This is a genomic window from Polaribacter sp. (assembly GCF_036480315.1).
GTDB lineage: Bacteria > Bacteroidota > Bacteroidia > Flavobacteriales > Flavobacteriaceae > Polaribacter.
Map to the genome: position 1 here is coordinate 57672 of NZ_JAZGGG010000020.1, position 57671 is coordinate 115342.

The following is a 57671-nucleotide window of genomic DNA, read 5'->3' on the forward strand; positions in this document are numbered from 1 at the left end:
TTTGAACACGAGCGAAAAAACTTTCAAAAGAACTGCCCCGAATTTAAAGATGATGATACCAAGAGTAGAAATGAAAATAGAATAAAAGACAGGGAAAACAAATTAGATTGTTACCATAATTACAATCAAATATTAATAAATGATAAAATTATTGAAGTAAATTTCAATAAATATCACCATCCAATAACAAAACAATTCGGAATTATTTGTTATTTAAAATCTAGCAATTTTATAGAAGGAAAGAATATTTTAATTGTCAACAAATTGAATGAAATAGGAAAAGACAAAACAAATTGGCTCATTCCTTTTCAATATTATAAAGACTAATTACTTAAATCCGCCAAGGCGGATTTTTTCTATTTTCACCAACTTTGTAAATTATTAATTGATTTAACTTCATATTTTTATTTTTTTATTACCTCCTTTTTTAAAACTTTCATTAAAAAAAGTAAGGTTAAAACTCCTACAAGTGCAAAAACGGTTATTACATTCCAAGTAAATTCGTAACCGAATTCAGCAATCATTTGCATACCAACATTATGGCTAAAAATATGGGCTAATGAAAATGAAATACTATATAAGGCCATATATTCTCCTGGATTTCCTTTTTTTGACCTCTCTACTGCAAACGCGTTAGAAAACGGAAAAGCCATCATTTCTCCAATAGACATCAACACCATTCCTATCCATAAAATTCCAACCCAAGAAGTTAAATTTAAAACGATATAACTCATGGCAACTAAAAATAGACCAATAGCAACTAATTTAATTTTCGAGGTTTTAGAATTTTGTAACCAATCTATTAATGGCATTTCAAATATAAAAATGAAAAGTCCGCTAAACCCCATTAATAAACCAATTTCTAATTCATTTAACATTCTTATCTCTTTATAATACAAAGGAATTGTAGAGAAATACTGTAAGAAGACAAAGCCAAAAATAAACATAGCAACAAAAAACACCCAAAAAGCCTTGTCTTTATATGCAGAAATAGGGTTTTCTACCTTAATTTCTGCTTCAACTTTTGATTTCTTGGGATGTAAAACTTGTAACAATAAAAAAGCAGCTAGAATACAAGTAACTCCATCAACCCAAAATAATCCTTGGTAACTAAAAAAAGTAATAATTAATCCACCAATTGCAGGTCCAGCAGAAAAACCTAAATTAATTGCCAATCGAATTAAAGTCACAGAACGGGTTCTGTTTTCTGGCTTGCTATACGCATTTAATGCAACAAACATTGCAGGTCTAAAAGAATCTGCTACTAACATTACAAAGAAAATTCCTGCACAAAAAGTTTCAAAAGTATTAGCAAATTGCAACAACACAAAAAGAATTCCCGTACCAATTAAACTAAATAGCATCACCTTATAATAACCAATTTTATCAGTTAATTTCCCTCCAAGCCAAGTACCAAAAACTGATCCTATACCAAAGAAAGACATGATCCAACCAACATCAGAAAGTGAAAAACTTAAACTGTCTGATAAATAAATTGACAGAAATGGTATAACCATAGTTCCTGCTCTATTTATAAGCGTAATTAATGACAACCACCAAACCTCTCTAGAGAGTCCGCTAAAAGATTTTATGTAATTATTATATAGTTTTTTCATGGTTTATTAATTGGTATAAAAGTAAAAAAGTCCGACTGTGAAGTCGGACTTTTTTAATTGTTTGATTTTATATTGATATTATCAAAACATATAAACGTACCGACTTTTTCGTGAAATACACGATTGCTTGGTTAAATATGTAATGACGTTCCTCATCTTAAATTTCTAATTATGGTATAAAACTACATAAAATATCAATATAAAAACCAAAAATTATTTTCTTTCTTGTATTTTAGAGCAAAACTTAAAAAAAACATGAAAAAATTAAAAACCAGTCATATATTAATTACTGCATTTATAGTAATAGTAAGTCTTCTATTTATTTCTACTTATTTAAAAGACAATAATGTTTCTAACTTAAAAGAAAACGGAATTGTAACGTTGGCAATCATCAGTAAAATAGATGCAAACAATTATAGAGCTAATGAAATGGATGGGTCTAAAATTGAAAACTATATTTTTACCTTTAATTTTTCTGTAAACGAAGAAAAAATAAAAAGTATAAGAACTGTTGAAAAGAAAAATTTCTCTAAATTCTTTAGCAAAGAATTATTTGTAAATGATACTATCTCTATTTTATACGATCCATCAAATCCTAGAAATAATAAAATCAAAGAACTAACAACCGTAGAATAATGATATTTAAAAAGAGAATTTTATACGCTGCAATCATTTTACTACTATTATATATTGCTAATATTTTTATTTCTACAGGATATTTTAGAACTATAGAAAATAAGTTTGAAGGAAAAATTCTAAAAGAAATTTCTCTTCCTGGAGCAGAAGATATTATTGTAAGTAAAATTGATAGTTTTGCTATTATTTCTTCAACAGCTAGAAACAAATTCCCAAATATAGATCAAGAAATTGGTGGTTTGTATTTCATTGATTTAAAAAACACTACATACAAACCAATTCATTTAACAAAAAACTTTAAGAAGTCTTTTGCTCCTCATGGAATTTCAATTTATAAGAAAGATGATGTATACACAATTGCCGCAATAAACCACACCAAAGAAGGGGAATTAATTGAATTTTTCGAATTGAAAGACCAAGAGTTAAATCATACTAAAACTTTAAAAGATGAATTGATTTTTAGTCCTAATGATATTGTTTTATTAGATGAAACTCGTTTTTATTTCACCAATGATCATAAATATCATAATGGATTACAACGATTAGCAGAAGACTATTTAGGTTTGGCTATTTCAAATGTTATTTATTTCAACGGACAAAACTATACACAAGCTGCAGACGGAATTGCTTATGCAAACGGAATTAATTTTGACAAAAACAGAAACTTACTTTTTGTTGCATCACCAAGAGCATTTTTATTAAAAGTCTATCAAAAAAATGAAGACAATTCTTTAACTTTTTTAGAAGACATCGATTGTAAAACTGGAGTTGATAATATAGAATTTGATGCTGAAGGAAATTTATGGATTGGTTCGCATCCAAACCTAATGCATTTTTCTTCTTATGCAAAAGGTGATGAAAAAATATCGCCATCAGAAATTATTAAAATTAATTACAGAAAAAAAGGAGATTATACTATTGAACAAATCTATATGGAAGATGGTACAGAAATGTCTGCTTCTACGGTTGCTGCAACTTTTAATAATTTAATTTTAATGGGTAATGTTATGGATGATAAATTTCTAATTCTAGAAAGAAATTCTAACTAAATTTATACATTCGCAATATGAAAAAATCAATTACAATCTTATTGCTACTTTTAATGACAATCTCTTGTGGAAGTGGTAAGTCTTTCCAAAGTTTTTTCAACGATCATAAGAGTGATATTGGTGTAACAGCATTTCAAGTTCCTAATTTTATGCGCGCTTTAATCAGTACTATTTCACCAGAAGTTAATAATTTAATTGGTAATGTAAACGATTTAAAATTCATCACTTTTAACGATATTTCTAAAGAGAAACAAACACAATTAATTAATGAAATGAATTTAGTTACAAACGCTAATTTCACAGATATGTTACGAAGTAACCAACCTGAAAAAACAAAAATTATTTCTGTAAAAGAAGATGGAGATGTGGTAATACAAGCAATTATTTTTAATTCAACTTTAGCAAAAACCTCTGTTTTTTATTTAAAAGGTCGTTTCGATCCTAATAAAATAAAGCAACTTTCTGAAACAAATCAGTTCGAAGAATTATCTAGCAAGTTAATTCAGAATTACCAAGTTCATACAAAGCAACTAATTACACCAGGTTTTAATCCTAATTAATTATGAAAAACATTCTTTTATTATTATCTATATTCTTAATAACATCTTGTAATTCACAAGATAAAAGAGCATTATTAGGCGAAACTGAATATCAGCAAAAATTAAACGCCAGTTATAAAGACGCATCAAAATCTCCTTTAAAAAAGAAAGATTTAAAAAAGTTTAAAGGACTAGATTTCTTTGCTGTAGATGCTACTTTTATAGTAACTGCAAAATTGGTTAAAACAGAGAATGCACCAACTTTTGAGATGGCAACTACCACAGATAGAAAACCATTGTACAAAGAATACGGCAAGTTAAATTTTACTTTACAAGGAAAGAATTGCGTGCTTACCATTTATCAAAGTCAAGATGATTTACGAGATAAAAAGTACAAAGATTACTTGTTTTTACCATTTACAGATGATACTTCTGGTGAAGATTCTTATGGTGGTGGACGTTATATGGATGTTATGACCACAGATATTTCTGAAGAAAACACCATTATTTTAAACTTCAACAACACCTACAATCCTTATTGTGCTTATAACTACAAATATTCTTGTCCGTTAACACCAAGAAAAAATCATTTAGATTTAGAAGTAAAAGCTGGAATTAAGGTTTTCAAGAAACATTAAGAATCTATAGAAATATCGCTTTTTAAATCTAATTCAATTGCATTTTCTAAATCTAATAAATGCTGTTTTCTAACTTTTAATTTTGTTGCAGCATGTGCTTTTTTATTCAATTTAGAAGACATTTCTGCAACCTTAATTGCAGTTGGCAATAAATGACTTTCAGGCACAATAATATCTAAAAAACCTGCAGCGATTGCCTGTTTAGAGCTATAAATTTCAGCATTATTTACACTTCTATTTAAATATACTTCAGACAAACGTGCTTTTGCAATTGCAATTCCTGCATTGTGCATTGTCATACCAATCATCACTTCATTTAAACCAATTTTAAAATCGCCTTCTACACCAATTCTATAGTCTGCAGAAAGTAATAAAAATGCACCTTTTGCAATGGCATGACCAGAACAAGCAACAATAATTGGTTGTGGAAAAGACAACATTCTTAACGATAATTTAGATCCTTTTGTCACTAATTCTTTTGCTGCTTCTGGTGATTTGGTCATCACTTTTAAATCAAATCCTCCAGAAAAAATGCCAGATTTACCTGTTATAACAACTACTTTATTCTCTTGTTCCGCTTTGTCTAAACTTAAATTTAAACCTTCAACAACTTCATGAGAAATAACATTTGCTTTTCCATTGTTAATAGTAATTATTGCGTAATTTTCTTCTGACTTGTAGCTTACAAATTCGTTCATTCTTTATTTTTATATAAATTTAACTAAATACATTCCTGCAAAAACAGCTAAAAAACCAATAACAAAACTGGCTATTGTGTAAAATGCAAAACTTGTAAAATCTCCTGATTTTAAAAACACATGGTTTTCATAGGCAAAAGTTGAAAAAGTTGTAAAACCACCACAAAAACCTGTTGCTAATAACAATGTACTATTCTGACTTAATGTTTCGTTTTTTGCTGCATAACCAAGAATAATTCCTATTAAAAGACTTCCTAATATGTTTGCAGCAAAAGTTCCGTAAGGAATTACGTTTTCAGAGTTATTTAACCATTTACCAATTAAAAAACGTAAAACACTTCCAAACCCTCCACCAATAAAAACGAATAGTAATTGTTTCATTACAGTTTTATTTCTTCAACGTCTATCCAATTTTTCTTTTGAACCACAGTTCCTTTATTTAAAATAATAACTCCAGGATTTGCTCTAATCATGGTTTTTAAAGTGGTTTCATCACAGAATAAAAACTCGAAAGGCAGTTTGTGTTTCTCTTTAGCTAAAATTAAATCATCTGTAAATGAAGCTGAAACTCCATATACTGTATATCCTTTTTTAATCGCTTTATTTGCTGCTGCTATAATTTTAGGAAACCCGGTTACATCAGATTTATCAAGATTATAAACAATAACCAACATCACTTTTTCTTTTGCTAATAACTCCGGAGCTAAATCATTTTGAGAATCTTCCAACATAAAATCGTGTACTGGAGGAATTGAACCATCTTCTGGATATTCCATACCTGCTGATATATTCTTACCAATTGCATATGCTCTAAAATCGATTATTGGTAAATGTGTTAGTACGTGTTGTACAATATATAAAAAGACTGCCAATGATAGAAAAGTAATTACTTTTGGAATTTTACCTTTAAAAATTGGTTTTATAAACTCAACTTTTATTAATAAAATAAAAATTAAAACAATTAAGATTATGTTTTTGTAAAAGGTTTCCCAAGGCGTTAATTTAATCGCATCACCAAAGCAACCACAATCTGTTACTTTGTTATAATATGCTGAATACCACGTTAAAAACAAGAAAATTAACGTTATAATTAATAAACTCCAAACGGTAAATTTTGGTTTGTAGCCAATTAAAATCATAACTCCTAAAAGGATTTCTGCAATAATTAAGAAAATTGCAAACAGCAATGCATACGGAACTAAAAACTCCATATTTAAAACACCTTCAGAAAAGTATTCTTGAAACTTATATTGAGAACCAATTGGATCTACCAATTTTACAAAGCCTGAAAATATGAATAAGGCTCCGACTAATATTCTTGAGATTTGGGTTAGTCTTTTCATAAACTTATTTAAAAAATTGTATTTTTTTAGAACTAGTATTTTTATTTATTATTTTATAAGGATATATTAATGCTTCATTTAGGTTTAGAAAATGAATAGAATAGACAAGTCTCATTTTTATTTCATTTCTATTAATATTATAGTTCTTATGAACTAAATGAATTACAGATACTGGATTCTCAAATTGATTACATACAGTTATAGGTTGAAAATATTCATAAATCACTTCGTTTTGTTTTGAAAATTCATTTAAGAAATTACTATAATTGCTGTATCCTTTTCCATTACGCACTTTTAATTCAAAATATTTTCTTTTAATCTTATTCTGTTTATTATCCAAAAAAGTTCCTTCATTAACTCTCCAAAATTCATTAAAAAATTCCTCATCTAAATTCTTATATAGCTTTTTTTGATTTAGCGTAGTCTATAAAATATTGAGATTTCCCTTGAGAATAAGCAATATCATTCTTCTTAACAAACTCATTATAACATTGTTCAATGTTATGTTTTTCTTCATCACAAATTTGTGCTTCAAAAAAGTCAACAATTTTAGCTAAATTCTCTAATTCATTATCTGTAAATGATTCTGATAATAGTTTATCAGATTTCATTTCTTTATAAGTAGATGATTCTTGTTTAGAACAACTACTAAAGATTAGAATAGAAATTAGGAAAATTAGTTTTTTCATATATTAAATTTAAAAACTTCTCGATACAAATTTATTCATTCTTCATAAATTCACTCGAAGTGACAGAATTTGCTTACTCTTTCCCCTTGTAACTATGTAACTCTGCACCTTTGAAACTTTGTTACTCTGCAACTTTACAACTCTTTTCACCCCAAATGAATCATCGCAAAAACGGCATAATTAATCATGTCTTGGTAATTTGCATCAATACCTTCAGAAACTAAAGTTTTACCTTTATTATCTTCAATTTGTTTAACGCGTAATAGTTTTTGAAGAATTAAATCTGTTAAACTAGAAACACGCATTTCTCGCCAAGCTTCACCATAATCATGATTTTTATTCATCATTAATTCTTTGGTAATTTTACTATGCTTGTCATACAAAACAGTTGCTTGTTCTGTGTTTAAATCAGGATTATCAACAACACCATTTTCTAACTGAATTAATGCCATTATAGAATAGTTAATGATGCCTATAAATTCAGGTTTTTCTCCTTCATCTACTTTTCTCACTTCATTTTCTTGCAATTGTCTAATTCTTTGCGCCTTAATAAAAATCTGATCTGTTAAAGACGGTAAACGTAAAATACGCCACGCAGAACCATAGTCAGACATTTTTTTTATAAATAAGCTTCGGCATTCTTCAATTACAGCATCGTATTGTTTCGAGGTATCTTGCATTTTCTTTTGTTAAAAAGTATTTGTTCAAAAATACTAAATCCTATATGCATTTCATTTATTTTTACAAAAGAATTTTAAAATCATAAAATTGAAAAGAATTGTTGTTTTTTGTGGAGCAAGTTTAGGCTTTAATCCTATTTATAAAGAAGCTGCTATAGCATTAGGAAATCATTTTGCCGAAAACAAAATCGGTTTGGTTTACGGCGGAGGGAAAATAGGAATGATGGGCGCAATTGCAGATACAATTCTCGCTCATAATGGAGAAGTTATTGGTGTAATTCCAAAGTTATTAGAAAAAGAAGAAGTTGTACATGCTGGTGTAGAAGAAATGATTGTTTGTAAGAAAATGAGCGATCGAAAAGTAATTATGAGTAAATTAATTGATGGTTATATTACGCTACCTGGTGGTTTTGGTACGTTAGACGAATTGTTTGAAGCGCTAACTTTAGGGCAACTTTATATTGAACAAAAACCAATAGGACTCTTAAATATAAATGGTTATTTTGATGCCATATTATTACAATTAGATAAAATGATTGAAGAAGGCTTTTTAAAGAAAAACAATAGAGATATGCTAATAATTGGGACTTCAGTAGAAGAATTAATGCAAAAAATGAACAATTACAAAGCACCAAAAATTAGCCACGTAATTAATAAAGTTGTAAGCTAAAATGACAATAAATTGCAAAGGTACTTTAGTAGATTTAGCATCCCCAAAAGTGATGGGGATTTTAAATATTACGCCAGATTCTTTTTTTGATGGTGGAAAATATAAAAACGAGTCAGACATTCTTTCTCAAGTAGAAAAAATGCTTTTAGATGGCGCAACTTTTATAGATGTTGGTGCATATTCTTCTAGACCTAGCGCAAAACATATTACCGAAGAAGAAGAATTGCAAAGAATTGTGCCTGTTATTAATTTATTAGTAGAGAATTTCCCAGAAATCATTATTTCTGTAGATACTTTTAGAAGTAAGATTGCACAAGAAACTATAAATTCTGGTGCAGCAATTGTAAACGATATTTCTGGCGGAAAAATGGATGACAATATGTTTACAACTGTTGCCAATTTACAAGTTCCTTATATTTTAATGCACATGTTAGGCACACCACAAAACATGCAGAAAAATCCAGTTTACAAAGATGTTACACAAGAAATTATTTCCTTTTTTGCTGAACAAATTTACAAATTACATCAACTAAAACACAACGATATTATTATAGATGTTGGTTTCGGATTTGGAAAAACAAACACTCATAATTTTGAAATTCTAAAGAATTTAGATCTTTTTAAAAGTTTAGATGCTCCTATTTTAGCTGGAATTTCTCGCAAATCTATGTTGTATAAAACATTAGATATTTCTGCTCAAGAAGCTTTAAACGCAACCACTTCTGCAAATACGATTGCGCTTTTAAATGGTGCAAATATTTTACGCGTACACGATGTTAAAGAAGCAGTAGAAGCTGTAAAAATTGTGAATCAAATACTATAATTATTCACAAAGCTTGTCATTCCTGCGTAGGCAGGAATCCATAATAAGTTATTCTATTTTTAGAAGCTATTTCCAGCTTTCCACTATATCTTTTTATTTTGTTCTCGATACAAATTTGTTCATCCTTCACAAATTCACTCGAACTGACAATAAAAAGGTTAAAAATATCAACAGATATTTGAACGGTTTCAATCTGGGCTAAACTTGTTTACCAACTATCTGTCTAAATTAACAGCAACCTGTCATTTCGAAATGAGTGAAGAATGAACGATTGAGAAATCTCATAATTATCTAAAACTATGAGATTTCTCATTCATCGGAATGACACTCTGCTGAACCCTCTTAAACTTTCTGGCACTCTATTTGTTAATATTATGTTAACGCCAAAAATCTACCAAACTAAACTTTAATAAATCACTTCGAAATAATTCGGACTGAAAACCAATTTATTAACTTTTAAAAACTAGAAATTATGAGTAGAAAAGAAACTCCAGAAATTAATGCTGGTTCAATGGCAGACATCGCATTTTTATTATTAATCTTCTTTTTGGTAACCACAACCATGAATATAGATGCAGGAATTTCAAGAAAAATTCCACAGAAACAAGAAACTCCAAAAATTGATGTTAATGAAAGAAACATTTTAGAAGTAAACATCAACAAAAACAATGATTTATTTGTAGACGGAAAAACAATTCAACAAAAAGAATTAAAACAACTTGCAATTGATTTTATAGATAACGGCGGCGGATTAGACATCAACAAATTAAATTGTGATTGGTGCCAAGGTTTAAAAATTTCAACGTCGTCCGATCATCCATCAAAAGCAATTATATTTATAACTACAGATCGTTTAACAAATTATGAAACCTATATCTCTACATTAGATATCTTAAACTCTGCTTATACCCATTTAAGAAATAAACTTTCTGTTAAATTATACAATAGAAATTATGAAAGTTTGTTAGAAGATTATAAGAAAACGAATAACAGCGATAAAAGTCTTCAAGAAAAAATAAAACTTATCAGAGATAAATATCCACTATTACTATCGGATGCAGAAAACATATAACTTTTTTATAAAAATTATATATTTTAGATTCCCGATTTCGCGAGAATGACAATTTTAAAGGAAACTTTGAGGCTAAACCTCAAAGCACGTTTTTTGAATAATAACTGATATTGTAATCAGCGAATTTATTAGTACTTTAGCCTAAAATCAGTCTCTTTTTTATGTTCGATTTTATTGAATTTTCTTTATTAGATGTTTTAGATATTTTGTTGGTAGCAACACTACTCTACTACATTTACAAACTTTTAAAAGGTACAGTTGCCATTAATATTGTTATTGGTATTGCGTTTATTTTTCTAATCTGGAAAATTACACAAGCCCTAAAGATGGAAATGTTAAGTGGTATTTTAGGTTATCTTTTATCTGGTGGAGTTATTGCACTAATTATTGTTTTTCAGCAAGAAATACGTAAGTTTTTACTGATGATTGGTACTACTAATTTCACCAATAAACGTAATTTTTTAAAGCAGTTAAAGTTTTTGCAATCAGAAATTGGTTCAGAAATGGATACAGAAACAGTTTTAGAAGCATGTAAAAAAATGTCTAAAACTAAAACAGGTGCATTAATTGTTGTGGAAAGAACCAATAGTTTAGACTTTTTAATAAATACAGGCGATAAAATGAACGCTCAATTAAATGAAGCCATTTTACAAAGTGTTTTTTATAAAAACAGTCCGTTACACGATGGTGCTTTAATAATTAGAGACAATTTTATTGTTGCTACAAGAGTAGTTTTACCAATTTCAGACAGTACAAGAATTCCTGCAAGATTTGGTTTAAGACACAGGGCAGCAATTGGCATTTCAGAAAAAACAGATGCCGTTTGTTTATTAGTTTCCGAAGAAACTGGTGAAATTTCTTATATAAAAGATGGTGGTTTTGTTCTTTATAAGGATTACATAGAACTCAACGAGAAAATAAGAGCCGATTTAATACAATAAAAAAGGTTCTCAAAATTGAGAACCTTTTTTATATTTAAAAAGTGACTTTACTATTTAGATGGAGCCATTTTAGATTGAATTGCAGATAAAACACTTTTGTATTTTGCCAATTCTTTAACATCTAATTTAGATGCTAATTCTTTACCTTTAACTAATAAAGCAGCTCCTTTAGGTGCCAATGCAGAAATCTTACCTAAATTACCATTTGCAGCAATATAGTCTTTTGCATAAGCAGCATATTCAGTTAAATTTTTAGTAACAGCTTCATTTGCAAATTCAGGAATAGAAACACCTTCTAAAGCAGATTCTACCATACCTTGTGCTTTATCAACTACAGCATTTGCAGCATCTTTAGCACCATCAACAACAGTTGTTCCAGCATCTTTTGTTGCTTCTACAGCTTTACCTGTAGTTTCTACTGTTGCATCTTTTAAATCTGTTGCTCCTTTTTTTGCTTCTTTACAAGAAGTTGCTAACAAAGCAACAACTGCCATTGATAATAATACTTTTTTCATTTTTGTTCTAGTTTTTTAAGATTGAATTGCAAATTTACTATAATTAATAGAAAAAACACCACTAACATTAGACAAACTACCATAAGAAGTAGGTGAAGTGTTATAAATAATAGACCAACTAAATTGCAATATCTAAACTAAACTGCTTATCATACAAGTTCTTATAATAACCTTCTTTTTTTTCTAATAATTCTTGATGCGTTCCTTCTTCAACAATTAAACCTTTATCCATTACAATAATTTTATCAGCTTTTTTAATCGTAGCCAATCTGTGTGCTATTACAATAGATGTTCTTCCTTTAGTAATAGTTTCTGTTGCAAATTGAATCATTTGTTCAGCATTTGCATCTACAGAAGAAGTTGCTTCATCTAAAATTAAAATACTTGGCGAACTTACATACGCTCTTAAAAAGGCTATTAATTGTCTTTGGCCAGAAGACAACATAGCTCCACGTTCTTTTACATTGTATTGATAACCTCCAGGAAGTGTCATGATAAAATCATGAATTCCTATTTGTTTTGCAGCAGCTTCTACTTCTGTTAGCGAAATGCTTTCATCTTTTAAAGTAATATTATTAAAAATTGAATCTGAAAATAAAAACACATCTTGTAAAACAACGGCAACTTGAGTTCTTAAACTTTCTAAAGTATATTCATCTATAGAAATGTCATCAACACAAATAGTTCCACTATCAATTTCATAAAATCGATTAATTAAATTGATAATTGTAGATTTACCTGCACCAGTTGCACCAACAATTGCAATGGTTTGCCCACTTTTTACGTCTAAAGAAATTCCTTTTAAAACTTCCTCATCTTTTACATAACTAAATCTAACATCTTTAAAATTGATGTTTCCTTTTAAATTTTCTGCTTTAATTGTTCCACTTTTTGCGATAGAACTTTCTGTATCCATCACTTTAAAGACACGTTCTCCAGAAACAATTCCCATTTGAAGTTGATTGAATTTATCTGCAATTTGACGTAAAGGTCTAAATAACATCTGTGCCATTTGAACAAATGCAATTACAGTTCCTGGACCAGCAACTTCACCAGAAACTATTTGCTTACTCCCAAACCAAACAATTAGACCAATACCAACAGAAGATAAAATTTCTGCTATTGGAAAGAAAATAGAGAAATACCAAATGGTTTTTACATACGCTTTTTTGTGCTTATTGTTTATTTCCATGAAGTTTTTGTATTCAATCTTTTCTCTATTAAAAAGTTGAACAATCTTCATACCAGTAACTCTTTCTTGTACAAATCCGTTTAAATTAGCTACTTGATTTCTAACTTCTTGAAATGTAACTTTTATTGCTTTTTGAAATATTTTAGTTGCATAAATAAGAATTGGTAAAACGGCTAAGGCTATTAAAGCTAACTTCCATTTAAAATAAAACATTAAAGCAGCAACAGCAAACATTTGTAAAATATCACTTACAATTGTAAAAACACCGCTGCTAAAAAAAGCTGCAATTGTTTCTATGTCAGATACAACTCTTGTTACTAATTTACCTACAGAATTTGTATCGAAGTAAGACATTTTAAACTGCAAAATATGTCTAAATATTTTGGCTCTAATATCTCTAATAATATGTTGTCCAACCCAATTGGCGAAATAAATAAAAGTAAAACGTAAAAGTACTTCTAGAAGAATAACACCAAACATTATTAGCACATTATGTATAAGCCCTTCAGTGTTTTTTTCTGTAATATATTTATCTATGGTTACTTTAATTAAATATGGGTTTATTAGAGAAACACCAGCCAATAAAATGGTAGAAGTAGCAGCAATAAAAAAGTTTAATCTATAGCGTTTTGCAAAACTCATAAGTCTTATAAAAATCTGTAAATCGAAAGCTTTTCCTGTTTTATCTGCCAAAATTTAATATTTTATGTTTGTTAAAAATAATCCTTTTGCCGGAACCGACAATCCTGCATTACCTCTATTTTTACTTTCTATAATTACTCTAAACTCTTCTTTAGAAACTTTACCTAAACCTACATCTACTAATGTACCAACAATAGCTCTAACCATATTTCTTAAAAAACGATTTGCTGAAATATGAAAAATAATTTCATCTCCTTGTTGTTTCCAATAAGCTTCTGTAACATCGCAGTTAAAAGTGTAAACGTCTGTTTTTACTTTAGAGAATGTTTGAAAATCTTCATATTCTAAAAGTAATTTTGCCGCTTCATTCATCAAATTCACATCTGGTTTTTGTGAATGAATTTGCCAAGAAAAATCTAATAAAAACGGGTTTCTGCCTAACCAAATTCGATACTCATAACTTCTAGAAGTTGCATCGAATCTTACGTGCTTTTCATCATCAACTAAAAAAACTTTATAAACTGAAATATCGTTTGGTAAAATTGAATTCAATTTAAAAACAATATTATCTTTTAACTCCAAATCAATATCAAAATGTGCAAACATCTGTGATGCATGCACGCCAGTATCTGTTCTTCCTGCACCAACAACTTCTGTTTTTTGTTGAAAAATAGTAGAAATAGCATGGTTTAATTTTTCTTGCACAGAAATAACATCTGGCTGAATTTGCCAGCCATGGTATTTTTTTCCGTTATAAGAAAGTTCTATAAAATATCTCAATAAAGTTTATTTTTGAAGACATCAAAATTACGTAATTTATTTTGTAATTAGTACTTTTGAAATGTGAAGAAAATCTTATTACTTTCAGATACTCATAGTTTTATTGATGATCAAATTTTAAAGTTTGTAAAACAAGCAGATGAAGTTTGGCATGCTGGCGATATTGGCAACTTAAATGTTACAGACACTATAAAAAAATTAAAACCTTTACGTTGTGTTTTTGGAAATATTGATGACAATGATGCGAGAGTCGAATTTCCTTTAGATGCTAAATTTGAAATAGAAAATGTTACAATTTGGATGACTCATATTGGTGGTTATCCTAATAATTATTATCGAAGAATTAGAGAGGAAATTAAAAATAATCCGCCAAAAATATTTATTTCTGGACATTCTCATATCTTAAAAGTACAATATGATAAAAAACTAAATTTATTACACCTTAATCCTGGTGCTGCAGGAAATCATGGTTTTCATAAAGTAAGAACGATGTTGCGTTTTTCTTTAGAAAACGGAGAAATAAAAGATATGGAAATAATTGAATTAGCTAAACGTGGTTAAGATTCTCTTTCTCTAAAATAGGCAAATCTACTTCTATTGTTGTCCCTTTACTAGTAAAAGAATTTATATGAAATCTCCCTTTCATCATTTGTATTCTCGCTTCAATTTGATTTAAACCGAGCCCGTCTTTAGAAGTTATATTGTGTTTATCAAAACCAATTCCGTCATCAGAAATTACAAAACATAACTTACCATTTTCTTCTTTTAATTCAACTGTTGCGTTTTTTGCTTGACTGTGTTTTAAAACATTATTAACAAACTCTTGTATGATATTATATACTTTTATTTCAAAGCTTTGGTGATATCTTCTTACCATACCAACTTGAGTTTCTATCTTTATTTGAGAGTTTGAATACTTATCTGCCATATCTTTTATGGCATAATTTAGACCGAATTTTAATAAAACTGAAGATACAAGTGTATGCGATAAGTCTCTAATTTTTTGAGAAGCTTCAGTAATAATTTCTTGAGTTTTATCAATTTCTATTGGATGATCACCTTTAAATTGACTTCTTGTTGCTTGTAAATGAAGATTTGCTGAAGACAATAATGCGCTAACACTATCGTGTAAAGTTTCTGCAATATCTTTTCTTTCAGATTCTTTACCATCTATAGTGGCATTTAAAATTCTTACTTGAGATTCTGATTTTAATTTTTCTATATTTTGATTCTGAATTAGTAGATTTTTCGAAAGCTGTAACCCTAAATTCTTTTGACGAAGTTTGTAAAAATTTAACCAAAATAATAACGAAATAATTATAATAAAACTACCAATTCCAAAAACCCAAAAAGTTCTTTGGGCTTTAAGTCGTTTGTTTTCTTCTTCCTTAAGAAGGATTGTCTTTTTTGCATCGAAATTATATTTTTCAGTAACTTCTGTTATCATGCCTCTAAATTCATGATCTCTTAGACTATCTTTTATATCATATGAAAGTTCTTGATAATCATAAGCTGTGTAATCTTTTAACTTGTATAAATTATAAGAAAGATTATAATATAACCCTTCTCTTACTTCTAAAGCTTTACTTGTTTTTACATTTCTAATTAAATCTATAGCTTTGAAATATGTTTTTTTTGCTTCATCGTAATTATTTTCAGACAAATAAATACTAGATAAATTACCTAAAGCTCCAGCTTCATTTACTTTATTATTTAGTTTTTTATGAATATTAATCGATTTAAATGCAAACTCTTTAGCTTTATCATAAAGACTATCGTTCATATAAATAACCGATGAATTAGAATAAGCTCTTGATTTGACTTCTAGAATTTTGTCATCATCAATTCCCTTAATTGAAGAAACTTCATTATAGAAGTACAATGCACTATCCCTATACTTTTTAATACCTTTTTCTGAATTTAAGCGATAGTAAACATTACCGTAATTAAGGTAAATTTCTGCAAAAATAAACCTTTCATTAAAATTGTTTTTAATTGTATTTTCCTTTAAAATAGGATTATGAAGAATATTTAATGTTTTTTTATAATATTTTATTGCATTTAAATTATTTCGAGTAGAATAATAAATATTTCCAATAAGGTGGTTAACAAGAGTTTTTTCCACATTACTTATAGAATTTTCATTTTTTAAAATATCTAATGCAGATTTTAATGAATTTCCATAATCTTGATTTTCATAAAGTTTTTTTGCATTAATATACCTTTCTGAAATAGAATCTTTTTGTATAATAAAAGAAGAAGCTGTACTAAATACAGCTTCTTTACTTTTAGAATATAAAATGTTATTAGTTAAGAGAATTAACAGTATTAATAAAAATTTTCTTTTCAAAATTAACTTTATAATATTATACCTCTTGGTTTTCTTCTTATTACTGACGCTACTTCTCCTCTAGCTTGAGTGTTTTCTAAATGATTTACAAAATCAAACTTTAAAGGTTGCCCATCTGTTTTTTCTAAAACTCTAGAGAAATTTGTTTCACTAGACTTTCCTTCTTCTAAATGAATTTCATAAGTTTTTATATTTTCATTATAAACAAAGTCTACTCTTACTTTATCATTAATAGAAAAATCTAAATTATAAGTTCCGTCTTGGTTACTAGTTATACTATAGTCTCTTAATTTTTTATTAGAATTTCCTTTTAAAGAAAAATTATCATCTGTAATAGTTATTTGAGGTAACTTTTCTGAACTTGTGTCTACAAAACCTACTTTTAATTCTGTACCATCAATCACTAAATCTCGTGTAGCTCTTCTACTTGTTTGGCTATCTGACGAATATAAATAAAAATGATTCGTATTTGTGTTACTATCTACTACCGTTTCTGTATTAGCATTTCCATTTAAATTGTATTCTATCGAGTAGGCTCCAGAAGCATCTCTCTCTATGGTATAAGATTTTAATAAATCTACAGCTTGTTCTTCTGGTAAAAGGTTTTCATTGGTTGAACATGAAGAGAATACTAATGTAATTGACGCCACTAATGCAAATAAGTTGATAGATTTCATAATTGAGAATTGTTTGATAAAGTTGGTTAAAGTTAATTAGGGGCGGGGCTATTAATATTTTTTTTGAAGTAAGGTTAAGAATGTATGCAACAATTGTATCTGTGGGGGTAAACTATAAAGCCTTTTAGGGGACGATTTTGAAAAAAAAATCAAAGCTTGTGAATAGTTATTTTGGGGATAGATATTATACTATATTGTTTTTTACTGCATACATTGCTAAACCTACTGCATTTTTTACATTTAATTTTCTTAATAAATTTTTTCTATATGTTTCTACTGTGTTTACACTTAAATTCAAAAAGTCTGCCATTTCACTTGTACTATATTCTTTAGTAACTAGTTTTAATACATCTACTTCTCTTTCGGTTAGGCTATCAAACAAAAATTTATCTGGTAATTCTCCTTGCGAAACTATTTGACCTGATAAAGTCTGTAATAAGCTATTTTGGATATCATTACTAAAATATTGTTCTCCTCTTGCAACGGCTTTAATAGCGTTAACTATATGTTCTCCTGCGCTGTTTTTAGAAATATATCCTTTACAACCAAGGTTTAATACTTCTTGAACAATTTTAACATCATCATAACTAGACAAAACTATTACTTTTTGATTGATTCTTTTTTTCTTAAAATATTTTAAGACTTCAAAACCATCTAAAACTGGCATTGTAATATCTAAAATTAAAACATCTGCTGCATTTCCTTTAGTACTAAACCAATCTATTACTTCTTGTCCTGTTAGAGAATATCCTTTAATTTCAATCTCTTTGTCGGTATTTATTACAGCGATGATTCCTTCAATTAATATCTTATGATCATCTGCTACGTGAACGTATATCTTTTCTTTCATTTTTACTTTACAAATTTAGTACACATATTAAGATTATACAACCCCATTTTCAGTGAAATTTTCTTCTCACGGAAAACCGTGAGTTCTCTCACGGTTTTCCGTGAGAAGGCTATTTTAATAAATTGATTATCAGCAACTTAACAAGTTCTAAAAATAAGATTATTTATCTTAAAAAAAGAGTTTGCTAAATTATTTTCTTATTACAAAGTCATTATAAAATAAAAAACCGAGAAATAAATTCTCGGTTTTTTTTCGCACTAATATAACTAAGATGTTAGTTTTATCGCAATCTATCTACAGATTTTACGAGATCTTCATCCTTTTTAATAGCTTTGTTTGCCAAAACAATAAGCAAAATAGCTAAAATTGGTAAGAACATCCCAATACCTTTCTCGGAAACGGTTGCTTCTCCAGGTATAGTTAGAGACAAATAAATCAATAAACCTAATAAAAAAAGGTTGATCAAAATAATAATACGACCTACTACAAATTGCAACTTTCTATTACTGAATAGAAATACGGTTACAAAAGAAACAATAGCAGATAATAAGAATAATATAGGAATTAATTTTAAAAGGGTCGATTCTCTTGTAAATAATTCCAAAACATATACTTTTTCTTTTAGATTGTTCCAAAGATTAAAAACAAAAATCATGCCTCCAGAAACTACTGAAGCTAATAATAAATATATGGTTTGTATTCTTTGAATCATTGTATAAAAAATATGTTTACAAAAGTAAAACTTTCTTTTTTAAAAAGAAAACTTGATACTTAAAAAAAAAGTATATATTTGTTACATAATTAACCGCACAAAACTTATTGTATAGTACTATATACAATTCTATCAAAATCAAACAAATTATAAAAATCTTATTATAATAAGATTTACATTTTAACTTAATATATAAAGAATGTTCGAAATTTCTGAACTAAAAGCAAAGACTCTTGCTGACTTACAAGTAATTGCAAAATCTATTGGTCTTACCAAAACAAGTCAACTTAAAAAATTAGATTTAGTATACCAAATATTAGATACACAAGCTGCTAACCCAAGTAAAGCTGCACCTAGTAGTACTTCTCCTTCTAACAAAGAAGAAAAACCAAAAACCGAAAGACCAAAAAGAAAACGTGTTTCTAAAATATCACCTGTTTTAACAGAAACAAAAGAAGTACAAGAGGTTAAAGAAAATAAAGAAGTAGAAACGGCTGAAAGACCTGAAAAAGGAGAAGCAAATCAACCAAAACCTCGCCAACCAAAAGTTCCTCAACACAAGCCTAACCCCAGAAAAGAGGTTAATAAAGAAAGTAAGGTTGTGGTGAAAAAAGAAGTTGTGGATTCTAAAAGTGAAGTAAAACAAGAACAAAAAACTGCGAATATTCCAAACAAACCACAGCATAAAAATCAACAACAAAATAATAAGAACAAAAACAGCAATCAAAATAGGGACAAAAAACCTCAAGTAAGTAGAGGTAATAAATCTAACAATAGATATAGAGACCCTGATTTTGAATTTGATGGAATTATTGAAAGTGAAGGTGTATTAGAAATGATGCCAGATGGTTATGGTTTCTTGCGCTCTTCTGATTATAATTACCTATCATCACCAGATGATATTTATGTTTCTCAATCTCAAATTAAATTATTTGGTTTAAAAACTGGTGATACAGTTAGAGGAAATGTTCGCCCGCCAAAAGAAGGTGAAAAGTATTTCCCATTAATTAGAGTATCAAAAATAAATGGACTAAACCCTAACTTGGTTAGAGATAGAGTTTCTTTTGAGCATTTAACACCGTTATTTCCTCAAGAAAAATTCAATTTAGCAGAAAAAGGTAGTTCTTTATCAACAAGAATTATCGATTTGTTTTCTCCTTTAGGAAAAGGGCAACGTGGTATGATTGTAGCGCAACCTAAAACAGGTAAAACAATGCTTTTAAAGGATGTTGCCAATGCAATTGCAGCAAATCATCCAGAAGTATATCAAATTGTATTATTGATTGATGAGCGTCCTGAAGAGGTTACAGACATGAAGCGTAATGTTCGTGGAGAAGTAGTAGCTTCTACTTTTGATGAACCAGCAGATAAACACGTAAAAGTTGCGAATATCGTTTTAGAAAAAGCAAAAAGATTAGTAGAATGTGGTCATGATGTTGTTATTCTTTTAGATTCAATTACACGTTTGGCAAGAGCATACAATACAGTTGCACCAGCGTCAGGAAAAATACTTTCTGGTGGTATAGATGCAAATGCATTACACAAACCAAAACGTTTCTTTGGTGCTGCTAGAAATATAGAAAACGGTGGTTCTTTAACCATTATTGCAACTGCACTTACAGAAACTGGTTCTAAAATGGACGAAGTAATCTTCGAAGAATTTAAAGGAACAGGTAATATGGAACTTCAATTAGATAGAAATATTTCTAACAGAAGAATTTATCCTGCTATTGATTTAATTAAATCTTCTACAAGAAGAGATGATCTATTATTAGATACAAAAACTGTACAAAGAATGTGGGTTTTACGTAAATATCTTGCAGATATGAACCCTATTGAAGCAATGGAATTTATCAACGATAGAATTAAGTTCTCTAAAAATAATGAAGAGTTTTTAATATCTATGAAAGGATAAATCAACATTTATAAATTCACAAAACCTTCTTGATTGCTCAAGAAGGTTTTTTTATGAAAGCAATTTCCTGCTTTCCGTTATATCTTTTTATATTAGATTCAGTTAAACATCTGTAAATACTAATAAGTAATTTCATTATTTGTAGCCTTTGAAGCTAATTAAGTATAAAAAAGGTTAAGAATATCAACAGTTATTCGAACGACCTCAATCTGGGCTAGAATTATTAATCAATTTAATTATTTTCTATAACCGATTTTCTTATTTGAAATTTTAAACTCAGATTTAAATTTATAACAAAAAAAACCGTTCAAAATTAATTGAACGGTTTTATATCTGTTTATGTAAATAACAACTAGTTAGTTACGTACATATTAGCTCTGTTATCTTCTATGTTAGAAGCTTTTTTAATTGCTTCATACATTTTAAAAGTCAATCTTTTTCTACCTTCAGAAATCGTCTTTCTTTTAGTTTCATAATTTGGTAAAGCAGTTGGCAATTCTTTATTTGTTAAAGAAAAAGCATATACTCCTCTACTACCTACTACATTTGTATAAACTTTGTTTAATTCTGCATTAAACATTGCTCCAACAACTTTAGGTTCTGAACCAGCACCTGCTAAAGTAGGGCTTTGTAAAGTAATTCCATTTGCATTTCTAACTGTTGTATTGTTAGCTTTTGCAATATCTTCTAAAGAGCTTCCTTTTAATTTTTCTGCTAATAATTTTGCTTTCTTTTCATTTAATAAAATTGGCCTAACTCTATTTGTAGCTTTAGCTGCAGACATTAACCCTTTTTCTGTATTACCAGTTAGAAAAGCAACTACATGGTTACCTTCTAAATCGAAACGTTTAAAACTTCCTCTTTCTGTATCATTATTAAAAGCCCAAGTTATAATTTGTCTTTGATTTCCTAAACCAGGAACACTTTCATCTAATACTTTTAAACCTACAACAGGTTTAGCTGTATAATTATTCTCTTTTGCAACATCAAAAAACTTTTGATGTTTAGAAACTTCTAAAGCAAATTGCTCTGCCTTTTGAAAAACTGCATTTTCTGTAGCTTCAGATGGTACAATTTGTTTACCATAAGTTGCTAATTTTAATACTGTTTGATTGTTTTTTTGATCATCAATTTTAACAACATGAAAACCGAAAGGTGTTTTTACAACATCTATGGCTCCTTTATTTGAAGTAAAAGAGAAATCTCTAAAAGCTGGTGTCATTCTATTGTAGTTAAACCAATCTAACTCACCACCTTTTGAAGCATTTGAATTATCCGAAGAAAAATCTTTTGCTAAATCTGCAAATTTTCTTTTATTTCTTTTTACAACAGTTAAAATACTATCTGCTAAATTTTTTGCTTCTTCTTCTGTTCTAGTAATATCTGGAGTTGCTCTTTGTGCACCAACAAAAGGAATTAAAATATGACTTGCTTTTACAGAATCTGGCATTTTAATAACCTCAACAATTTTAGATACTTTAAAATATCCTTTGTCTTTGTATGGTCCAAAAACATCTCCTTTAGATCCTTCAAAAATATTTGAGGCTACAGTTTGATTTACTAAATTTTTATATTTAAAACCTAAATCTAATTTTATATCGGAATCATTTTCACTTAAAAATTCAGTATCATTTGTTGAAGTTTTAAAATCTTCAATTAATGTAGCAACATTGTTTTTAATTGCAGTTTCATCTTCTGGTGTTGCAACAATATCGAATTTTACATAAGAAATATCTCTTGATGCATCTACCTTAAAAGTAGAAGGATTTGCTTTTACATATGCTTCAACTTCAGATTTAGAAATTGTAACTAAACTGTCTTTAATAGTAGTATAAGGTACAAATACAAATTGAGAATTTAACTTTGTATTCTCTATAAAGTATTCTGCTTCGCCTTCTTTTAAAGAAGCTCCTAAACCTGCAGTCACTAAATTGTTATATGTATTTCTTTCTGCGTTGTCTCTAATTTGATTCATGTAATTAGACCAAGCAGACCACTTTTCTGTATTATTTTCTTTAGTATCTGCTAAAAATTGTTTGAATTTTGTTTCATCAAACAAACCCGCTTCATTTAAAAACTGTGGATTACTTTTTACAGAAGGAGCGTTTAAAACTTCGTTCCAAACATCTGCTTCACCAACAGTAATTCCTGCTTCAGATAACTGATTTTGGTAGATTTTTTTTCTTACAATGTTATCCCAAACAGTTTTAGTTGCTTGCATATCAGAAACTCTACTACCAGCTTGTTGCTTATAGGCGTCTACCGCTGTTGCAAATTCTTGTCTAGAAACTGTTTCGCCATTGATTTCTCCTATTTCGTTTACTTTATTAGAACTAAAAAAGTCACCTAAAGTAGAAGGGTCTAATACAAAAGCAAAAAGTGCTAAACCAATTATGATGATTAAGAACATTGAACGTTCTCTAATTTTCGATAAAATTGCCATACGTTTTTATTTAATTTCAGTTGGCGAATATACGATTTGGGTTTTAATATTGCAACCCATTTTTTACTTATTAGCAGTAAGTTTTTTGGTATTTTAAAGGAAGTAAAATAATAGTTTGTTTTTAATCTTCTTTATCGGTAATTTTAAAAGAAACTTCGTCAATTTTGGCACTACTCATTTTTAAAATTTTAATTTCAAAATCTTCAATATAAACCACCTCTTCTTGTGCTGGTATATTTTCTGTATAATCAATAATAAAACCACCTAAAGTTTCATAAGCTTCAGACTTTGGTATATTTAAATCATACTCTTCATTTAGATGATCGACCTCTAATCTTGCTGAAAATTTGTATTCAGTTTCACTTATTTTCTCTTCTAAAAAATCTTGAACATCATGTTCATCTTCGATTTCACCAAATAATTCTTCAACAATATCTTCAACTGTAATCATTCCTGAAGTTCCTCCATATTCATCAACTACAACAGCTACACTTTTCCTTTTCTTCATTAAGCCGTTTAAAACATCATTAATCATCATAGATTCTGGCACAATCTCTACAGGTAATAGAATCGATTTTATTGTTTTGGGTTTTTTAAATAACTCAAAAGCATTTACATAACCAATAACATCGTCTAGAGAGGTTTTATAAACCAAGACTTTAGATAAACCCGTTTCTATAAATATATTCCTTAAGTTTACAACATTCTCATGAATTTCTACAGCAACAATTTCTGTTCTTGGCACCATTACTTCTCTTGCCTTTACATTATGAAACTCTAATGCATTTTGAAAAATCTGAATTTCAGAATCCATTTCATCATCATCACTTCCTGTTTCTAACTGCTCTGTTATATAATTACCTAATTCTTCTTTACTAAATTCAGTTTGTTGCTCGTCTGCATTTGTTTTGAAAAAAATACGGAGAAAAAAATCTGAAATCAGAGTTATAAACTCTGAAACAAAATGAAATAGAATGTAAAAGAAGTACGCTGGTAAAGCAAATATTTTTAGTACTTCATTAGCATAAATTCTAAAAATTGCTTTTGGTAAAAACTCGGCAGTCACCAGAATAACAATTGTAGAAATTATAGTTTGAATTAATAAAATAGAAAAATCGTTAAAACTATCTAAAGGAAGAGTTCTAGTAAGAAACCCGCCCATGTAATAACTATAAATTACCAAAGAAATATTATTACCCACTAACATTGTGGTAATAAATTTAGAGGATTTTTGAGTAATTTTATTTAAGATTTGAGGAATAAAACCTTCACGTTTTTTCTCTAACTCAATATGGAGTTTGTTGGCAGATACAAAAGCAATTTCCATTCCCGAAAAAAATGCGGAAAGTAGAATGGATATAATTATTATAATAAGTTCAATTTCCATTAAGAAATCTATTGCTATTTATTTTGATTGTTTCTTTGCTCAACTTTTTTTCTAAAATGTCTTTTAAAGAAAAATACTAAAGTAATAAAAAAAGCAAAACCAAGAAATAAATAAGCTTTTGACCTATCGTCGTTCCAACGAATTACGCCCTCAATTAAACATATTATTGCTACCATTAAGTATCCGTACTGAAAAAATTTCCAAATTTTATTCATAATAATATTATTCTGTTGTTTCTAATTTCCCTGTTGTTTTTCTTGCCAAATGTTTACTCAAGTCTTCTTTACTTTCAAAACCGATTCCATAAATAGTATCTTTTTGAGTTGTTAAAGTAAATGCTTTTTCAGAAAAAAAATATTTTGTATTTTGATCCCAAAATAATTGTTCTGTTACTAATTTAGACTGCTCTGTATGATTTAAAACCACAACATTACCTCTTATTTCTGCTACTTTTGTTTTATCATAAGAAAGCGAGTAATCACCAGAAATAGTTACAGAATCTAATCCGTTTTTGTCAAAATTCACAATCTTAATTCCTTTTGGAAACTCACTATAAGGGTGTTTTTTTCTATTACTAAAATCTAATCTTAAAGGAGTAATCAACTTAGAAGTTATTCTACCAGAATCCTTGTAAACATGATGAGCATTTTTAGCCGTACCAATTGGTAAATTCTTGGAAGCTAGAAAATCTCTAACTTGTTGTGTATTGTTCGAGCAAGAAAAAAGCATTACCGTTACCAAAGTAACAGTAATGCTTTTTAAAAATATTTGTATCTTGTTTTTCACTAAATTATTTAGATGGTACTCTTACAGTTTCTCCAATCCAACATTTAATTGTGTATTTACTTCCTGGGTTTACACCAGCAGTAAAAATTACTTTTTGACTTGGTACATTTCCTCTATAACTTCTAATATATTTTCTCGCTGTTGCAGAAATACTTGGATCTACAGATGCTGCTCTTTGTGCTTTATTTAAAGCTGCAACATATACCATTCTTTTTTCAAATTCACTTTTACCACAATTATTTACACTTCCTTGGTATAATCTAGCAATAAATAAATATGCTTTACCATAATTAGGATTATAACCTATTGCTTCTCTAGCAATACTTCTAGCTCTAGATAACTGACCTCTATCTTTAGCAGCTTGAGCGAATTTCATTTTTATCTTTGCTTTCTTTAATGGATCAGTTTCTAAATTGAATGACTTTTCTCTCATTGCTGTAGCACCTGCTGCATCATTATTGTCTTCTAAAACATTTGCTAAAAATGCGTATGCTTCCGGTGATGGAGAAGCTTCTGCGTAAGCTTTAACTAACACTGCATAAAAAGGGTCTGCTTGGCATCCTTTGTTAAACATTCTAGAAACCGCTCTCTTTAACCAAACTGCATTTGTTTTATTTGCTTCAATATCTCTTTTATATAATGGCACTAACCTTTCACAAGTTGCAATACTAGATATAATAGCATCTAAACCTCCTTCTACAGCACCTGATGCTCTTGAATTTGTAGAATACAAATGTATTTTTTTCTTATTAGCTATAGTATCTTTTCTTAACTCTTTTAATTTAGCAGCATAACCATCTAATTTTTTACCAATAGACTCAAGAACATCATCATAAGTATCAAAAACTTTTTGTGGGTTTGCATCTTTATTTCTATCTGTTACTCCTTGAAAATATAAAAATAGGTTTTTAACTCCCATTTTTGTTGGGTCTATTGAATATCCTTTTTCTAAAATCGCAAAAACTTCATCATCAGATGCTAATTTGTTTTTTGACAAATAAGTAGCATAATCACTATGTACTTTTGCTGGATTTTTTTTAGGAAAATATTGCAATCTTTGTTCATAAACTCTTTTTGCTAAAGCTGGTTCTTTTCTAACTTTTTCCGCAAGTTTTGATCCAAATTTGTAAATATTTACAGATAAATCTTTACAATTATCCATTAAATAAATCCAATTTGTATAAGCATCTTCATACTTTTTAGATTGAAAGTCTCCTTTAAAAAGGTTATACTTAATTGTACAGTCTCTCTTTGCGTCCTGAGCATTTGTTTTTGCTGATGCTAATAATAACACTGCAGCTAGTAAAAACGTAATTTTCTTCATTTTGTTAGTTTTTTAATTAATCAATTTTTCTTTTTTTGAACCAATTGACATCTGTCAAAGATAAACTTAATCTAAAGTTAAAATAATTTTCTTGAATTAAATTATTATTAGTGGTTCCTCTTTTACCAAATTCGAACCCCATATTTACATTTGACAATTGTTTCAATGGTAAACCTAAACCAAAAGATATGCCAAAGTCATCAATTGGAGTAAAATTTGTACCAACTCCTGTACCGTTAATTAACAAACCTGTCTTTTTAAAGCGCAATCCAGCTCTATAAGTAACTCTTTGCCAGTAACTTGAAATAGAATTTATTTTAGGAAGATAAAAACCACCTAAAGAAACTCTATTTGACTTTCCATATGAGTATACAGAACTTGTTGCATTTAAAAGACCAGATGTTTCTATTGCATCTTGATTTTCATACTCTAAACCAACATACCATTTATCTAACTCACCCAAACCTGCTCCAATTGTAGTTTTCAATGGAAGTTTATAATTTCCGTCAATAGTTTTGTTTGCTCTATAATCTCTAGGAATTTCACTTCCATTATTTGAAAAAGACAATGTATATTCTGATTCTGTACCAGTTACATTTAAATCATTTCCAAATTTTAAAGTTGCACCAGCATTTAAAATAAGTTTATTTTTAAGCTCTTTCTGATATTGAGCACCAAAAGTAACAGAACCACCTCTTATATTAGTTGCTTCAGTATTTTTGGTTGCTAAAGTTGCACTTATTACTTGTTCTGTAACACTATTATCTATATTTCCAAACTTATAATCAGCTTCTAAACCTATAGATAATTCTTTATTCAATTTAATACCAAAACTACCATAAATTCTATTTATACCACCGTCTCCCGAAAAAAGCGAAACTTTTGTAGTAGTACCAAATGCGTCTAAAGAAGAATTAGATAAAGAATAACCAACAGATGAAACTGGTTGTAAACCAACAGAAAAACCTGCTTTAGTTCCAATAGGGAAAGCAACCGCGACATAACTTAAACTAGTTGTATTGGCATTTTCTTTTTTATTTCCATTATTTATAGTTAAGTTATTATTTAAAACCCCAAATGCGTATGTTGTGTATCTTAAGTTTGCATAAGCAGCAGGATTAGTGAAATTTAAATATTTGTAATGGTTAAAAGCAACTCCAATACCTCCCATACTACTTTGCTCTACTGTTTTTGAGCTAAATTCGTCTCCAAAACCAAAAAAAGAATATGGTGATGAATTTGTTCTCTGTGCCATTACAGTTACAGAAGTTATCAGCAAAAAAGCTACTAAAATCTTTCTAATCATTTGTTTTCGTTAAATATCAATAATTGATTTAATCCTTGAAGGAGAAAATTTTGATTGGCAAATATGCTACTTTTTAATTGTTTTGACAAGAAATTTGTATCTCCTCCTGTTAAAACAACTGTTAAATCGCCATATTTCTCTTTGTAATCTAAAATTACACCGTCTAACTCCTTTGTAACTCCATTTATAACACCAGAATGCATGCTTTCTTCCGTAGACTTTCCTACAAAATAATTAATCTCTTTTTTATCTAATAACGGTAATTTAGCTGTAAATTTATTTAGAGCTTTATATCTCAAATTTATTCCTGGTGAAATTGCTCCTCCAAGATATTCTTTTTTACTATTGACAAAATCAAAAGTTATACAAGTACCAGCATCTATAACTAATACATTTTTGTTAGAATATATTTTTACAGCACCAGAAACCAAAGCAATTCTATCTACACCTAAAGTAGTTGGAGTTTTATATAAATTGACAAAAGGGACTTTTGTGGTTGATGAAACTCGCGTTAATTTGATTAAATTCTGAAGCTTTTGTACCTTTTTTTCTGAAATAGAAGCAACACTAGACAAGATTCCTTTAGAAATTTTATATTTTTTGATTATTTTCTTTAATTCTGATAAAATTATTCTCTTATTAAAAACAACAGAAAAAACAATCCTATCAAGCTCAAAAACAGCAACCTTAACACTCGTATTACCAACGTCTACAATTAGATTCATAAGTCTAAATTAAAAAAAAGTTAAAAATAAAATGTAATTTTTTTAAAAATGTTTAGCAAATATGAAAAAACATTTTATATTTGCATCCGCTAACGCGATGGTACCTTAGCTCAGTTGGTAGAGCAAAGGACTGAAAATCCTTGTGTCCCTGGTTCGATTCCTGGAGGTACCACAAAAAAATCCGAACATTTGTTCGGATTTTTTGTTTTATATAACTTCTTACTTCATCATTAATAAGTTGTTCAACTCCAAGCTTGTAAGCTCCCTCCACCTTCCTCTTGGCAAATTTTTCTTTGTTAATTCAGCAAAGATTACTCTATCTAATTTACTTACTTTATATCCTAAATGTTCGAATATTTTACGAACAATCCTATTTCTACCAGAATGAATCTCTATTCCTACCTCTGATTTTGGTTGTCCATCTACATAAGAAATTGCATCAATAAATACTTTTCTACCTTCAATAATTACATCTCCACGTAATTTTTCTAAATCTTTTAAATCTAGTTTTCTATCTAAAGAAGCGTGGTATAATTTGCGTACGTTGTGTTTTGGGTGCGTTAATTTCTTTGCTAAATCTCCATCATTAGTAAACAACAATAAACCTGTTGTATTTCTATCTAAACGCCCTACCGGATAAATACGTTCTTTAGATGCGTTAGAAACTAGGTCCATAACTGTTTTCCTACCACGTTCATCGTCCATTGTAGTAATATAGTTTTTTGGCTTATTTAAAAGAATATATCTTTTTTGTTCTGGAGTAATTGATGTTCCATCAAACTTTACAATATCATCTGGTTGCACTTTGTACCCCATTTCTGTTACCAACTTTCCGTTTACCTCTACACTACCATGTTCAATATAAGTGTCTGCTTCTCTACGAGAACAAACACCAGAATTGGCAATATATTTATTTAAACGAACTCCAGCAGATTCATCAGATTTTGGAGTTGGCATTGGTTTTTTAAAGTCTTTTTTCAGACTTTTTCTACTTAATGGTGTACTACTTTTTTTACCTTCTTGTCGTCCTCTCGACGAGTTTCTATTTGAATTCATTTAAAAAAATTTTATGCAAAGGTACTCAAATAGAAGATTTTAATTCAATCTATCTATTACTTTTTCAACAATTAGAGAAGTATCAATAAAAACTAAACAGAACACACCAATTAAAAGTAGTAATTTTAAAATATTATGTAATATTCTATATTGATTTCTTGTTTTTGATTTCCACAGATAGAAGCCAATAAAAATTAATATAATCATGGCAAAATAGAAGTAATAACGCATATAACTTAATGCAGGGTAACTAAACAAGACTGCAACAGGAAAAAGCGTTAAAATCAATAGTAGAATTGATAGTTTTTTAGTCATTAACTCTCCATACGCAACAGAAAAAGTAATATAATTATTTGCTATTGCTCCTTTTATATTTTCTAACTCTTTAATTAATTCCCTTACCATGATTACTAAAATAAGAAAAACAGCGTGCACAAAAATTATTTTAGAAAAATTTCCGTAATAAACAAAAACAGCAAAAAAAGGAGAAACGGTTAATATTGTTGCAGATATTAAACCGGTAAATGGGTGCTTTTTTAGTTTATGAGAGTAAAACCAGATAGCAAAAATATAAAGTGCAAAAAACAAGGCTGCTCTCCAAGAAATTAAAATACCAAATATGAAGCCTAAAAAATTTAAGAAAAAATAAAGAGATAATTTTGTTTCTTGTTTCACTAAATTATCTAAACCTGTTTTCACGGGTCTATTAATTCGATCTACTTTAGCATCATAAAAATTGTTAACTATATAACCTGCTGCAACTACACAAATTGAAGCTACAACTATGTACAACAAATGCAAATCAAAAATAACTTCTCTAATAGATTTTCCTTTTGAAAAGATGAAGATAGAAGCTAAATATTGCGCTGCTACTAATACAAGAATATTATACCCTCTAATAACTGATAATAGGCTTAATATTTTATAAATTATTCTTTTTACTCTAAAGGAAGTCATAAAGATTTTTTAGAACCTGTAAACCAATTCTAACTTATAATCCTTTAAACTTTGTTGTGCTTTTTGATAATCTTCTGTAAAGCCTAAAATATAGCCTCCACCACCAGAACCACAAAGTTTTAAATAATAATCATTGGTTTTAATTCCTTTTTCCCAAACTTTATGAAAAGCAGGAGGAATCATTGGTTTAAAGTTTTTTAGTACAATTTTAGACAAACTTTTTACGTTGCCAAAAAGAGAAGTTACATTTCCTTGTAAAAAATCTTCAATACAAGCGTCTGTATATGTTGCAAATTCTTCACTAATCATTTTTCTGAAACCTTCGTTTTTCATCTTATTCATAAAGATGTTAACCATAGGTTCAGTTTCACCAACTTGTTCAGAGTCTAATAGAAAAACTGCACCTTTTCCTTCTTTTTGAGATGGAATACCAGCAGGCTCTATATTTGTTTTCGAATTGATTAAAATCGGTAAACTTAAATAACTATTTAAAGGATCTAAACCAGAACTTTTTCCATGGAAAAAAGATTCCATTATTGAAAAAATTTCTTTTAATTTTAGTAATTTCTCTCTTGTTAAATTTTCTAAAACAGTAATTTTATCAGCAGCATATTTATCATAAATAGAAGCTACTAAAGCACCAGAACTACCAACTCCATAACCTTGAGGTATAGAGGAATCAAAATACATTCCGTTATCTACATCTTTTTTAAATTCCATTAAATTAAAAGAAACTAAATCAGTTTCTAAATTAGTTAAATGATGGTAAAAACGTAATAAATTTTCGTTAGATTTTTTTGATGAATCTAATAAATTAGAAGATGTTTTTAATGCACCTCTGTAAGCGTTAAACGGAATCGCTAAACCTTTAGAATCTTTTATAATTCCGTACTCTCCAAAGAGAAGGATTTTAGCATAAAATAATGGTCCTTTCATTTTTCTTTTTATAGTACTGCAAAAATACGATTTTTTATATTAAGAAGATGTTATCAAATATTTTTATAAAACGTCTTCCAAACCCCTGCCTTTTCACCTTTTTTATATTTTCCTTTTTCTTGAATTTTTCCATTTTTATAATATACTTTCCAGTTCCCTTCTCTTAATCCAGTATCATATTTACCAGTCCTTTGCATTTCTCCTGTATCATAATATTCGTAAAATTTACCATCTGGTTTTCCATTTACATAGTTTACTTTTTGAAATTTTGCACCATTTTCATGATAATAATTTACAGCACCAACATACATTTCCTTATTAGGCTGATTTGTTTTACTCAAACCTTCCATTTGCTTTTTCCCAGAAATATAATAATCTATAATCCAATAACCTTTGTCCACTTTCTTTGGAACAGGTCTATAATAAGCAGCTTTATCCTTAACAGATAAACTCCAGTTAGAATCGAAATAAATAGTTTCTTGGGCAGATAATGATTGTACTAAAAACCCAACAACAAGTACAATAAGTAGGGTTGTAGTTTTCATAATATGTGTTTTTAATCGCTGAAGATATTAAAGCTTTTTTGCTCCAAAACCGACAGTATCACAAATATACTGATTTTTTTGACAGTATTTAGACAATTGATTACCAATAAATTGACTTACCTTTTCTTTTTCATTTTCTGGAAACAATACATGTACGTTTGCGCCTGCATCTAACGTAAAACAGATGTTACTTTTGTTTTCTTGACGATATTCCCATATTTTATTGATAATTTCTAACGTATTAGGTTTCATTAAAATAAAATACGGATTACTCATTAACATCATTGCATGCAATGTTAAGGCTTCACTTTCAACCAAACTTATAAAAGATTCTACATCTCCGTTTTGAAGAATTTCTGATATTTTAGATAAATTATCATTCGCTTGTTTAAAACGATTTTCTGCATATGGATGATTGTGCATTAAGTTATGACCAACTGTACTAGAAACTTGCTTTTCTCCTTTATCAACCAATAAAATTGTGTCTTGATAGTTCTCAAAAACTGAATGTACATTATAAGGAAATTGTACTCCAAATAAATCTGAACTACCTTCAATTTTTGGGTGACTTCCCCAAACGACCATTGGTCCTTCTATACTTCTACTTGCGCTTCCAGAACCTAATCTTGCTAAAAAAGAAGCTTTTTTGTTGATAAACTCAACTGATAATTCTGATGACAATTCGTTTTCTAAACTCATTAAACACATTGCAATTGCACTTAAACCACTTGCAGAAGAAGCTATTCCGCTAGAATGTGGAAAAGAATTTTCTGAATTGATTATCATCTTATATTCAAAAATATAAGGACAATACTCTTGCACTCTTTTAAAGAATTCTGCAATCTTTGGCTTGAAGGCATCTTTTTGTTTTCCTTCAAAAAACAAATCGAAATCTACTTCATTTGATTTTTCCTTCTTCTCAAAATCGATGGTTGTAATTGTATGACAATTGTTTAACGTAAAACTAATAGAAGCGTTTTTAGGAATTTGAGGACTGCTCTTTCCCCAATACTTTACCAACGCAATATTACTTGGAGTTTGCCATGTAAAACTTGCTTTTTCTATTGAGTTATTTATTAATTTCGGAATAAATTGTGCTATATTCAATGTCTAGAATTTGCCTCAAAGATAAAACTATTTCAATGAATTCTCGTTTAACTTTTTAAGTACATTTTCTTTATAAGTTCTACTTATCGGAATTGCATTTTTATTAATTTCAATAAATTCGTTTGTATAAGAATCTGTTTTGTTTAAATTCACAATATATGATCTATGAATTCTTAAAAATTGTTGAGATGGCAATTTCATTTCCAAGTTACTAATCGTTTCTCTGGTTACCAAAATCTTGTCTTTTGTATGAATTTTTATATAATCAGATAAACTTTCAACATATAGAATTTCATCAAAAATAATCTTTACCATTTTACGCTCTGAACGCACAAAAATATAATCGTCTTTAACTTTCTCAACCTCAATGCTTGTATTTTTTACAATAATTTTGGTTTCAAAATACTTATTAACAGCTTGTAAAAAACGATCAAAACCAATTGGTTTCAATAAATAATCTACTGCTTGTAAATCGAACCCATCTAAAGCATATTCTCTGTAAGCAGTTGTGAAAATTATTTTTGATTTCTTGTTTAATGTTTTTGCTAAAGACAAACCTGAAACATCTGGCATATTAATATCTAAAAAGAATAAATCAATATTTTGAGAATTTGAAATTTCAAAAGCTTCCATTGCGTTTTTACAACTTTTAACCAAATACAAATTCGGAATTTTAGTTACAAAAGATTCTAAAATCTTTCTAGCAACTGGTTCGTCATCAACAATAATACAATTAATAATATTCATTTTAGTTTTCAATAAGATTTAAAACTCAATTTTTAAATGTACTTTAAAAGTATCATTTTTTTCAATTATTTCTAGTTGATGCTTTTTGGAATATAACATTTCTAAACGCTTTTTAATATTCTGCAGCCCGATGCCTACATTCTTTTTTTCTTTTTTGGTTGCTGTATTTTCAACCTCAAAAAACAAGCAATTATTTTCAGTTTTCAATCGAATATTAACATTTAAAACACCATCTTTTATTTCTCCATGTTTAAAACTATTTTCAACAAATGGTATTAATAACATTGGTGGAATTTGAAGAGAATCATTCAACCTCTCTTTACTAAAATCAACTTTTAAAGTATCATGAAAACGCATTCTCTCTAATGAAATATAATCTTCTAAATGATTTATTTCTTCAATTAAAAGTACTTTTGGTTTTTCTACTTGATATAAAATATAATCTAACAAATTAGATAATTTTAAAATCATTTCTGGCGCTTCATCTGCTTTCGCAATTGCAAATCCATAAATAGTATTTAAAGAATTAAACAAGAAGTGTGGATGAATTTGCATCTTTAAAAACTTTAATTCTTGCTCTTTTAATTCCAGCTGGGTTTGTAAAAATTTATTTTTTAAATCTTCATTATTTACAATATTTTTATAACTGTGTATTACCAAACCAATGGTAATCACAACCAGAACAACTATATAAATACCTAAAGCAATAAAGAAAATTGTTTTGGTTAAAGGCCTAGAGTTTTCAATTGTTAATTCTGTAGAAAAAACCAAGCCATAAAAAATAGAAATCATTATAAAACAAAAAGAAATAATGAACGTATAAATTGTATACAAAACAAAAAGGCCATGCTTTTTTGCAATTAAATATTTAGGTATTAATTGATACAAAAAAAAGTAACTCATAATAATAGTTACAGGCATTAAGAAAGCCGAAAACTTATTTACATAGGCAATATTATCACTTCCATAGCCTAAAAAATAGGTGTAAAAAAAGTAAACTCCAATCCAAAAAAAGGAATGTAAAATTAATTTAATTAAGGTTGTTATTATAACTTTAGTTTTCATAAGAAGTATGCAATATCTTATATTTTATGAGAAATTCATTTTTTTTTGAGATGAAATTCTATTTTTACAAGACAATTAACCATTTTAACACTTTTTGTAGAAAAGCTTTTTAAATTGGTTAGTTTTAGAAGAAATGTATGCATTCATCGAAATTAAATAGTAACAGCTATTTTCTAATTTATTTTTGATAAAAATAATTTTAAAAACTCAAATTATGATTTTAGACAGATTAAACGAAGGTGGTCCTTTATTTATGTACACAATTTTACTGGTATTTATTATTTCTATTGTACTAATTATAAAAGAACTTCTAAAACCAGACCAAAAAGGTAAAACATTAGAACTTATAAAATCTTTAAGTTTATTTGCTTTAGTTACTGGGTTTTTAGGTTTAATGATTGGATTAATTACTGCTTTTGATTCTATAACTTTAGAAGGAAACATAAGTCCTGATATTTTTGCTAGCGGATTAAAAATTGGTTTATTATCGCCAACTTTTGGGTCTTTTGTATTTTTAATAGTTAGATTAAGTATTATTGGTTTAATTCTAAAGAAAAAAGAATAACAAATGAGAATATTTGAAATATTACTATTAATAATTTCTTTCTCTTCTTTCTTTTATATCTCTTTAGTAAAAGGTAGAATTCATAAGAAAATAGAATTAGCAATCGTTTTAGGTTTACTTATAATTCATTTTATTTTTGAAGGATATCGTTGGCAAATGATTCCTATTTATATTTTATTATTCATAATTGGATTTTGCATATATAAAGAATACTCAATTTTTAAAGGAGGTTGGCTTAAAAAAAGTTTCACAACACTTGGTTTAAGTATCTTATTAATTATTGGTTATACACTGCCAACTGTCTTACCAATTTTTGAATTACCAAAACCTACTGGAAAATATAAAATTGGTTCTCAATACATTCATTTAAAAACAGACAGAGAAGAAACTATAACTTCAAATCCTAATGATAAAAGAGAATTAATGATAAAGGTTTGGTACCCTGCTAATATCAAAAATGAAAGCAAAGAACCTTATTTAAATAATGGTGATAGAATTAGTTTTGCTGCAAAATATGGGTTACCAAAATCTACTTTTAATTATTTAGACCATGTAAAAACAAACACGTATTTAGAACCAAAAGTTATTGACGAAAAATTTCCTGTACTTATTTTTTCTCATGGATCTTACTCTAAAGCTTCTGGTTATTATGCAATTATAGAAGAAATTGTAAGTAATGGTTATATTGTTTTAAACATTAATCATACCTACGAAAGTACTGGAACGTTATTTCCAGATGGTAGCATGAAACTCTACAGTCAAGAGTATAGTGAAAAACATATAACCACACAGAAAATGGCTGAATTAGCATGGGAAATACAGCAAGATTATATAAATGCAAAAAACGAAAAAGAGCGATTTTCAGCTTCAGATTTTGCTTTAAAAAACTATATAGCTGCAGATATTTCAAAAAGATGGTCTAAAGATATTACTTCAGTTATTGATGAATTTGAAAATTGGAATGAAAACTCTTTTTTAGCCAATCATTTAGACATTAGTAGAATTGGCGTTTTTGGTCATTCTCAAGGAGGAACTTCAGTTGGACAATCAATTTTAGATGATCAAAGAGTTTCTGCTGGGGCAAATCTTGATGGTATTCAATGGGGAAACATGATTGATACTTTAGTAACTAAACCTTTTCTTTTGATGTCTTCAGATTGGAAATTTCCACACCCAAATTACAACAAATACGCATACAGAAATGGAGGTTCTTCTGTTTTTTATGATGCAAAAGTTAAAAATTCTGGGCATGCTAGCTTTATGGATATACCGCTGATGATTAATATTCCACAACTCAATGAGTCAGGAACTATAAACCCAAAGGAAGCTTATAAAATCATCAACCAAAGTGTGGTTTCTTTTTTTGATAATCATTTAAAAAACAAAGAAAACAACTTATTAAAACTCCCTAGCAAACACGAATCACTAGAAATTATTAAAAAATAAATTATGATAAAAAATATACTTTGTATTACACTCTTGGTGTGCTCTATTTTTACTAAAGCACAAACAAGTACTATAAAAAATCTCGACAACTTATTTGGCAAACTTGAATTAAAAAATAAAGCAATGGGATCAATTTCTATCTTTAAAGATGGGACTGAGTTCTATAAAAAAAACATTGGCTTTTCTAACCTTAAAAACAAAACAAAAGGAGATAAATTTACCAAACACAGAATTGGTTCTATTACCAAAATTTTTACAACAACAATTATCCTACAGCAAATTGATGAAGGAAAGTTAACCTTAAATTCATTACTTAATGAGTTTTTTCCTGCAATACAAAATTCAGACAATATTACTATTGAAGATTTATTAAGGCATCAAAGTGGATTAGCAAATATTACTGAAGATAAAGAAATTAGAAGTTGGATTACAAAACCACAATCTCGCGAAAAAATGATTGCTCGTTTTGTTAAAAACGGAATTCAATTTGAGCCGAAAGAAAAATCAAAATACTCAAATACAAACTTTATCATTCTTTCTTATATCTCTGAAATATTAGATGAAAAACCATTTTCAGAAATTTTAAACTCTAGAATAATTAAACCTCTAAATTTAAAAAGAACAGAATTCGGAAAACCAATTGCACCAAACAACAATGAAGCTTTTGCATATTATTTTGAAAATAATAAATGGAATTTAATTGACATGCTAACACATATGTCTGCACCAATGGGAGCTGGTGCAATTGTTTCAACTTCTTCTGAATTGAATGTTTTTTTCACCAATCTATTTACTCAAAAACTAACTTCTGCAGAATCTTTAAAAAAATTCATGAATATCAAAAAAGGGCAAGGATTAGGTATTATGCAATTTGAATTTAAAGGTTTAAAGATTTATGGACATGATGGAGGAATTGATGGTTTTCAATCTTATGCCTTATACATTCCAGAGAAAAAAACTTCAATAGCTTTTACCTTTAATGGTTTTAGTGGTATGATAATGCCAACTGTGATATCTATTTTAGATACTTATTTTGAAAACGACACCTATTTAAAAAAGAAAATCGCTATTAATTTAACCTCGGCTGAATTAGATACTTATTTAGGAATTTATAGTGGTAAAACTTTTCCAGCAAAAGTAACTTTCTCAAAAAAAGGAAACACCCTTTTCGCACAAGCAACAGGGCAACCAACTTTTAAATTAATTGCCGTTAAAAAAGATAGTTTTATTTATGACGCAATGGGGATTCGTTTTGATTTTAACTTGAAAACAAAAACAATGGAACTTACTTCTAGGGGCAATAAACACTTGCTTAACAAAGAAGAATAATTAAAAAATTACTCGGTTTTTAAAATACCTATTTCATTCATTTGAAATAGGTATTTTTGCATTTATGAAAACTAAAAAAGTTTTTTTATTATTGAATGGTGAAGTACCAAATAAACTTCCAAGTCTTTCTGACTATGAAGTTATTTGCGCAACAGATGGTGCGTACCATTTTTTAGAAAAAAATAACATTATTCCCAATTTCATTAGTGGCGATTTTGACTCTTTAGAAAACCTTCCAACAAATACTGAAGTGATTCATACACCAAATCAAGACTTTACAGATTTTGATAAAATATTACAAATCTTGTATGATAAAGGTTTTGAAAATATTGACATTTTTGGAGCAAGTGGTAAAGAACAAGATCACTTTTTAGGGAATTTACACACAGCAATTCAATGGAAAAGCAAGTTGAAACTTACTTTTGTTGATAATTATTGTCGTTATTTTTTAGCTGATAAAAGCACAACAATTTCTGATTGTAAAAACAAAACTGTTTCCTTAATTCCTTTTCCAAAAGCTACAGATATCACCACAACAGGATTACAATATTCATTAAATAATGAAGATTTATCTTTTGGAAAAAGAATAGGAACAAGAAATAAAGCGATTAAAAATAAAATAGACATCAGTTATAAAACTGGAGAACTCTTTATTTTTGTCAATCATTAAAAAAATGCCTAGAAAAATAAAATTATTGTGGGATTTTAGAGGTCCTGATGCAAAAGAAACAGCAAAACATCATACCATTCATTTAAAAGAATTTGCAGCTATTGAAAAGTTAACTTTTCATGAAATAGATATTCAAGAAAAAAATGAAATGTTGTTTTCTGCTTTTATAACTGTTGATGAAAAGGACATGAAAATTTATAGAGATGCTTTAAAACCGCATCGCGGTGAAGTTGGTTAACCTTTAAAAATAATTTACTTAACTTTAAACTTTAAGTATTTTTATGGAAGCTCAACAATCAATTATTTCAGAAATTTATAAAGACATTTCTTTTACTCCAGAAGAAATAGCACTTATACACCCTATACTTAAAAAAAGAACTTTAAAAAAAGGTGATATTCTGATAAAACTGTATTTCATAAATATTATGTTTTTAGTGGCTGCTTAAGATCATACCATATAGACAAAAACCTAAAAGAACATACGATTCAATTTGCTATAAAAGACTGGTGGATAACAGATTTAAATGCATATTTTAACAATTATAAATCTAACTTAATAGTTGAAGTTATTCAAGATGCAATAGTATACGAAATTGCTAAAAAGGATATAGAAATTCTGTATTCTAAAATACATAAATTAGAAACTTTCTATAGAAAAAAAATCGAAAAAGCATTTGCAAGTTATCAAAATAGAATCCTAGAAAACTCCGTAAAATCGGCAGAAGAAAAATATATTTCTTTTATAAAAAGTTACCCAAAAATTGAAAAAAAAGTAAAAAACTACCATATCGCTTCTTATTTAGGTATTACAAGTGAGAGTTTAAGTAGAATAAGGAAAAAATTAAAGTAATTTCTTATCATACATCAATTTTTTAAAAAAATATTCTTTTTATATTTACATATAGTAGGTTTAAATATATCCCCCAATTCATATTTATTCAATTATTTAAAAGCCATTTAGATTAAAATATAAATGGCTTTTATCTTTTTATAAAAAATCTATTTTTTCCATTTTATTCCACAACCCATACTAGGCTTTTGATTTTCTAAAGCAGATTTATTTTCTAATAAATTATCAAGAGCATTTCTTAAATCAATTCCTGTAACTGGTTTTCCATTTCCAGGTCTTGAATCATCTAATTGCCCATGATAAACTGATTTTAAATCTGTGTCAAAAGCATAAAAATCTGGAGTACAAGCAGCATCGTATTTTTTTGCTATTTCTTGAGTTTCATCATATAAATAAGGAAAAGGATAGCTTTCATCTATTGCTAATTGCAGCATTAATTTTGGCGAATCTTGTGGGTAATTCTCAACATCATTAGAACTTATCGCAATAAAATTGATTCCTTTTTGTTGATATTCATTCGCCATTTTAACTAACTCATCATTTACATGAATTACAAACGGACAATGATTACATATAAACATAATTACTGTTCCTTCTTCTCCTTTTACTTTAGAAAGGGATAGAAAATTACCATCTATTGTATTGAGTAAATTAAAACTAGGAGCTGATGTTCCGTTTTTAAATTCGTTTGATTCTGTTCTTGCCATTAGACTAGGAATTAGTTTCTGCTAAAGCTGTAGCGCAAATAAAACCACCAGTCCAAGCATTCTGAAAATTAAATCCACCAGTTACTGCATCAATATTTAAAACTTCACCTACAAAGAATAAGTTGTTGTGTTTTTTACTTTCAAAACGTTTAAAGTTAATTTCTTTTAAATCTATTCCACCAGCTGTTACAAATTCATCCTTAAATGTAGTTCTTCCATTTGCGTTATAAATTCCTTTTGTAAGTTGATTTGCCAAATTTTCTAACTGAATATTATTCAAATCCGCCCAATTTTGAGTTTTAGAAATACCCGAAAATAACACAAAACGTTCCCATAATCTTTTAGAAATCTCTGTAAAAGGTGATTTTAAAATGGCCGTTTTACGTGGCTCTTTCTTTTTTAAATTCAATAAAACATTCAAAACTTTATCCGTTGGCCTAGATAACCAATTTACTTCCACATTGTATTGATATTTTTTATCAGCCAAAATTCTTGCTCCAAAAGCAGACAGTTTTAAAATTGCTGGCCCACTCATTCCCCAATGCGTAATTAATAAAGGTCCTGAAGCTTCTAATTTTGTGCCAGAAATATTTACAGTAGCATTCGGTACAGAAGTCCCCAGTAAATCCACCAATCTCTTATCATTAATATTAAAGGTAAATAAAGACGGAACAGGCTCTATAATAGAATGATCTAAAGTTTCACATAATTCCCAAACCTTTTTAGAACTTCCCGCAGCAATAACTAACTTATCCGCTTTAAAAGTTTGTTCTTTAGTGTTGATAACCCATTTGTTTTCTTGTTGAAAAACAGAATTTACACCACAGTTTGTTAACACTTTAATCCCTAACTTATCAACAGATTTCTGAAAACAATCTATAATTACCTGACTTGTATTAGCTTCTGGAAATACTCTATTATCTTCTTCAATTTTTAAAGGAACTTCCCTCTCATTAAACCATTCAAAAGTATCTCCTGTCATAAATTTATGGAAAGGCCCTAACAATTCTTTTTCTCCTCTTGGATAGAACTTTACCAATTCTTTTGGCTCAAAACACGCATGCGTTACATTACATCTTCCGCCACCAGAAATTTTTACTTTCTGTAAGACATCTTTTCCTTTTTCTAGAATAGTAATATCTAAATCCGGATTGTTTTCTTTCGCATTTATTGCTGTAAAATATCCTGCAGCTCCACCACCAATAATTATTACTTTACTCATAAAACCATTTCTTGATATGTAAGAATTGTTTCAAATCCTTTATTTTTAAAATATGCTGGTGTTTTAGAATTTCCTGTTACTAAAACAAAATCTCCTCCCCAAGCTCCTAAACTTTTAATTGCACCAAAATAATCTGGAAACAACTTTTCTTTTACTGTTTTTAATTTGATAATTGAACTTATAATTTGTTCGTGTTCAATTATTAAATTTTCAAATTTTTCTAAAGAATTTATTTTTAAAAATTCATTAGAAATTTCTGAAATTCGTTCAATTTCTTTACTAAAATTACTTCCACTTTCTCTAAACTTTGCAATGCCCTCTTTAGAATCTTGCTTCTGGTTTAAATGAACAAAAAACAAGTTTTCTTTAAAAGCCGGATTGAACTCAACTTGCTCAACTGTAGGTTTTTCATTTTCTATTTGATAAAAAATTGATGTATTGTTTTGTGCACAAGCAATATCATAACCACTCCCTTTAAAAGAATTCCACAATAATTTAAAAGCATCTACATTTGCCCAATTTGCAATTGAATTTATTAAGGTTGATGAAGTACCTAAACCCCAATTTCTTGGAAAATTCAGGTTTGTTTTTATCAAAAATCCATTTTCTGATTCTAAAAAACTAGGATTTAAGTTTTTAGCTTCTTTTAAAATCTCTAACAAAGTTTCCGCTATAATCTCTCCACTTCCTTCTTTAACTGAATTATAGTTACAACTAATCAAACGAAGTTTTGGCAAGTCAAAAATAGCTTCAAACCAACATTCTCCAGTATGCGTAAAACTCTCCCAAATAATCTCTGGTTCTTTTATTTTTTCAACAATTAAGTCTTGCCCGAATTTAGTAGGTACAGCCAATGATTTAGTACCATCTAAAACAAGGTATTCACCTGTTAATAATAATTTTCCGTTTGAGTAAAAGTTCATTAGATTAAATCAAATTGTTTAAAATGATGTGTAAAATGTTTCACTTGAAATTTTTTCCAATACTCAAAATCTAATTCCCCAAAAAATGGGTGAACGACTACTCTACTTTTATCTTCCTTAAAAATTTTCACAAAAATGACTACTTCCTTAATTAAATCTTCAATTGCATCTTCTATCGAATTAAATTTCAATTTTACTGGTTCTTCTGCTAAAAAAGAAGCTTTAAAACCTATTTGTAATTCATTTTTTGTATTTAAAAAAGGTTTTCTACGAGCGGTTTTATCATCAGAAACAAATACATTTATTTTCAAATTCCCGTTTGCAATTTGTGTAACTGTGCATAAATGTTCAATCATTTTCTGACTGTTCATTTTTCCAAAAACTGGTTTATCATCTACCTTTAAGGTTGATAGTTTAGTGCGAACTTCATCAAAATCTAAAAAGTCTACCCAATTTATTGTTGGCTTTCTTAATTGATTAAATTTAGTAACAACTGCAGAATGAGAAACTGTTCTTTTATCAAAATAAGAAGTAAGTTCTGCTTTTTCTGATTCTGTTGCTCCTAATTGATTTAAAATATTCTGTAGGTGCATTTTCATATGTCCATGCTGAATTCCTTTAGTGGTAAGTGCTCTTAAAGCTGCAAAATTCTGTGCTAAACCAGCTGCTGCTATAATTTGCATTAATGTTCTTGCAGAAGGTTTTTGTAACATTTCTAAAGAAATTTTTGCCATTGGATGCAACGCAGTTAAGCCGCCAACAGTTCCTAAAGCCAAAGGAAGTTCTATCCAAAATTTAAAAATTCCGTTTTTAATTTCACAATGCGATAAACTCGAATATTGCCCAGAACGCGCCGCATAAGCATGAACGCCAGCTTCAACCGCTCTAAAATCGTTTCCTGTTGCTACAACTACAGCATCAATTCCGTTCATAATTCCTTTATTATGAGTTACTGCTCTATAAGGTTCTATTTCTGCAATTTTTACTGCTTGGTAAAATTTCTCTGCAAATTTTTGTGGGTTTTCGCCACCCAATTCTTCAATTTTACAGCTCACTTCTGCCCTAACTAAACATTCTGGAACGTAGTTAGATAAAATACTCATTACAATCTCTATGTCATCATTTCTAAATTCATTTGCAATTGCTTCTAAACAAGAGTTTATAAAGTTTGCTCCCATTGAATCTTTCGTTTCAAAGGTTGCTAGTAATTGATAATAGTTTTCTAATTGATCTGTTTTATCTACTAATTTTATGTCTAAAATTCCACCACCACGCTTTTCCATATTTTTAGTTATGGAAGCTGTAGCAGCAAATAATTCAGTTTTATTTGTGTTAAAATAATCTTCTAATTCCTTCTTATTACCAGCAAACATAAAATGTACTTGCCCGATTTTAGTAGTACCAATTACTTTGGTTTTAAAACCACCGCGTGTACTCCAAAACTTTGCTACTAAAGATGCGGCTGCAACAACAGAGCTTTCTTCAACAACCATAGGAACAACATACGTTCTATCATTTATTATAAAATTTGGCGCAATACCAAACGGCATATAAAAATTAGAGATGGTATTCTCTATAAAATCATCATGAAGTTGTTGTAAATCAGTATCAACATTCCAATATTGTTTTATAGTATTAACGGTTTCAGATTTATTATTAAAGTAATTCTCTGTTAGCCACTGTATTTTTTCCTCTTTGCTAAACTTTGAAAATCCTGATATTATTTTGCTCATGTATTGTTCTGTAAACTATAGACAACAAATATAATTTAAACCTTTTTAAAAGTATTAAATAATCAAGATTTCTCTTTTTTTAAGATATTTTTTGCGAATTTTTACGTAAACTTGGCAAACTTTTATTAATTACAAAATCAAGAATGAAAAAAGGGATCATTTTAGCAACTACCTTATTATTGATGATAAGTTGCCAAGAAAAGACAAAAACAGAAACATCTTCAAACTTTACTACAGGAACCAAAGAAATTACTTTAGAAGAAATTTGGGATGGAACTTTTTCTCCAGAAAGAATGAATTCTTTAAATTCTATGGATGGTAATTTTTACACTCTTTTGAATTATGATAAAGAAACCAAAGCAACCACTGTAGACAAATACAGATACCAAACGTTAGAAAAGGTAGAAACAATTGTAAATAGTAATGATTTAAAAGATTTAGATGGTTTTTCTTCTTACAGTTTTAATGCGGAAGAATCTTCTATAATTTTAGGAACAGATTTTAAAAAGATATACAGACGTTCTTATACAGGTACTTTTTACCATTATAATATTGGTTCTAAAAAAATGACTTTAATTGGTAAAGGTATTCAAGAACCAACTTTTTCACCAGACAGTAAAAAAATTGCCTACGTAAAAAAGAATAACATTTATATTTTAAGCTTAACGAACGGAAATAAATTAACTCAAGTTACTAAAGACGGTAAATTTAATTCAATAATTAACGGAATTACAGATTGGGTTTATGAAGAAGAATTTGCTTTTGTAAGAGCTTTTCAATGGAATAAATTTAGTACACATTTGGCTTTTTTACGTTTTGATGAAAGTAATGTTCCTACTTTTTCTATGGACATGGTTGGTAAAGGAAACTACCCAGACCAACAAGTTTTTAAATACCCAAAAGCTGGTGAAAAAAATGCCAATGTAACTTTACATATGTATTCTGTTTCATCAAAAAACAGTAAAAAAATAGCTTTAGGAGATTATGAATACATTCCTAGAATTAAATGGTCTAATGATGATGATATTCTAGTGGCAACCACTTTAAACCGTCATCAAAATAATTTAAAATTACACAAAGTAAATGCTTTAAGAAGTAGCTCAACATTACTTTTAGAAGAAACGGATAAAGCCTATATAGATATTACAGACAATCTTACTTTCTTAAAAGATGATAGCTTTATTTGGACTAGTGAAAAAGATGGCTACAACCATATTTATCATTATGATTTCAACGGAAAACTTATAAACCAAATAACAAAAGGAGATTGGGAAGTAACTAATTATTATGGTTATAACAAAAACAAAAAAACTGTTTATTATCAATCTGTAGAAAACGGATCTACAAACAGAGGTGTTTACTCGATTGGTTTAGATGGTAAAAACAAAAAATTATTAACCAATGAAGAAGGACAAAGTAACGCTGCTTTTAGCAAAAACCTAAACTTCTTTATTAATACACATTCTACTGCAGAAATTCCACCAATTTATTCTTTATATTCTGGTGAAGGAAAAATGTTAAAAGTGATAAAAGACAATGTTGCTTTAAAAGAAAAATTGTCTGAATATAAAATGAGTCCGAAAGAGTATTCGACTATTAACATAAATGGAAATGATTTGAATATGTGGATGGTAAAACCTGCAGATTTTGATGCCAATAAAAAATACCCAATGTTAATGTTTCAATATTCTGGACCAGGTTCTCAACAAGTTGGAAATAAATGGAATGCGAGTAATGATTATTGGCATAATATGTTAGCACAACAAGGAATGGTTGTTGTTTGTGTTGATGGGCGTGGAACAGGTTTTAAAGGAAGTGATTTTAAAAAATCCACTTATTTAAACTTGGTGAAATATGAAACTGAAGACCAAATTGCATCTGCAAAAAAATTAGCAGAACGTCCTTATATTGATGAAAATAACATTGGTATTTGGGGTTGGTCTTTTGGAGGACACATGAGTACAAATTCTTTATTAAAAGGAAGTGATATCTTTACAACTGCAATTGCCGTTGCACCTGTTACTTCTTGGCGTTTTTACGATACTGTTTATACAGAACGTTTTTTAAGAACTCCACAAGAAAACCCTGGTGGTTATGATGATAATTCTCCTGTGGAATATGCAGATAAATTAAAAGGAAATTATTTATTAGTTCACGGAACTGGAGATGATAATGTACATGTGCAAAACTCTTATAGAATGATAAATTCTTTAATTGAAGCTAATAAACAATTTGATATGTTTATTGTTCCAGACAGAACACATGGAATTTATAAAGGAAAAAATACACGCTTGAATTTGTACACTAAAATGACAAAATTTGTAGAAGAGCACTTAATTAATAAATCAAATACATCAACTAAAATAAAAGGATAAACTATGTCAGATACTGCTATTACAAATTCAGAAGCCCCACAAATGTTCGGTCATCCAAAAGGGTTATTTTATTTATTCTTTGCTGAACTTTGGGAACGATTTAGTTTCTATGGAATGAGGGCGTTATTAACGCTTTACATGGTTGAGAAGATTTTTGTTGCTATTACTGAACGAGACTCGGCAACAGCTGTTGTATACGCTTCATATGGCTCACTGGTTTATGCCTCTACTGTAATTGGCGGGCAAATTTCTGATAAAATTTTAGGAATGCGTGCCTCAATTTTTTTAGGTGGAATTTTAATGGCGTTAGGCCATTTTGTTTTAGCTATAGAAAACGATATCGCTTTCTTTTTGGCTTTGGCTTTAATAGTTGTTGGAAATGGTTTCTTCAAACCTAATATTTCAACTTTTGTGGGTGCTTTATACAAAGATGGTGACGTAAGAAAAGATTCTGGTTTTACTATTTTCTATATGGGGATTAACATTGGCGGAATGGTTGCTCCTTTTTTATGTGCATGGTTAGCTGTTGAATATGGTTATCACTATGGATTTGGTTTAGCGGGAATTGGAATGTTAGCAGGTTTAATTTTCTTTTGGAGTGGAATTAAAAAGAATGTTTTTGGAGATAAAGGAATGCCACCAAGCAAAGAGATTTATGAAAAGAAAGTTTTAGGTATACCACAAAAGACACTTATTCCAATTATTGCATTTTTATCAGCACCAGGAATAGCATGGTTATTAGCATCATGGCAAGCAAACTATGTTACTGGAATTTTTAAATTTATTGGTTTTGCTGTATTAGTATATCTTGGATATATCATTTATAATTTAAAAACTAATGAAGCTCGAAAAAAATTAGTTATGGCGGTATTAATTACCTTTTTCATGACTTTATTCTGGGGGTTTCATGAATTATCAGGAAGTGTAATTACTTTATTTGCATCAAGAAATGTTGATTTAGAAGGCATAATGAGTGCTGGACAAACAAATGGACTAAACTCAATGTTTATTATCATTTTAGCAATTCCTATTTCATTATTATGGGGTTATTTATCAAAAAGAAAATTGAATCCAAGAACTCCCTATAAATTCGGTTTAGGATTATTATTAGCAGGTTTAAGTTTTTATATTCTGTCTATTAGTGGAGGAAGTGCAAATGAAAACGGAATGGTCCCATTCTATTATTTATTCGCTATGTATTTTATCATTTCTGTTGGAGAATTATTTATGTCTCCAGTTGGGTTATCTAAAATCACAGATTTATCACCAAAAAACATAGTATCATTTATGATGGGAGTTTGGTTCTTATCATCAGCATTTGCTTTTCAAATTGTTGGTTTTATCTCTGAAGAGCTAGCTATAGAAAATGTACCTGGTCAAGTTATTAATCCTCTAGAAACTTTAAGCGTTTATACAGATGGATTTCACCTAATTGCATTATATGCATTAGGAGCAGGTGCAATTGTATTATTGTTCTCCCCATTGATGAAGAAATTATTAGGTAATGTTCATTAAAAATTAACACACATTAATTAAAACCTCATAAACTAAATTTATGAGGTTTTTTCTGTTTCAGAAATTTATAAAAACTTAATTTATATTTTAATATGTAAATTTGGTACACAATTTGCGACTTTTAAATTATGAGAAAAATAATTTTACTATTAACAATTGCTTTAGCGTCTTTTACTTCAAAAGCACAAGAAAAAATAAACTGGCTTGGTTTTGAAGAAGCTATTGCTTTAAATAAAGAAAATCCAAAACCAATTTTAATTGATGTTTATACGGATTGGTGTGGGTATTGTAAAAAATTAGATTTAGAAACTTACTCTAATAAAAAAATTGCTAAATATATAAACACTAACTTTTATGCAATTAAGTTAGATGGAGAAGATAAGAAAGATATTATTTACAAAGAATATACTTTTAAATATCAAAAAGAAGGAAGACGTGGTTACCATCAATTACCAGCATCTTTAATGGAAGGGAAACTATCTTACCCTACAACTATTTTCTTGACAAAAGAGGAAGAAATGATTCAAAAAATCCCAGGTTTTTTAGATAAAAAAATGATGGAAAAAATATTGGTTTATTTTTCTAAAGACGTCTATAAAACTAAAAAATGGGAAGATTTTGAAAAAGGGTTTAAAAGTAATTTATAATTACTTCTTTATTATAAACGCACCACTTTTACTCGTATTATAAAAAGGAATTTTCTCTTTTTCACTAATTAGCTTCCATCTTTTTACATAACTTTTATAATTAGAACCATCTGCAATAATTTGAGATGGTTTTATTTTTTTAATTAATCTGGATAAATTAATTCTTGGCGATTGTTGTAAAACAACAATCGGGTTTCCTAAACCTTTAATATTATAAACACTTAAACTATCAATTAGTAGAATATTTTTGTTTGAAAACTGAATAATGTTTTTATAATCTATTTGATGAATTACTTTAATATTTTCTTTAATTCTAAATGATTTTAAACTATAATCGTCTTTAAAATTTAGTGAATCTAAATCGTGCTGCAAAAACAACTGCTCTCCTACTCTTTTTCCTATTATTGAATGTCTTGATTTATGAAAAATAATAAATTCATTTTTATCATTTTTCTGTCGAAATTCAATAAAAAAAATACTTTGCAATATTAAAATTGAAGTTAAAAAGAACAATAACTTTTTAGGCTTTTTATTGATGAAAAAACGAGTTCCAAAAACAATTAAAACATACCAAGAAATCATCATTAAAAATGAAATAGAAATTTCTTTAAACAAAAATGCTTCTTGATTAGAGATCCAGCTGACAAAACTATTCATCCAAGAAATAACTTTTCCATAAACATCTGCTAAAAACTGTGGAAGTATATTAAAAAGCGATAAGAATATCGATATAATTCCGCCAACTAAAATATACATCAAACAAGGAATAATAATTAAATTAGAAGCTAAAAACAACCCTGGAAACTGTTGAAAATAAAAAATACTCAAAGGTAAAACTCCCAATTGTGCCGCAATTGAAACAGTAAATAATTGCCATACTTTTTTATCCACTAAAAATCTTGGCTTGTAAATTGCATCCAATTTTGGCTGTATCCAAATAATACCAAAAACAGCTAAATAACTCAATTGAAAACCAACATCAAAAAGAAACATTGGTTTTATAATCAACAAAAGAAACATAGAAGTTATTAAAGAAAATTCTATTCTATTTTTTCTTCTAAAAGTCATACCTAATGCCAAAAAGGTAAACATGGTTACAGCTCTTACAACCGAGGCAGAAAGTCCCGCGATAAATGCAAACACCCATAATAACAATACTATTAGGCTTACTTTTATGAATTTTCCATACTTAATTCTTTCTATCGGTTTAAACAAGAAAGATAAAATGAGAAGAAACACACCAACATGCAAACCAGAAACTGCTAAAATGTGTATAGCTCCAGCTCTTTGATAGTCTGATATTAATTCTTTTGAAATATCTTGTCTTTGTCCTAAAAGTAATGCGTTTATCACTGCCAATTCATCTGGTTTAAAATGGTGTTTTTGTAACGATTCTTGAATTTTATTCCTGAATTTTGATGACAAACCAACCAAAGAAAAAATGCTTGTTTTTAACTTTATAAATTTAGAATTATTAAGATATACTTGTTGGTAAATTCCTTGTTTTTCTAAATATTCTTTATAATTAAATTGATGTGGGTTTAATGGCAATTTAATTTCCTGAAAAACTGCTTTTAAATAAATTTGTTCATCAACTTTTAGAGGAATAAACAAACTATCTTTATTAATATTTAAAAGCACTTCTCCTCTTGTTTTTAAGCCATTCACTTGCGTTACTTCAACTTGGTATTTGTGATGGTAAAAACCAGATTTCAAAACCCTTTTAACCGTAAAAATGACTTTAGAATTCTGTTCTACAAAATGATGATAATAATCTTTATTGTTTTGATCATTATTCACATAAACGGAAACAATTCCAATAAAAAAAAAGAGAAAGAAAGCTAAAATAGTACGAACTACTTTATTTTTAAAAATGAATAATAAACTTAATAAAAATAAGATAACATAAAAAATAGGTAGAAAACCGAAACTCCAAATTTTAGTATAAAATTGAAATATAATACCCCAAATTACGAGCACAACAAAGTGCATGGGTAAATAATTTTTTAACCTGTTCATAGCAAGTTAAAGATAGAAAAAAAATATTACTTTAATTATTAAGCACTGAAAACCAATTATTTTGATTTTTCAATCAAAAGAAAAACATGAGTATTATAAAACCCTTGTTGCTTTTACAAAAGCCTTTTTCCAGTATTTTTCTGATAGATTAGAGACAATTACGCCTCTTGAAGAAGTAGCATGTACAAAACGGATTTTTCCATTTTTTACAGATACAATTAAACCAACATGGTTTATATTTCTATAACTTTTTCTGGTTTTAAAGAATAGCAAGTCACCTTTTTTAGCTTTTTTTAAAGAAATTTTATTTCCTTTTTTGGCCATATCTCTAGAAACTCTTGGCAATTTTACACTTTCTTTACCAAAAGCAACATACAAAACACCAGAACAATCCATTCCTTTCTTTGTTGTCCCTCCGAATTTATATTTTACACCTTTAAATTTCAAAGCGTTTGCAACAATTTTATCCGCTTTAAAAGTTGATTTATTTATGCTATTAACTACTTTTTTTGATGATGAACAAGAACTCATCAAAAACGAAAAAGCGATCAATAAAAACAGTGTTTTCTTCATCTTTTAAGTTTATTTTAAATTCGCTACAATTTGTTTGGCTACTTTTTCTGAAGCTCCTTTTCCTCCTAGTTTTTTTTCTAATTCAAAATATTCTAAAAACAATTTTTCGCGATCATTTCCACTTAAAATTTTAGTCAACGCTGCTTTTAAATTTTTCTTGTTAAAATCATCCTGAATTAACTCTTTTACTACTTCTTTATCCATAATTAAATTGACTAAAGAAATAAACTTTAAAGTGATAATCCTCTTCGCAATTTGATACGAAATTGTACTTCCCTTATAACAAACTACTTGCGGCACTTTAAATAATGCAGTTTCTAATGTTGCGGTACCAGAAGCCACCAAAGCAGCATAAGAAATACTTAATAAATCGTATGCTTTATTGTTGATGAAACTCACTTTTCTATCACCTATTATTTCTTTATAAAAGCTAAAATCTTGACTTGGAGCTCCTGCAATTACAAATTGATAATCAGAGAAATTATCTACTAAAGACAGCATTACAGGCAACATTTTTGTTATTTCTTGCTTTCTACTCCCTGGTAATAAAGCAATAATTGGTTTATCATTTAAATTGTATTCTTGCTTAAAAACAGCTTCGTTTACTTGTTTTCTATCTGCAATTCCATCAATTAAAGGATGCCCAACAAAAGAAACTTCATAATCGTATTTTTTGTAAAACTCTTCTTCAAAAGGAAGAATTACAAATAATTTATCTACATCTCTTTTAATATCTTTTACCCTATTTGCTCTACTTGCCCAAACTTGTGGAGAAATATAATAATTTGTTCTAAACCCGTTTTCTTTAGCCCATTTTGCAACGCGTAAATTAAAACCAGAATTGTCTATAAAAATAATGACATCTGGTTTAAATTCTGCAATATCCTTTTTACAAAACTTAATAAAACCCAATACTTTAGAGAGGTTCATTAAAACCTCAACAAAACCCATAAAAGCTCTTTCTTTATAATGCTTTACTAAAGTTCCGCCTACTGCTTGCATTAAATCTCCACCCCAAAAACGAATTTCTGCATTTGCATCTTCTTTACACAAAGCCTTCATCAAATTAGAACCGTGTAAATCTCCAGAAGCTTCACCAGCAATAATGTAATATTTCATACTAGAAAAACTTTAAAATTAATGTAGTTAATGCAATTAAAATTGTTGCCATTAAAACTCCTTTTGCTCTGTTATCTTGTTTCTTTTTAATGAAAATAAAGAAAACAAATAAATTAGGAATTGCAGCTATAGATAATACTTTACCATATAAATCTCCTTGTTGTATCATTTCTAAAGTTTCGTAAAACCCATAACGAGAAATGTATTCTAAATACAAGAAAACTCCGCCAAATGTTGCAAAAAGCGATACTAAAATGCCAACGAGGATATTTTTTTTTATAGTTCCCAAGAATTTAATTTTTGAATCATATGATGTGCAGTCATATCAAATTGAACAGGAACTACAGAAACATAGCCATTTTCTAATGCATAAATATCTGTATCTTGTCCTTTATCTTTATTTACAAATTCGCCAGAAAGCCAATAATATTCTTTACCAAATGGGCTTTTCCTTTTATCAAAATTCTCTTTCCAAACTCCGTTTGCTTGCCTGCAAATCTTTACTCCTTTTATCTCTTCCTTTTTTAAATTAGGAATATTTACATTTAAAACAATTCCTTCAGGAATTCCGTTTAACAAGGCGTTTAAAGTAATATTTTTTACAAATTTTTCTGATGGTTTAAAATCTGCGTGCCATTTAAAATCTAATAATGAAAACCCTATAGCAGGAATTCCTTCAATACCAGCTTCTACCGCGGCACTCATTGTTCCAGAATAAATCACATTTATAGATGAATTTGCTCCGTGATTAATTCCTGAAACACATAAATCTGGTTTTTTATTTAGAATTTCACTAATCGCCATTTTTACACAATCTGCAGGTGTACCAGAACATGTATACTCTAATTGAGGACCGTCATCTATGGTTATAGGATTACAATGCAATACATTATCTACCGTAATTGCGTGTCCCATTCCACTCTGTGGACTATCTGGCGCAACAACAACTACATCACCAATTTTATTCATTATTTGTATAAGTGCTCTTATTCCTGGAGCTGTAATGCCATCATCATTAGTGACTAAAATTAATGGTTTTTCTTGCATGTCTATTGTTTTAAATACAAATGTAATTTATTTTAAACAATTTTCATTTTAACATTTCTTAAAGAATATCACTTTATAAATTTATGTAACATTGTGTAGATTTAACAAAAACTTTAGAATGTAAAAGTCAATTTAACAAATTTGGCATTATTTTAGTAGTTTAGCAAAGTACACAGCGTAATTAAAAAATAAAAATCATGACAGAAGATATATGAAAACGAAATATAAGTTTACCACATTTTTCTTGACAGTATTAATTCTAACAGGAAGTTTTACAGCACAAGCATCTAACTCAAAAACAATTTCAGATCCTGATAAAGACAAGGTTTTAATTTATGTTTTAAAGAACATTTTAACACGTATGCACTTTGTTGAAAAGAAAATGAATGATAATTTTTCTGAAGAAGTTTACAACAGTTTTATAGATGGTCTAGACCCAAGTAAACGATATTTCACACAGGATGATATTAAGGAATTTTCTCAATATAAATACCAAATTGACAATCAATTATTAAGAGATGATGTTTCTTTTTACAACCTAGTTTATGGTCGTTTTATAGAGAAAATTAAAAATGCCAAATTGTATTATGCAGATTTATTAGAACAGCCTTTTAACTTTAAAAAGAAAGAAACTATTGATCTTGATTATGATAAAGTTCCGTATGCAAAAAACGAAAACGAATTAATTGATTACTGGAGAAAGCAGCTAAAACTGAACACATTAAGTATGGTTCAAGAAAAATTAGAACTACAAGCTAACAAAATTAAAAAAGATAGTAAATTCAAGAAAAAATCTTTTAACACTTTAGAAAAAGAAGCTAGAGCAGAGGTTTTAAAAAATATGAACGAATTATATTTAAGAATTGAAGAACTAGAGCACGAAGATTGGTTTTCTACTTTTTTAAATAGTGTAGTTGGTGCGTTTGACCCTCATACAACATATATGGCTCCAAGAATTAAAGAACGTTTTGATCAAGATATGTCTGGTAAATTAGAAGGAATTGGTGCAAGGCTTCAGAAAAAAGGAATTTACACACATGTTTTTGAATTGGTTTCTGGAGGTCCAGCATGGAAACAAGGAGATTTAGAAGCAGAAGACATTATTTTAAGAGTAGCGCAAGGAGATGAAGAGCCTTTAGATATTGTTGGTATGCGTTTAGATGACGCTATTAAGTTCATTAAAGGAAAAAAAGGAACCGAAGTAAGACTTACGGTTAAGAAAAAATTAGATGGTTCTACACAAGTTATTTCTATTATTAGAGATGTTGTGGAATTGGAAGAAACTTTTGTAAAATCTAGCATTGTAGAAAAACAAGGAAAAAAATACGGAATTATAGATTTACCAAAATTCTATATAGATTTTGATGAAGCAAATTATAGAGATTCTGCCAAAGACATGGAAAAAGAAATTGAACGTTTAAAAAACGATGGCGTTTCTGGTTTAATTGTCGATTTAAGAAATAACGGCGGTGGTTCTTTAAAAACTGCTATTGAAATTAGTGGATTATTTATTGATAAAGGCCCAATTGTTCAAGTAAAATATAGAGGAGAAAATCCTATTATAAAAAATGATGTAGATTCAAAAATACAATGGGATGGTTCATTAGTTGTTTTAGTAAATGAGTTTTCTGCTTCTGCATCAGAAATTTTTGCAGCTGCAATGCAAGATTATCAAAGAGCTATAATTATTGGCGGAAACCAAACGTATGGTAAAGGAACGGTTCAAAACATTTTACCTATCAATCAATTTCACCCAAAATATAAAAAAGATTTAGGGTACTTAAAAATGACCATTCAGAAATTTTATAGAATTAATGGTGGATCTACGCAAGTAGAAGGCGTTTATTCAGATATTGCAATGCCAAGTAGATATAGTTATATGAAATTTGGTGAGCGTGACTTAGAAGGTGCTTTAGTTTGGGACAAAGTAAAACAGGCCAATTATTCGCAAACAAATTCTTATGCTAATTTTGCTGATGTTATATATAACAGTAAAGAAAGAATTGCTGCAAGTCCGAAATTTAAAATGGTAAACGATTATGCTAAATGGTTAAAAGAAAATCAAGACGATACTTCTTACTCATTAAACTATAAGTCTTTTTCTAAAGAAAATAAAGAGCAAAAAGAAGCATCAAAAAAGTTTAAATCAGTTTTTGAATATAAATCTAATTTAACTTTTAAATCTCCATCTTATGAAATTTCTCTTCTAAAAAAAGATTCAGTTTTAGAAGGAAAGAGAGTTGCTTGGCATAAAAATTTATCAAAAGACATGTATGTTTCTGAAGCTATTAATGTTTTAAGTGAATTAAAACTAAAAGAAACTTCTGAAATCGTTAAAAACTAATAAAAAATAATATTCTAATTTATAACCTGATTGTATGCATAATACAATCAGGTTTTTTATTTATTTTTGTAGTATGAGCTTTAAAGTAATATTTGCAACGAAATGGTCGGATTTTGACCCAAACAGGCATATGCGACATACAGCATATAATGATTATGCCGCAGAAGTAAGAGTAAGGTACTTTGCTGAAAACGATTTTTCTATTGAAGAATTTACCAAACACAATATTGGTCCTATTTTATTTACAGAAGAAACTTCTTTTAGAAAGGAAATTCATTTAGGAGAAGACATAACCGTAGACATTAAATTATCTGGCCTTTCTAGTAAGAATGAACGCTGGAAATTAGAACATCAAGTTTTTAACCAAGCCGGAAAACTATCCGCAGTAATAAAAGTCTACGGAGCTTGGATAGATTTAACAAAAAGAAAACTAACTGTTCCTCCAAAAGAAGCAAAACAATTATTTGATTTTGCTGAAAAATCTGAAAATTTTAAAGAAATTCTGCTAAAAAAATAAAGAATGAATAAAAGAAGAATTATATCGGCAATTGCATTGGTTGTTTTATTTGCTGTTTATTATTTTCAGGAGAAAAATAAAAACAACAATAATTCTTCAACAGTAACAATTAATAATAATAATAATAATAATGGTTTCAACTATTTACCAACCTCAACCACAAATCAAATTATAAAACATAACGGATACACTTTATCTTATTCAGAAAAACATGAACAAGCAGAGTGGGTAGCCTATTCTTTAAACAAAAAAGATATTGTTTACACAAATAGAAAGCGTCCCTACTTTAATGTAGATCCAAAAGTAAAAACAAAATCTGCACATTGGCGAAGCTATAAAAACTCTGGCTATGACCGTGGACATTTATGTCCTGCTGGAGATAGAAGGTTAACTGTAGATAGCTATAATGAGACTTTTTTAACCTCAAATATTTCTCCTCAAAAGCACGATTTTAATGCTGGTATTTGGAATAAACTAGAACAGAAAACTCGGTATTGGGCAAAAAAACACAATCACTTATATGTTGTTACTGGTGGCATTTTACAAAACAACTTACCAACTATTGGTAAAGACAAAATTTCAGTCCCTAAACAATTCTATAAAATTTTACTAGATTACACTCAACCAGAGATTAAAACAATTGCATTTTTATTCCCCCA

General features: G+C 28.6%; 59 protein-coding genes, 1 tRNA gene and 1 pseudogene (2 of these 61 cut by a window edge). 24 read left to right on the forward strand and 37 right to left on the reverse strand.

Annotation, left to right across the window (positions count from 1 at the left end):
* Positions 1–327, forward strand: the 3' portion of a protein-coding gene (locus V3V28_RS03350; protein WP_331363609.1) for a hypothetical protein. 426 nt of this gene lie to the left of the window's left edge; the window shows 327 of its 753 coding nt (coding positions 427–753); the start codon falls outside the window, past its left edge; the stop codon is at positions 325–327.
* A 77-nt stretch (positions 328–404) separates the two neighbouring features.
* On the opposite strand, the gene V3V28_RS03355 is transcribed toward V3V28_RS03350, so the two are convergent.
* Positions 405–1616 carry an MFS transporter gene (locus V3V28_RS03355; RefSeq protein ID WP_331363610.1) on the reverse strand — a complete coding sequence of 404 codons (1212 nt, stop codon included), beginning with the start codon at positions 1614–1616 and terminating at the stop codon, positions 405–407.
* A 255-nt stretch (positions 1617–1871) separates the two neighbouring features.
* On the opposite strand from V3V28_RS03355, the gene V3V28_RS03360 reads away from it, so the two are divergent.
* Genes V3V28_RS03360 through V3V28_RS03375 form a run of 4 tightly spaced genes read left to right on the forward strand, consistent with a single transcriptional unit; the run spans position 1872 to position 4478 of the window.
* Positions 1872–2252, forward strand: a complete 381-nt coding sequence (locus tag V3V28_RS03360) for a hypothetical protein (RefSeq protein ID WP_331363611.1) — start codon at positions 1872–1874, stop codon at positions 2250–2252.
* A complete protein-coding gene (locus V3V28_RS03365; RefSeq protein ID WP_331363612.1) occupies positions 2252–3301 on the forward strand; it encodes an SMP-30/gluconolactonase/LRE family protein in 1050 nt (349 codons plus the stop codon). The genes V3V28_RS03360 and V3V28_RS03365 overlap by 1 nt, the downstream gene beginning before the upstream one ends.
* 17 nt (positions 3302–3318) lie before the next feature.
* Entirely contained in the window at positions 3319–3861 is a 543-nt protein-coding gene (locus V3V28_RS03370; protein ID WP_331363613.1) for a DUF4252 domain-containing protein, read from the forward strand.
* Between the two features lie 2 nt (positions 3862–3863).
* Positions 3864–4478, forward strand: a complete 615-nt coding sequence (locus V3V28_RS03375) for a DUF1684 domain-containing protein (protein WP_331363614.1) — start codon at positions 3864–3866, stop codon at positions 4476–4478.
* Here the strand turns inward: V3V28_RS03375 and V3V28_RS03380 are convergent.
* The 6 genes from V3V28_RS03380 to V3V28_RS03405 form a co-directional block, all read right to left on the reverse strand.
* Entirely contained in the window at positions 4475–5176 is a 702-nt protein-coding gene (locus V3V28_RS03380; protein ID WP_331363615.1) for a crotonase/enoyl-CoA hydratase family protein, read from the reverse strand. The two genes, V3V28_RS03375 and V3V28_RS03380, sit on opposite strands and share 4 nt — an antisense overlap.
* 9 nt (positions 5177–5185) lie before the next feature.
* Complete coding sequence (crcB, locus tag V3V28_RS03385; RefSeq protein WP_331363616.1) at positions 5186–5557, reverse strand: fluoride efflux transporter CrcB; 372 nt, start codon at positions 5555–5557, stop codon at positions 5186–5188.
* Positions 5557–6519, reverse strand: a complete 963-nt coding sequence (locus V3V28_RS03390) for a BT_3928 family protein (RefSeq protein ID WP_331363617.1) — start codon at positions 6517–6519, stop codon at positions 5557–5559. The genes crcB and V3V28_RS03390 overlap by 1 nt, the downstream gene beginning before the upstream one ends.
* A gap of 4 nt (positions 6520–6523) precedes the next feature.
* Positions 6524–6859: a hypothetical protein gene (locus V3V28_RS03395; protein WP_331363618.1), complete on the reverse strand. Its 336-nt coding sequence runs from the start codon at positions 6857–6859 to the stop codon at positions 6524–6526.
* Between the two features lie 55 nt (positions 6860–6914).
* The gene (locus tag V3V28_RS03400; RefSeq protein WP_331363619.1) at positions 6915–7208 is read right to left on the reverse strand and encodes a hypothetical protein; all 294 of its coding nucleotides are present in this window, start codon (positions 7206–7208) and stop codon (positions 6915–6917) included.
* 146 nt (positions 7209–7354) lie between these two features.
* Entirely contained in the window at positions 7355–7888 is a 534-nt protein-coding gene (locus V3V28_RS03405; protein WP_331363620.1) for a DUF1599 domain-containing protein, read from the reverse strand.
* A gap of 88 nt (positions 7889–7976) precedes the next feature.
* Between V3V28_RS03405 and V3V28_RS03410 the strand changes: the two genes are divergently transcribed.
* The 4 genes from V3V28_RS03410 to cdaA all read left to right on the forward strand — a co-directional run bounded on the left by V3V28_RS03410 (position 7977) and on the right by cdaA (position 11394).
* Positions 7977–8558: a TIGR00730 family Rossman fold protein gene (locus V3V28_RS03410; RefSeq protein WP_331363621.1), complete on the forward strand. Its 582-nt coding sequence runs from the start codon at positions 7977–7979 to the stop codon at positions 8556–8558.
* 1 nt (position 8559) lies between these two features.
* On the forward strand, positions 8560–9381 hold the full coding sequence (folP, locus tag V3V28_RS03415) for a dihydropteroate synthase (RefSeq protein WP_331363622.1): 822 nt from the start codon (positions 8560–8562) through the stop codon (positions 9379–9381).
* A 472-nt stretch (positions 9382–9853) separates the two neighbouring features.
* The gene (locus V3V28_RS03420; RefSeq protein ID WP_331363623.1) at positions 9854–10453 is read left to right on the forward strand and encodes an ExbD/TolR family protein; all 600 of its coding nucleotides are present in this window, start codon (positions 9854–9856) and stop codon (positions 10451–10453) included.
* Positions 10454–10614: 161 nt separating this feature from the next.
* A complete protein-coding gene (gene cdaA / locus V3V28_RS03425) occupies positions 10615–11394 on the forward strand; it encodes a diadenylate cyclase CdaA (protein ID WP_331363624.1) in 780 nt (259 codons plus the stop codon).
* 50 nt (positions 11395–11444) lie between these two features.
* On the opposite strand, the gene V3V28_RS03430 is transcribed toward cdaA, so the two are convergent.
* From V3V28_RS03430 to truA, 3 genes are all read right to left on the reverse strand, one after another.
* A complete protein-coding gene (locus V3V28_RS03430; protein ID WP_331363625.1) occupies positions 11445–11909 on the reverse strand; it encodes a hypothetical protein in 465 nt (154 codons plus the stop codon).
* Positions 11910–12027: 118 nt separating this feature from the next.
* Entirely contained in the window at positions 12028–13794 is a 1767-nt protein-coding gene (locus tag V3V28_RS03435; protein ID WP_331363626.1) for an ABC transporter ATP-binding protein, read from the reverse strand.
* A 3-nt stretch (positions 13795–13797) separates the two neighbouring features.
* Positions 13798–14523, reverse strand: coding sequence for a tRNA pseudouridine(38-40) synthase TruA (gene truA / locus V3V28_RS03440; protein ID WP_331363627.1), 726 nt, complete (start codon positions 14521–14523; stop codon positions 13798–13800).
* Between the two features lie 63 nt (positions 14524–14586).
* Between truA and V3V28_RS03445 the strand changes: the two genes are divergently transcribed.
* Positions 14587–15084, forward strand: coding sequence for a metallophosphoesterase family protein (locus V3V28_RS03445; protein WP_331363628.1), 498 nt, complete (start codon positions 14587–14589; stop codon positions 15082–15084).
* Here the strand turns inward: V3V28_RS03445 and V3V28_RS03450 are convergent.
* From V3V28_RS03450 to V3V28_RS03465, 4 genes are all read right to left on the reverse strand, one after another.
* Entirely contained in the window at positions 15071–16873 is a 1803-nt protein-coding gene (locus tag V3V28_RS03450) for a tetratricopeptide repeat-containing sensor histidine kinase (protein ID WP_331363629.1), read from the reverse strand. The two genes, V3V28_RS03445 and V3V28_RS03450, sit on opposite strands and share 14 nt — an antisense overlap.
* 8 nt (positions 16874–16881) lie before the next feature.
* Positions 16882–17550, reverse strand: a complete 669-nt coding sequence (locus V3V28_RS03455) for a hypothetical protein (protein WP_331363630.1) — start codon at positions 17548–17550, stop codon at positions 16882–16884.
* A 184-nt stretch (positions 17551–17734) separates the two neighbouring features.
* Entirely contained in the window at positions 17735–18400 is a 666-nt protein-coding gene (locus V3V28_RS03460) for a response regulator transcription factor (RefSeq protein ID WP_331363631.1), read from the reverse strand.
* Between the two features lie 280 nt (positions 18401–18680).
* Complete coding sequence (locus tag V3V28_RS03465) at positions 18681–19112, reverse strand: DUF4293 domain-containing protein (RefSeq protein ID WP_331363632.1); 432 nt, start codon at positions 19110–19112, stop codon at positions 18681–18683.
* Between the two features lie 199 nt (positions 19113–19311).
* On the opposite strand from V3V28_RS03465, the gene rho reads away from it, so the two are divergent.
* Positions 19312–21027 (forward strand): transcription termination factor Rho, encoded by a 1716-nt coding sequence (rho, locus tag V3V28_RS03470; protein ID WP_331363633.1) that lies wholly within the window; start codon positions 19312–19314, stop codon positions 21025–21027.
* Between the two features lie 352 nt (positions 21028–21379).
* On the opposite strand, the gene V3V28_RS03475 is transcribed toward rho, so the two are convergent.
* From V3V28_RS03475 to V3V28_RS03500, 6 genes are all read right to left on the reverse strand, one after another.
* Complete coding sequence (locus V3V28_RS03475; protein ID WP_331363634.1) at positions 21380–23470, reverse strand: peptidylprolyl isomerase; 2091 nt, start codon at positions 23468–23470, stop codon at positions 21380–21382.
* A gap of 121 nt (positions 23471–23591) precedes the next feature.
* Positions 23592–24857: a hemolysin family protein gene (locus V3V28_RS03480; protein WP_331363635.1), complete on the reverse strand. Its 1266-nt coding sequence runs from the start codon at positions 24855–24857 to the stop codon at positions 23592–23594.
* 222 nt (positions 24858–25079) lie between these two features.
* Positions 25080–25643, reverse strand: coding sequence for an LPS export ABC transporter periplasmic protein LptC (gene lptC, locus V3V28_RS03485; protein WP_331363636.1), 564 nt, complete (start codon positions 25641–25643; stop codon positions 25080–25082).
* A gap of 4 nt (positions 25644–25647) precedes the next feature.
* On the reverse strand, positions 25648–26967 hold the full coding sequence (locus V3V28_RS03490; protein ID WP_331363637.1) for a tetratricopeptide repeat protein: 1320 nt from the start codon (positions 26965–26967) through the stop codon (positions 25648–25650).
* 16 nt (positions 26968–26983) lie between these two features.
* A complete protein-coding gene (locus tag V3V28_RS03495; RefSeq protein WP_331363638.1) occupies positions 26984–28273 on the reverse strand; it encodes a hypothetical protein in 1290 nt (429 codons plus the stop codon).
* Complete coding sequence (locus V3V28_RS03500) at positions 28270–28998, reverse strand: type III pantothenate kinase (protein ID WP_331363639.1); 729 nt, start codon at positions 28996–28998, stop codon at positions 28270–28272. The genes V3V28_RS03495 and V3V28_RS03500 overlap by 4 nt, the downstream gene beginning before the upstream one ends.
* Positions 28999–29097: 99 nt before the next feature.
* Here V3V28_RS03500 and V3V28_RS03505 point away from each other — a divergent pair.
* A tRNA-Phe gene (locus V3V28_RS03505) sits at positions 29098–29170 on the forward strand.
* A 47-nt stretch (positions 29171–29217) separates the two neighbouring features.
* Here V3V28_RS03505 and V3V28_RS03510 read toward each other — a convergent pair.
* The 7 genes from V3V28_RS03510 to V3V28_RS03540 are packed head-to-tail and all read right to left on the reverse strand — an operon-like array spanning position 29218 to position 35411.
* Complete coding sequence (locus V3V28_RS03510) at positions 29218–30054, reverse strand: pseudouridine synthase (protein ID WP_331363640.1); 837 nt, start codon at positions 30052–30054, stop codon at positions 29218–29220.
* A 39-nt stretch (positions 30055–30093) separates the two neighbouring features.
* Positions 30094–31011: a geranylgeranylglycerol-phosphate geranylgeranyltransferase gene (locus tag V3V28_RS03515; protein WP_331363641.1), complete on the reverse strand. Its 918-nt coding sequence runs from the start codon at positions 31009–31011 to the stop codon at positions 30094–30096.
* A 9-nt stretch (positions 31012–31020) separates the two neighbouring features.
* Positions 31021–31947: a mevalonate kinase family protein gene (locus V3V28_RS03520; RefSeq protein WP_331363642.1), complete on the reverse strand. Its 927-nt coding sequence runs from the start codon at positions 31945–31947 to the stop codon at positions 31021–31023.
* A 53-nt stretch (positions 31948–32000) separates the two neighbouring features.
* Positions 32001–32492, reverse strand: coding sequence for a toxin-antitoxin system YwqK family antitoxin (locus V3V28_RS03525; protein ID WP_331363643.1), 492 nt, complete (start codon positions 32490–32492; stop codon positions 32001–32003).
* A 27-nt stretch (positions 32493–32519) separates the two neighbouring features.
* The gene (locus tag V3V28_RS03530) at positions 32520–33599 is read right to left on the reverse strand and encodes a diphosphomevalonate/mevalonate 3,5-bisphosphate decarboxylase family protein (protein WP_331363644.1); all 1080 of its coding nucleotides are present in this window, start codon (positions 33597–33599) and stop codon (positions 32520–32522) included.
* A 27-nt stretch (positions 33600–33626) separates the two neighbouring features.
* Positions 33627–34346, reverse strand: coding sequence for a LytR/AlgR family response regulator transcription factor (locus V3V28_RS03535; RefSeq protein ID WP_331363645.1), 720 nt, complete (start codon positions 34344–34346; stop codon positions 33627–33629).
* 18 nt (positions 34347–34364) lie between these two features.
* Positions 34365–35411, reverse strand: a complete 1047-nt coding sequence (locus V3V28_RS03540; protein ID WP_331363646.1) for a sensor histidine kinase — start codon at positions 35409–35411, stop codon at positions 34365–34367.
* 214 nt (positions 35412–35625) lie between these two features.
* On the opposite strand from V3V28_RS03540, the gene V3V28_RS03545 reads away from it, so the two are divergent.
* The 6 genes from V3V28_RS03545 to V3V28_RS03570 all read left to right on the forward strand — a co-directional run bounded on the left by V3V28_RS03545 (position 35626) and on the right by V3V28_RS03570 (position 39867).
* On the forward strand, positions 35626–35976 hold the full coding sequence (locus tag V3V28_RS03545; protein ID WP_331363647.1) for a MotA/TolQ/ExbB proton channel family protein: 351 nt from the start codon (positions 35626–35628) through the stop codon (positions 35974–35976).
* Between the two features lie 3 nt (positions 35977–35979).
* The gene (locus V3V28_RS03550) at positions 35980–37422 is read left to right on the forward strand and encodes an alpha/beta hydrolase family protein (protein ID WP_331363648.1); all 1443 of its coding nucleotides are present in this window, start codon (positions 35980–35982) and stop codon (positions 37420–37422) included.
* Positions 37423–37545: 123 nt separating this feature from the next.
* Positions 37546–38751 carry a serine hydrolase domain-containing protein gene (locus V3V28_RS03555; RefSeq protein ID WP_331363649.1) on the forward strand — a complete coding sequence of 402 codons (1206 nt, stop codon included), beginning with the start codon at positions 37546–37548 and terminating at the stop codon, positions 38749–38751.
* A 64-nt stretch (positions 38752–38815) separates the two neighbouring features.
* The gene (locus V3V28_RS03560) at positions 38816–39421 is read left to right on the forward strand and encodes a thiamine diphosphokinase (RefSeq protein WP_331363650.1); all 606 of its coding nucleotides are present in this window, start codon (positions 38816–38818) and stop codon (positions 39419–39421) included.
* 4 nt (positions 39422–39425) lie between these two features.
* Complete coding sequence (locus V3V28_RS03565; protein ID WP_331363651.1) at positions 39426–39659, forward strand: hypothetical protein; 234 nt, start codon at positions 39426–39428, stop codon at positions 39657–39659.
* 43 nt (positions 39660–39702) lie between these two features.
* Positions 39703–39867, forward strand: coding sequence for a hypothetical protein (locus V3V28_RS03570; protein WP_331363652.1), 165 nt, complete (start codon positions 39703–39705; stop codon positions 39865–39867).
* Positions 39868–40420: 553 nt separating this feature from the next.
* Here the strand turns inward: V3V28_RS03570 and V3V28_RS03575 are convergent.
* The 5 genes and pseudogenes from V3V28_RS03575 to V3V28_RS03595 form a co-directional block, all read right to left on the reverse strand.
* A complete protein-coding gene (locus V3V28_RS03575) occupies positions 40421–40978 on the reverse strand; it encodes a thioredoxin family protein (RefSeq protein WP_331363653.1) in 558 nt (185 codons plus the stop codon).
* A 4-nt stretch (positions 40979–40982) separates the two neighbouring features.
* On the reverse strand, positions 40983–42200 hold the full coding sequence (locus V3V28_RS03580; protein WP_331363654.1) for an NAD(P)/FAD-dependent oxidoreductase: 1218 nt from the start codon (positions 42198–42200) through the stop codon (positions 40983–40985).
* Positions 42197–43123: a GYDIA family GHMP kinase gene (locus V3V28_RS03585; protein WP_331363655.1), complete on the reverse strand. Its 927-nt coding sequence runs from the start codon at positions 43121–43123 to the stop codon at positions 42197–42199. Before V3V28_RS03585 ends, V3V28_RS03580 begins: the two co-directional genes overlap by 4 nt.
* Entirely contained in the window at positions 43123–43494 is a 372-nt protein-coding gene (locus tag V3V28_RS03590; RefSeq protein WP_331363716.1) for a DUF1569 domain-containing protein, read from the reverse strand. Before V3V28_RS03590 ends, V3V28_RS03585 begins: the two co-directional genes overlap by 1 nt.
* Before the next feature lie 93 nt (positions 43495–43587).
* Positions 43588–44856 (reverse strand): annotated as a pseudogene (locus V3V28_RS03595) (hydroxymethylglutaryl-CoA reductase, degradative); the annotation flags it as partial.
* 143 nt (positions 44857–44999) lie between these two features.
* Here V3V28_RS03595 and V3V28_RS03600 point away from each other — a divergent pair.
* The 3 genes from V3V28_RS03600 (at position 45000) to V3V28_RS03610 (ending at position 49393) form a co-directional block, all read left to right on the forward strand.
* Positions 45000–47231 (forward strand): S9 family peptidase, encoded by a 2232-nt coding sequence (locus V3V28_RS03600; protein WP_331363656.1) that lies wholly within the window; start codon positions 45000–45002, stop codon positions 47229–47231.
* Between the two features lie 3 nt (positions 47232–47234).
* Positions 47235–48746: a peptide MFS transporter gene (locus V3V28_RS03605; protein ID WP_331363657.1), complete on the forward strand. Its 1512-nt coding sequence runs from the start codon at positions 47235–47237 to the stop codon at positions 48744–48746.
* Positions 48747–48874: 128 nt separating this feature from the next.
* A complete protein-coding gene (locus V3V28_RS03610) occupies positions 48875–49393 on the forward strand; it encodes a thioredoxin family protein (protein WP_331363658.1) in 519 nt (172 codons plus the stop codon).
* On the opposite strand, the gene V3V28_RS03615 is transcribed toward V3V28_RS03610, so the two are convergent.
* The 5 genes from V3V28_RS03615 to surE all read right to left on the reverse strand — a co-directional run bounded on the left by V3V28_RS03615 (position 49394) and on the right by surE (position 54151).
* The gene (locus V3V28_RS03615) at positions 49394–51412 is read right to left on the reverse strand and encodes a ComEC/Rec2 family competence protein (protein ID WP_331363659.1); all 2019 of its coding nucleotides are present in this window, start codon (positions 51410–51412) and stop codon (positions 49394–49396) included. It abuts the gene before it with no gap.
* Positions 51413–51505: 93 nt separating this feature from the next.
* The gene (locus V3V28_RS03620; protein ID WP_331363660.1) at positions 51506–51985 is read right to left on the reverse strand and encodes a C40 family peptidase; all 480 of its coding nucleotides are present in this window, start codon (positions 51983–51985) and stop codon (positions 51506–51508) included.
* A 9-nt stretch (positions 51986–51994) separates the two neighbouring features.
* Positions 51995–53104: a lipid-A-disaccharide synthase gene (gene lpxB / locus V3V28_RS03625; protein WP_331363661.1), complete on the reverse strand. Its 1110-nt coding sequence runs from the start codon at positions 53102–53104 to the stop codon at positions 51995–51997.
* 1 nt (position 53105) lies between these two features.
* Positions 53106–53393 (reverse strand): hypothetical protein, encoded by a 288-nt coding sequence (locus V3V28_RS03630; RefSeq protein WP_331363662.1) that lies wholly within the window; start codon positions 53391–53393, stop codon positions 53106–53108.
* Positions 53381–54151, reverse strand: coding sequence for a 5'/3'-nucleotidase SurE (surE, locus tag V3V28_RS03635; RefSeq protein WP_331363663.1), 771 nt, complete (start codon positions 54149–54151; stop codon positions 53381–53383). Before surE ends, V3V28_RS03630 begins: the two co-directional genes overlap by 13 nt.
* Before the next feature lie 211 nt (positions 54152–54362).
* On the opposite strand from surE, the gene V3V28_RS03640 reads away from it, so the two are divergent.
* The 3 genes from V3V28_RS03640 to V3V28_RS03650 form a co-directional block, all read left to right on the forward strand.
* Positions 54363–56495, forward strand: coding sequence for a carboxy terminal-processing peptidase (locus V3V28_RS03640; RefSeq protein ID WP_442957515.1), 2133 nt, complete (start codon positions 54363–54365; stop codon positions 56493–56495).
* A gap of 73 nt (positions 56496–56568) precedes the next feature.
* On the forward strand, positions 56569–57012 hold the full coding sequence (locus V3V28_RS03645) for an acyl-CoA thioesterase (RefSeq protein ID WP_331363665.1): 444 nt from the start codon (positions 56569–56571) through the stop codon (positions 57010–57012).
* Positions 57013–57015: 3 nt separating this feature from the next.
* On the forward strand, positions 57016–57671 hold the 5' portion of the coding sequence (locus V3V28_RS03650; protein ID WP_331363666.1) for a DNA/RNA non-specific endonuclease. The gene runs 151 nt beyond the window's last position; 656 of the gene's 807 nt are visible here — the first part of the coding sequence; its start codon is at positions 57016–57018; the stop codon falls past the right edge of the window.

Bases quoted from the DNA above. Each gene is read 5' to 3' on its own strand.
- V3V28_RS03355 (WP_331363610.1), bottom strand. From the start codon at position 1,616: ATGAAAAAACTATATAATAATTACATAAAATCTTTTAGCGGACTCTCT.
- V3V28_RS03360 (WP_331363611.1), top strand. From the start codon at position 1,872: ATGAAAAAATTAAAAACCAGTCATATATTAATTACTGCATTTATAGTA.
- V3V28_RS03365 (WP_331363612.1), top strand. From the start codon at position 2,252: ATGATATTTAAAAAGAGAATTTTATACGCTGCAATCATTTTACTACTA.
- V3V28_RS03370 (WP_331363613.1), top strand. From the start codon at position 3,319: ATGAAAAAATCAATTACAATCTTATTGCTACTTTTAATGACAATCTCT.
- V3V28_RS03375 (WP_331363614.1), top strand. From the start codon at position 3,864: ATGAAAAACATTCTTTTATTATTATCTATATTCTTAATAACATCTTGT.
- V3V28_RS03380 (WP_331363615.1), bottom strand. From the start codon at position 5,176: ATGAACGAATTTGTAAGCTACAAGTCAGAAGAAAATTACGCAATAATT.
- crcB (WP_331363616.1), bottom strand. From the start codon at position 5,557: ATGAAACAATTACTATTCGTTTTTATTGGTGGAGGGTTTGGAAGTGTT.
- V3V28_RS03390 (WP_331363617.1), bottom strand. From the start codon at position 6,519: ATGAAAAGACTAACCCAAATCTCAAGAATATTAGTCGGAGCCTTATTC.
- V3V28_RS03400 (WP_331363619.1), bottom strand. From the start codon at position 7,208: ATGAAAAAACTAATTTTCCTAATTTCTATTCTAATCTTTAGTAGTTGT.
- V3V28_RS03405 (WP_331363620.1), bottom strand. From the start codon at position 7,888: ATGCAAGATACCTCGAAACAATACGATGCTGTAATTGAAGAATGCCGA.
- folP (WP_331363622.1), top strand. From the start codon at position 8,560: ATGACAATAAATTGCAAAGGTACTTTAGTAGATTTAGCATCCCCAAAA.
- V3V28_RS03420 (WP_331363623.1), top strand. From the start codon at position 9,854: ATGAGTAGAAAAGAAACTCCAGAAATTAATGCTGGTTCAATGGCAGAC.
- cdaA (WP_331363624.1), top strand. From the start codon at position 10,615: ATGTTCGATTTTATTGAATTTTCTTTATTAGATGTTTTAGATATTTTG.
- V3V28_RS03430 (WP_331363625.1), bottom strand. From the start codon at position 11,909: ATGAAAAAAGTATTATTATCAATGGCAGTTGTTGCTTTGTTAGCAACT.
- V3V28_RS03455 (WP_331363630.1), bottom strand. From the start codon at position 17,550: ATGAAATCTATCAACTTATTTGCATTAGTGGCGTCAATTACATTAGTA.
- V3V28_RS03460 (WP_331363631.1), bottom strand. From the start codon at position 18,400: ATGAAAGAAAAGATATACGTTCACGTAGCAGATGATCATAAGATATTA.
- V3V28_RS03465 (WP_331363632.1), bottom strand. From the start codon at position 19,112: ATGATTCAAAGAATACAAACCATATATTTATTATTAGCTTCAGTAGTT.
- rho (WP_331363633.1), top strand. From the start codon at position 19,312: ATGTTCGAAATTTCTGAACTAAAAGCAAAGACTCTTGCTGACTTACAA.
- V3V28_RS03475 (WP_331363634.1), bottom strand. From the start codon at position 23,470: ATGGCAATTTTATCGAAAATTAGAGAACGTTCAATGTTCTTAATCATC.
- V3V28_RS03480 (WP_331363635.1), bottom strand. From the start codon at position 24,857: ATGGAAATTGAACTTATTATAATAATTATATCCATTCTACTTTCCGCA.
- V3V28_RS03490 (WP_331363637.1), bottom strand. From the start codon at position 26,967: ATGAAGAAAATTACGTTTTTACTAGCTGCAGTGTTATTATTAGCATCA.
- V3V28_RS03495 (WP_331363638.1), bottom strand. From the start codon at position 28,273: ATGATTAGAAAGATTTTAGTAGCTTTTTTGCTGATAACTTCTGTAACT.
- V3V28_RS03500 (WP_331363639.1), bottom strand. From the start codon at position 28,998: ATGAATCTAATTGTAGACGTTGGTAATACGAGTGTTAAGGTTGCTGTT.
- V3V28_RS03510 (WP_331363640.1), bottom strand. From the start codon at position 30,054: ATGAATTCAAATAGAAACTCGTCGAGAGGACGACAAGAAGGTAAAAAA.
- V3V28_RS03515 (WP_331363641.1), bottom strand. From the start codon at position 31,011: ATGACTTCCTTTAGAGTAAAAAGAATAATTTATAAAATATTAAGCCTA.
- V3V28_RS03520 (WP_331363642.1), bottom strand. From the start codon at position 31,947: ATGAAAGGACCATTATTTTATGCTAAAATCCTTCTCTTTGGAGAGTAC.
- V3V28_RS03525 (WP_331363643.1), bottom strand. From the start codon at position 32,492: ATGAAAACTACAACCCTACTTATTGTACTTGTTGTTGGGTTTTTAGTA.
- V3V28_RS03535 (WP_331363645.1), bottom strand. From the start codon at position 34,346: ATGAATATTATTAATTGTATTATTGTTGATGACGAACCAGTTGCTAGA.
- V3V28_RS03540 (WP_331363646.1), bottom strand. From the start codon at position 35,411: ATGAAAACTAAAGTTATAATAACAACCTTAATTAAATTAATTTTACAT.
- V3V28_RS03545 (WP_331363647.1), top strand. From the start codon at position 35,626: ATGATTTTAGACAGATTAAACGAAGGTGGTCCTTTATTTATGTACACA.
- V3V28_RS03550 (WP_331363648.1), top strand. From the start codon at position 35,980: ATGAGAATATTTGAAATATTACTATTAATAATTTCTTTCTCTTCTTTC.
- V3V28_RS03555 (WP_331363649.1), top strand. From the start codon at position 37,546: ATGGGATCAATTTCTATCTTTAAAGATGGGACTGAGTTCTATAAAAAA.
- V3V28_RS03560 (WP_331363650.1), top strand. From the start codon at position 38,816: ATGAAAACTAAAAAAGTTTTTTTATTATTGAATGGTGAAGTACCAAAT.
- V3V28_RS03565 (WP_331363651.1), top strand. From the start codon at position 39,426: ATGCCTAGAAAAATAAAATTATTGTGGGATTTTAGAGGTCCTGATGCA.
- V3V28_RS03570 (WP_331363652.1), top strand. From the start codon at position 39,703: ATGGAAGCTCAACAATCAATTATTTCAGAAATTTATAAAGACATTTCT.
- V3V28_RS03575 (WP_331363653.1), bottom strand. From the start codon at position 40,978: ATGGCAAGAACAGAATCAAACGAATTTAAAAACGGAACATCAGCTCCT.
- V3V28_RS03580 (WP_331363654.1), bottom strand. From the start codon at position 42,200: ATGAGTAAAGTAATAATTATTGGTGGTGGAGCTGCAGGATATTTTACA.
- V3V28_RS03585 (WP_331363655.1), bottom strand. From the start codon at position 43,123: ATGAACTTTTACTCAAACGGAAAATTATTATTAACAGGTGAATACCTT.
- V3V28_RS03590 (WP_331363716.1), bottom strand. From the start codon at position 43,494: ATGAACAGTCAGAAAATGATTGAACATTTATGCACAGTTACACAAATT.
- V3V28_RS03600 (WP_331363656.1), top strand. From the start codon at position 45,000: ATGAAAAAAGGGATCATTTTAGCAACTACCTTATTATTGATGATAAGT.
- V3V28_RS03605 (WP_331363657.1), top strand. From the start codon at position 47,235: ATGTCAGATACTGCTATTACAAATTCAGAAGCCCCACAAATGTTCGGT.
- V3V28_RS03610 (WP_331363658.1), top strand. From the start codon at position 48,875: ATGAGAAAAATAATTTTACTATTAACAATTGCTTTAGCGTCTTTTACT.
- V3V28_RS03615 (WP_331363659.1), bottom strand. From the start codon at position 51,412: ATGAACAGGTTAAAAAATTATTTACCCATGCACTTTGTTGTGCTCGTA.
- V3V28_RS03620 (WP_331363660.1), bottom strand. From the start codon at position 51,985: ATGAAGAAAACACTGTTTTTATTGATCGCTTTTTCGTTTTTGATGAGT.
- lpxB (WP_331363661.1), bottom strand. From the start codon at position 53,104: ATGAAATATTACATTATTGCTGGTGAAGCTTCTGGAGATTTACACGGT.
- surE (WP_331363663.1), bottom strand. From the start codon at position 54,151: ATGCAAGAAAAACCATTAATTTTAGTCACTAATGATGATGGCATTACA.
- V3V28_RS03640 (WP_442957515.1), top strand. From the start codon at position 54,363: ATGAAAACGAAATATAAGTTTACCACATTTTTCTTGACAGTATTAATT.
- V3V28_RS03645 (WP_331363665.1), top strand. From the start codon at position 56,569: ATGAGCTTTAAAGTAATATTTGCAACGAAATGGTCGGATTTTGACCCA.